The sequence below is a fragment of the Streptomyces iconiensis genome (assembly GCF_028657195.3).
Taxonomy (GTDB): Bacteria; Actinomycetota; Actinomycetes; order Streptomycetales; family Streptomycetaceae; genus Streptomyces; species Streptomyces iconiensis.
On the sequence record NZ_JANCPR020000064.1, the window covers coordinates 1 to 46304 of the forward strand.

At 69.9% G+C, this 46304-nt stretch carries 46 protein-coding genes; 21 read left to right on the forward strand and 25 right to left on the reverse strand.

The window, feature by feature from the left end; translation table 11 throughout:
* Positions 1-402: 402 nt before the first annotated feature.
* A complete protein-coding gene (locus tag NMN56_RS38315; RefSeq protein ID WP_274044556.1) occupies positions 403-1098 on the reverse strand; it encodes a DNA-3-methyladenine glycosylase in 696 nt (231 codons plus the stop codon).
* 52 nt (positions 1099-1150) lie between these two features.
* Here NMN56_RS38315 and NMN56_RS38320 point away from each other — a divergent pair, with 52 nt between their 5' ends.
* The gene (locus tag NMN56_RS38320; protein WP_274044557.1) at positions 1151-1933 is read left to right on the forward strand and encodes a sporulation protein; all 783 of its coding nucleotides are present in this window, start codon (positions 1151-1153) and stop codon (positions 1931-1933) included.
* Positions 1934-1939: 6 nt separating this feature from the next.
* On the opposite strand, the gene NMN56_RS38325 is transcribed toward NMN56_RS38320, so the two are convergent.
* Positions 1940-2371, reverse strand: a complete 432-nt coding sequence (locus tag NMN56_RS38325; protein ID WP_274044558.1) for a barstar family protein — start codon at positions 2369-2371, stop codon at positions 1940-1942.
* A gap of 169 nt (positions 2372-2540) precedes the next feature.
* On the opposite strand from NMN56_RS38325, the gene NMN56_RS38330 reads away from it, so the two are divergent.
* Together NMN56_RS38330 and NMN56_RS38335 are read left to right on the forward strand one after the other, a co-directional pair.
* On the forward strand, positions 2541-3080 hold the full coding sequence (locus NMN56_RS38330) for a YbhB/YbcL family Raf kinase inhibitor-like protein (RefSeq protein ID WP_274044559.1): 540 nt from the start codon (positions 2541-2543) through the stop codon (positions 3078-3080).
* 421 nt (positions 3081-3501) lie between these two features.
* On the forward strand, positions 3502-4011 hold the full coding sequence (locus tag NMN56_RS38335; protein WP_274044560.1) for an HNH endonuclease: 510 nt from the start codon (positions 3502-3504) through the stop codon (positions 4009-4011).
* A 36-nt stretch (positions 4012-4047) separates the two neighbouring features.
* On the opposite strand, the gene NMN56_RS38340 is transcribed toward NMN56_RS38335, so the two are convergent.
* The 4 genes from NMN56_RS38340 to NMN56_RS38355 form a co-directional block, all read right to left on the reverse strand.
* Positions 4048-4815: a sulfite exporter TauE/SafE family protein gene (locus NMN56_RS38340; RefSeq protein ID WP_274044561.1), complete on the reverse strand. Its 768-nt coding sequence runs from the start codon at positions 4813-4815 to the stop codon at positions 4048-4050.
* Between the two features lie 110 nt (positions 4816-4925).
* The gene (locus NMN56_RS38345; RefSeq protein WP_274044562.1) at positions 4926-5924 is read right to left on the reverse strand and encodes an SPFH domain-containing protein; all 999 of its coding nucleotides are present in this window, start codon (positions 5922-5924) and stop codon (positions 4926-4928) included.
* An 87-nt stretch (positions 5925-6011) separates the two neighbouring features.
* Positions 6012-6434, reverse strand: a complete 423-nt coding sequence (locus NMN56_RS38350) for an NfeD family protein (RefSeq protein ID WP_274044563.1) — start codon at positions 6432-6434, stop codon at positions 6012-6014.
* A gap of 21 nt (positions 6435-6455) precedes the next feature.
* Complete coding sequence (locus tag NMN56_RS38355; protein WP_274044565.1) at positions 6456-7247, reverse strand: ABC transporter ATP-binding protein; 792 nt, start codon at positions 7245-7247, stop codon at positions 6456-6458.
* A 105-nt stretch (positions 7248-7352) separates the two neighbouring features.
* Between NMN56_RS38355 and NMN56_RS38360 the strand changes: the two genes are divergently transcribed.
* Positions 7353-8192 carry a hypothetical protein gene (locus NMN56_RS38360; protein ID WP_274044566.1) on the forward strand — a complete coding sequence of 280 codons (840 nt, stop codon included), beginning with the start codon at positions 7353-7355 and terminating at the stop codon, positions 8190-8192.
* Positions 8193-8290: 98 nt separating this feature from the next.
* Here the strand turns inward: NMN56_RS38360 and NMN56_RS38365 are convergent, their stop codons facing one another.
* The 4 genes from NMN56_RS38365 to NMN56_RS38380 form a co-directional block, all read right to left on the reverse strand.
* Positions 8291-8536, reverse strand: coding sequence for a chaplin (locus NMN56_RS38365; RefSeq protein ID WP_274044567.1), 246 nt, complete (start codon positions 8534-8536; stop codon positions 8291-8293).
* A gap of 131 nt (positions 8537-8667) precedes the next feature.
* Positions 8668-8913, reverse strand: coding sequence for a chaplin (locus tag NMN56_RS38370; protein ID WP_274044568.1), 246 nt, complete (start codon positions 8911-8913; stop codon positions 8668-8670).
* A 157-nt stretch (positions 8914-9070) separates the two neighbouring features.
* Positions 9071-9712 (reverse strand): response regulator, encoded by a 642-nt coding sequence (locus tag NMN56_RS38375; protein WP_274044570.1) that lies wholly within the window; start codon positions 9710-9712, stop codon positions 9071-9073.
* Positions 9705-10877, reverse strand: a complete 1173-nt coding sequence (locus NMN56_RS38380) for a GAF domain-containing sensor histidine kinase (RefSeq protein WP_274044571.1) — start codon at positions 10875-10877, stop codon at positions 9705-9707. The genes NMN56_RS38375 and NMN56_RS38380 overlap by 8 nt, the downstream gene beginning before the upstream one ends.
* A 393-nt stretch (positions 10878-11270) precedes the next feature.
* Here NMN56_RS38380 and NMN56_RS38385 point away from each other — a divergent pair, with 393 nt between their 5' ends.
* Complete coding sequence (locus NMN56_RS38385; protein ID WP_274044572.1) at positions 11271-12026, forward strand: aggregation-promoting factor C-terminal-like domain-containing protein; 756 nt, start codon at positions 11271-11273, stop codon at positions 12024-12026.
* Positions 12027-12173: 147 nt separating this feature from the next.
* Here the strand turns inward: NMN56_RS38385 and NMN56_RS38390 are convergent, their stop codons facing one another.
* Entirely contained in the window at positions 12174-14912 is a 2739-nt protein-coding gene (locus NMN56_RS38390) for an ABC transporter ATP-binding protein/permease (protein WP_283742553.1), read from the reverse strand.
* 366 nt (positions 14913-15278) lie between these two features.
* Here NMN56_RS38390 and serB point away from each other — a divergent pair, with 366 nt between their 5' ends.
* Entirely contained in the window at positions 15279-16520 is a 1242-nt protein-coding gene (serB, locus tag NMN56_RS38395; RefSeq protein WP_274044574.1) for a phosphoserine phosphatase SerB, read from the forward strand.
* Between the two features lie 220 nt (positions 16521-16740).
* On the opposite strand, the gene NMN56_RS38400 is transcribed toward serB, so the two are convergent.
* The 4 genes from NMN56_RS38400 to NMN56_RS38415 all read right to left on the reverse strand — a co-directional run bounded on the left by NMN56_RS38400 (position 16741) and on the right by NMN56_RS38415 (position 19533).
* Positions 16741-17256 (reverse strand): SixA phosphatase family protein, encoded by a 516-nt coding sequence (locus NMN56_RS38400; RefSeq protein ID WP_274044575.1) that lies wholly within the window; start codon positions 17254-17256, stop codon positions 16741-16743.
* Between the two features lie 156 nt (positions 17257-17412).
* Positions 17413-17637, reverse strand: a complete 225-nt coding sequence (locus tag NMN56_RS38405) for a hypothetical protein (RefSeq protein WP_274044576.1) — start codon at positions 17635-17637, stop codon at positions 17413-17415.
* 340 nt (positions 17638-17977) lie between these two features.
* Positions 17978-18094 carry an SGM_5486 family transporter-associated protein gene (locus NMN56_RS38410; RefSeq protein WP_274044577.1) on the reverse strand — a complete coding sequence of 39 codons (117 nt, stop codon included), beginning with the start codon at positions 18092-18094 and terminating at the stop codon, positions 17978-17980.
* Positions 18095-18111: 17 nt separating this feature from the next.
* The gene (locus tag NMN56_RS38415; RefSeq protein ID WP_274044578.1) at positions 18112-19533 is read right to left on the reverse strand and encodes a CynX/NimT family MFS transporter; all 1422 of its coding nucleotides are present in this window, start codon (positions 19531-19533) and stop codon (positions 18112-18114) included.
* A 23-nt stretch (positions 19534-19556) separates the two neighbouring features.
* Here NMN56_RS38415 and NMN56_RS38420 point away from each other — a divergent pair, with 23 nt between their 5' ends.
* The 7 genes from NMN56_RS38420 (at position 19557) to NMN56_RS38450 (ending at position 29536) form a co-directional block, all read left to right on the forward strand.
* Positions 19557-20279 (forward strand): FadR/GntR family transcriptional regulator, encoded by a 723-nt coding sequence (locus NMN56_RS38420; protein WP_274044579.1) that lies wholly within the window; start codon positions 19557-19559, stop codon positions 20277-20279.
* A gap of 69 nt (positions 20280-20348) precedes the next feature.
* Positions 20349-21767: an amidohydrolase family protein gene (locus tag NMN56_RS38425; RefSeq protein ID WP_274044580.1), complete on the forward strand. Its 1419-nt coding sequence runs from the start codon at positions 20349-20351 to the stop codon at positions 21765-21767.
* 363 nt (positions 21768-22130) lie between these two features.
* Positions 22131-23669: a nucleobase:cation symporter-2 family protein gene (locus NMN56_RS38430; RefSeq protein WP_274044581.1), complete on the forward strand. Its 1539-nt coding sequence runs from the start codon at positions 22131-22133 to the stop codon at positions 23667-23669.
* Between the two features lie 162 nt (positions 23670-23831).
* Positions 23832-24554 carry a GntR family transcriptional regulator gene (locus NMN56_RS38435; protein ID WP_274044582.1) on the forward strand — a complete coding sequence of 241 codons (723 nt, stop codon included), beginning with the start codon at positions 23832-23834 and terminating at the stop codon, positions 24552-24554.
* Positions 24555-24829: 275 nt separating this feature from the next.
* A complete protein-coding gene (locus tag NMN56_RS38440; protein WP_274044583.1) occupies positions 24830-27085 on the forward strand; it encodes a molybdopterin cofactor-binding domain-containing protein in 2256 nt (751 codons plus the stop codon).
* Positions 27082-28020, forward strand: a complete 939-nt coding sequence (locus NMN56_RS38445; RefSeq protein ID WP_274044584.1) for an amidohydrolase family protein — start codon at positions 27082-27084, stop codon at positions 28018-28020. The genes NMN56_RS38440 and NMN56_RS38445 overlap by 4 nt, the downstream gene beginning before the upstream one ends.
* A gap of 130 nt (positions 28021-28150) precedes the next feature.
* Complete coding sequence (locus NMN56_RS38450) at positions 28151-29536, forward strand: UbiD family decarboxylase (protein ID WP_274044585.1); 1386 nt, start codon at positions 28151-28153, stop codon at positions 29534-29536.
* A gap of 174 nt (positions 29537-29710) precedes the next feature.
* Here the strand turns inward: NMN56_RS38450 and fabI are convergent, their stop codons facing one another.
* Together fabI and fabG are read right to left on the reverse strand one after the other, a co-directional pair.
* On the reverse strand, positions 29711-30481 hold the full coding sequence (gene fabI / locus NMN56_RS38455; RefSeq protein WP_274044586.1) for an enoyl-ACP reductase FabI: 771 nt from the start codon (positions 30479-30481) through the stop codon (positions 29711-29713).
* A 2-nt stretch (positions 30482-30483) separates the two neighbouring features.
* Positions 30484-31188 carry a 3-oxoacyl-[acyl-carrier-protein] reductase gene (gene fabG / locus NMN56_RS38460; RefSeq protein ID WP_274044587.1) on the reverse strand — a complete coding sequence of 235 codons (705 nt, stop codon included), beginning with the start codon at positions 31186-31188 and terminating at the stop codon, positions 30484-30486.
* 258 nt (positions 31189-31446) lie between these two features.
* On the opposite strand from fabG, the gene NMN56_RS38465 reads away from it, so the two are divergent.
* Positions 31447-32988: a TldD/PmbA family protein gene (locus NMN56_RS38465; protein ID WP_274044589.1), complete on the forward strand. Its 1542-nt coding sequence runs from the start codon at positions 31447-31449 to the stop codon at positions 32986-32988.
* Positions 32985-34439: a metallopeptidase TldD-related protein gene (locus NMN56_RS38470; protein WP_274044590.1), complete on the forward strand. Its 1455-nt coding sequence runs from the start codon at positions 32985-32987 to the stop codon at positions 34437-34439. The genes NMN56_RS38465 and NMN56_RS38470 overlap by 4 nt, the downstream gene beginning before the upstream one ends.
* Before the next feature lie 61 nt (positions 34440-34500).
* Here the strand turns inward: NMN56_RS38470 and NMN56_RS38475 are convergent, their stop codons facing one another.
* The 4 genes from NMN56_RS38475 to NMN56_RS38490 all read right to left on the reverse strand — a co-directional run bounded on the left by NMN56_RS38475 (position 34501) and on the right by NMN56_RS38490 (position 36024).
* Entirely contained in the window at positions 34501-34893 is a 393-nt protein-coding gene (locus tag NMN56_RS38475; protein WP_274044591.1) for a type II toxin-antitoxin system VapC family toxin, read from the reverse strand.
* A complete protein-coding gene (locus NMN56_RS38480; RefSeq protein WP_274044592.1) occupies positions 34890-35174 on the reverse strand; it encodes a type II toxin-antitoxin system Phd/YefM family antitoxin in 285 nt (94 codons plus the stop codon). Before NMN56_RS38480 ends, NMN56_RS38475 begins: the two co-directional genes overlap by 4 nt.
* Positions 35175-35226: 52 nt before the next feature.
* Positions 35227-35445: a hypothetical protein gene (locus NMN56_RS38485; RefSeq protein WP_274044593.1), complete on the reverse strand. Its 219-nt coding sequence runs from the start codon at positions 35443-35445 to the stop codon at positions 35227-35229.
* Positions 35446-35529: 84 nt separating this feature from the next.
* The gene (locus tag NMN56_RS38490; protein WP_274044594.1) at positions 35530-36024 is read right to left on the reverse strand and encodes an ATP-binding protein; all 495 of its coding nucleotides are present in this window, start codon (positions 36022-36024) and stop codon (positions 35530-35532) included.
* Between the two features lie 156 nt (positions 36025-36180).
* On the opposite strand from NMN56_RS38490, the gene NMN56_RS38495 reads away from it, so the two are divergent.
* The 5 genes from NMN56_RS38495 (at position 36181) to NMN56_RS38515 (ending at position 40041) form a co-directional block, all read left to right on the forward strand.
* Positions 36181-37047 carry a helix-turn-helix domain-containing protein gene (locus tag NMN56_RS38495; protein ID WP_274044595.1) on the forward strand — a complete coding sequence of 289 codons (867 nt, stop codon included), beginning with the start codon at positions 36181-36183 and terminating at the stop codon, positions 37045-37047.
* Complete coding sequence (locus NMN56_RS38500) at positions 37044-37265, forward strand: DUF397 domain-containing protein (RefSeq protein ID WP_274044596.1); 222 nt, start codon at positions 37044-37046, stop codon at positions 37263-37265. Before NMN56_RS38495 ends, NMN56_RS38500 begins: the two co-directional genes overlap by 4 nt.
* A gap of 280 nt (positions 37266-37545) precedes the next feature.
* Positions 37546-38961 (forward strand): tyrosine--tRNA ligase, encoded by a 1416-nt coding sequence (tyrS, locus tag NMN56_RS38505; RefSeq protein WP_274044597.1) that lies wholly within the window; start codon positions 37546-37548, stop codon positions 38959-38961.
* Positions 38962-39206: 245 nt separating this feature from the next.
* Positions 39207-39563: a DUF3099 domain-containing protein gene (locus NMN56_RS38510; RefSeq protein ID WP_274044789.1), complete on the forward strand. Its 357-nt coding sequence runs from the start codon at positions 39207-39209 to the stop codon at positions 39561-39563.
* Between the two features lie 208 nt (positions 39564-39771).
* Positions 39772-40041, forward strand: a complete 270-nt coding sequence (locus tag NMN56_RS38515; protein ID WP_274044598.1) for a hypothetical protein — start codon at positions 39772-39774, stop codon at positions 40039-40041.
* Here the strand turns inward: NMN56_RS38515 and moaA are convergent.
* The 3 genes from moaA to NMN56_RS38530 all read right to left on the reverse strand — a co-directional run bounded on the left by moaA (position 40024) and on the right by NMN56_RS38530 (position 43206).
* Positions 40024-41013 (reverse strand): GTP 3',8-cyclase MoaA, encoded by a 990-nt coding sequence (gene moaA, locus NMN56_RS38520; protein WP_274044790.1) that lies wholly within the window; start codon positions 41011-41013, stop codon positions 40024-40026. The two genes, NMN56_RS38515 and moaA, sit on opposite strands and share 18 nt — an antisense overlap.
* A gap of 154 nt (positions 41014-41167) precedes the next feature.
* Positions 41168-42814, reverse strand: coding sequence for a solute symporter family protein (locus NMN56_RS38525; RefSeq protein ID WP_274044599.1), 1647 nt, complete (start codon positions 42812-42814; stop codon positions 41168-41170).
* Complete coding sequence (locus tag NMN56_RS38530) at positions 42811-43206, reverse strand: DUF485 domain-containing protein (RefSeq protein ID WP_274044600.1); 396 nt, start codon at positions 43204-43206, stop codon at positions 42811-42813. The genes NMN56_RS38525 and NMN56_RS38530 overlap by 4 nt, the downstream gene beginning before the upstream one ends.
* A 244-nt stretch (positions 43207-43450) precedes the next feature.
* Here NMN56_RS38530 and NMN56_RS38535 point away from each other — a divergent pair, with 244 nt between their 5' ends.
* On the forward strand, positions 43451-44977 hold the full coding sequence (locus tag NMN56_RS38535) for a S8 family peptidase (RefSeq protein ID WP_274044601.1): 1527 nt from the start codon (positions 43451-43453) through the stop codon (positions 44975-44977).
* A gap of 27 nt (positions 44978-45004) precedes the next feature.
* Here NMN56_RS38535 and NMN56_RS38540 read toward each other — a convergent pair whose 3' ends face one another.
* A complete protein-coding gene (locus NMN56_RS38540; RefSeq protein WP_274044602.1) occupies positions 45005-46003 on the reverse strand; it encodes a sterol desaturase family protein in 999 nt (332 codons plus the stop codon).
* Between the last annotated feature and the right edge of the window lie 301 nt (positions 46004-46304).

A 46304-nucleotide genomic window follows, 5' to 3' on the forward strand; every position in this document is an offset into this window, starting at 1 on the left:
GGTCGGGGTATCAACATATCTGGCGTTGACTTTTGGCACGCTGTTGAGTTCTCAAAGAACGGACGCTTCCTTTGGATTCCCTTCCGGGTTTCCTCCGGGCCGTTTTGAAAGGACCGGGGCCCTTTCGGTGTGTCTCCGACTCTACCAGATCTTTTCCGGTCCGTTTCCGGGTCGTTTCCGATTCTGATTTCCCCTGTCGGCGGGGTGCCTTCCGGCGTGTTCACTACTTTAGAGGTTTTCCCCGCCAGGCTCCAAATCGAGCTTTCGCAAGGGAATTTCGGCGTGCCGAAAGCGACCCCGGTTAGGGGGAAGTCTTAGGTAGTGATTGTCCGCTTCGGGGGCGTTATCGCCGGACTCTCTGAGCCGTAGCAAGCCGTCCCGTTTCAAGCGGCTCGACCTACGTTAGGTGGCGGCCTTACCCGCGTCAAGTCCTGTCCTGCGCCGCCTCGGCTGGTGTGGCCGGTATGGACTCACGGTGGGGTCGTCGGTCAGCCAGAAGCGCCAGGGCTGGTGGGCGCCTTCGCCGCCGACGCCGGTGCGGGGGCCGCTCTGTATGACTCCGGGGTGACCGGGCTCACCTGCGAGAACGCTGAGGGGTGCGCTGCTGTCGTGGGTGCACAGGTCGGTGCCGTTGAGTTCCCGGTCGACTGCCAGGGCTGTGGCGAGGCGTGCCGGGCCCTTGGCCAGTTCTGCGTCCTTGCGGGCCTTGGGACGGCGTTCCCGCGCCAGTTCCACGCCCTCGGTGATCTCGCCGGCGCGGAGCAGCACTCCGCTCGCGTAACCCTCGGGACCGCAGACGAGGTTCAGGCTCCACCACATGCCGTAGATGAAGTAGACGTACGCGTGGCCGGGGGGACCGAACATCGACGCGTTGCGTGCGGTCTTGCCTCGGTAGGCATGTGAGCCAGGGTCTGCCTCTCCCGCGTACGCCTCCACCTCGGTGATGCGCAACTGGATGCGGGCTTCCGGCGTCGTGCGTACCAGGACGCGCCCGACGAGGTCGGGGGCTACGTCCAGAACTGGACGGTCGAAGAAGGAGCGTGGCAGCGGCTCAAGGCCGTCGGCATGGCTCCGCGAACGGTCTCGGCCTGCGATCATGCCGTCCGAGCGTAACAAGAACGCTGTGCGTTCCCAGATGGGGAGGAATCTGATGGGGTTCAAGAAGATGTTCGCGAGCGTCGGCGTCGGGGGTGCCTCGGTCGACACCGTGCTGCACGAGCCGCACGCGGTTCCTGGCGGTGTTGTCCAGGGTGAGGTGCGTATCGAGGGTGGCTCGGTGGCGCAGCAGATCCAGTCGGTGTCCGTCGGTCTGCAGGCGCGGGTCGAGGTGGAGACCAGCGACGGGGAGATGAAGCAGAACATCGAGTTCGGCAGGCAGCGGCTCGGTGGGGCCTTCGAGCTGGAGGCGGGGGCCACGCATGTGGTGCCGTTCGGGCTTGAGGTTCCGTGGGAGACGCCGATCACTTCTGTGCTGGGGCAGTCGCTGGCGGGGATGAGCATCGGCATGACGACGGAGCTGGCCATCGCCCGCGCGGTGGACTCGTCCGACCTGGACCCGGTGGACATCCATCCGCTGCCCGCACAGCAGGCGATCCTCGATGCCTTCGGCGCACTGGGCTTCCGCTTCAAGTCGGCCGACATGGAGAAGGGGCACATCAGGAACACCCGGCAGCAGCTCCCCTTCTACCAGGAGATCGAGTTCCACGCTCCGCAGCAGTACCGCGGGCTGAACCAGGTCGAGCTGTCGTTCGTGGCGGACTCGCGGGGGATGGACGTGGTGCTGGAGATGGACAAGAAGCCCGGGCTGTTCACGGAGGGGAGCGATTCGTTCCGCGCCTTCCCTGTGGAGTTCGACAGCTTCCAGCAGACGGACTGGACGGCGTACATCAATCAGTGGCTGTCCGAGGTGGGCGGGAAGCGCAACTGGTTCTGAGGACGCTCAGCCGAGGAGGACCGTGAGCGGGGTCTCTCGCACGGCCCAGAAGCCGACCGCGGCGGTGAAGACCTCAGCCGCCGCGGCGGCGTCCTTCGGATCGGTCTCCTCGAAGCTCGACCAGCTCGTGGCGAGGAAGAGGTAGCCGCGGGTCTCGCCCCACCAGGAGAGATCGGTGAGGAGGTCGGCGAGGGCGTCCCAGTTGCGGCCGAAGTAGTCGGGGAGTTCGAGCCCCGCCGCACAACGCTCCATGAACTCGGCCTTGTTGGTGGCCCCCGCCAGATCCACCACCGCGTCGACCCAGCCGGCGGCTTCCGCCTGCATCAGGGCGTCGGGCCCCACGGAGGGAAGGCGGTAGACGCCGGGGGGCACCGAGCCGTCGAAGAGTCCAGGAAGGTCTTCCTGGGGCAGTTCGGGCAGTTCCACGGGGCTGGTCATGGTCGCACCACCGCTTCGGAGTCTCGTCGTGGTCAGGGGCGAACGGGTCGCGGGCATGGGGCTGGGCTGTACTGCGTGTGCCGTCGCACCCGCCATGGTGACAAAGACAGGCAGTCGGGATCGTTAGGCTGGCCGTTTCAGGCGATTCGCGTGACGAGGAGGATCCGACGTGACGGACCAGCAACGGCGCCCGCTCCCCCATGACTTCCACCCCCCGGTGCCGTCGATTCGCGTGACGAGCGACGACCTGGCGGACGGCGGCCATCTGGGTTCCGCACAGGTGTACGCGGAAGGCAACACCTCACCGCATCTGCGCTGGGAGGGCTACCCCCCGGAGACGAAGAGCTTCGCGGTGACCTGCTTCGACCCCGACGCTCCTACGGGCAGCGGTTTCTGGCACTGGTCCGTCTTCGACATCCCGGTCTCGGTGACCGAGCTGCCCACGGGTGCGGGTACCGGGGACATGAAGGGTCTGCCCGCCGGGGCCGTACATGTACGGAACGACTTCGGGACGCGGGACTTCGGTGGCGCGGCGCCGCCGCCGGGAGACGGTCCGCACCGCTACGTGTTCACGGTGTACGCGGTGGGTGAGGAGAAGCTCGGGGCCGACGCGGACGCCTCGCCGGCCGTCGTGGGATTCAACCTGCGCTTCAAGACCGTCGGGCGTGGGGCGCTCATCGGCGAGTACGGGATCCCGGCCGAGGGCTGAGTCACAGTATTTCCGTTGCGCCGCGCCCTGTGCGCGGCGCACTGTGTTCCACGGGCAGTCGATACCGCGACGCGGCACATCACCGCGGCGGGGGCGCGCTGACACCTGGTGTCTGCCGCCCGCCGGAGTCCGGCCGGGGGCTGGATGACCGCGTCGGCTGCCCTTCTTCACCCTCAGCGCTCCTCTCTCGGCGCTCCACCTTCAGCGATTCCCTCTCGGTGCTCCCTTCTCAGCGCTCCTCTCTCAGCGCTTCCTGTCGATGCTTTGCCGCCACGTGTTCCACTTGATGAGTGGTTCTGTTCGGGGAGCCGTGTCCTCCTGTACAGCGTAGGGAAATTGCGTTGTCGGCCTGGGGGGACAGGGGCACAGTTGGTGCCACCCCGGGCGCGGGCGCGTGCGGGCGATCCGGGAGGTGGTGGGGATGCGGGACACCCTGGTCCTGAACGCGAGCTTCGAGCCGCTGTCGACGGTGTCGCTGCGGCGTGCGGTCGTCCTCGTGCTGCGGGAGAAGGCCGTCGTGGAACAGTCGCACCCGGGTCTGCGGGTGCGCGCGGCGAACGTGGAGCTTCCGGTGCCGCAGGTGATCAGGCTGTGCAGGTACGTCAGGGTGCCGTTCCGACAACGGGCGCCGTGGTCGCGACGCGGCGTCCTGATCAGGGACCGGCACCGGTGCGCGTACTGCGGGCGCCGGGCGACCACGGTTGACCACATCGTTCCCCGGTCGCGCGGCGGCGAGGACACCTGGCTGAACACGGTGGCTGCCTGCTCGGCCGACAATCACAGGAAGGCCGACCGTACGCCCGTACAGGCGGGCATGCGGCTGCTCTCCAAGCCGTTCGAGCCGACTCCCGGTGACGCGCTGGTGCTGGCGCTGGGGATGAGGGACGGCGAGTCGCTGCCCGAGTGGCTACCGATGCCGGCCTCGGCCTGACCGGCCGTCACCGGACCTGGACGGGAGCGGGCGGCGTCAGCGCAGGAGCAGCTGGACGATCGCGGCGGCTCCGACGACAACGATCACGGCTCGCAGTACTCCGGGGGCCAGCTTGCGTCCGACACGGGCGCCGAGCTGGCCCCCGAGCGCTGATCCGACGGCGATCAGCAGGACCGCCGTCCAGTCGAACTCGGCGACGAAGAGGAAGAAGACGGCCGCCGTGCCGTTGACGACGGCGCCGAGGACGTTCTTGACGGCGTTGATGCGCTGCAGGTCGTCGTGGATGAGGAGCCCCATGAGGGCCAGGTAGATGACGCCCTGTGCGGCGCCGAAGTAGCCGCCGTAGACGCTGGCGACCAGCATGCCGCCCTGGAGGGGCAGGCCCCCGTGGGGGTGGGCCGTGCTCCCGTTGCGCTCGCGGCGGCGCTGGACGGCGCGGGAGAGGTACGGCTGGAGGATGACGAGGACCAGCGCGAGGGCGATCAGCAGCGGGACGATCATGTCGAAGGCGCTGGACGGCAGGGTGATGAGCAGGATCGCTCCGGCGAGCGCGCCCAGGAAGGCCGCCGCGCCGAGGCGGAGGACACGGCGGCCCTGGCCCCTGAGTTCTCTGCGGTAGCCGATGGCGCCGCTGACCGAACCGGGCACGATGCCAAGGGAGTTGGAGACGTTGGCCGTGACGGGCGGGAGGCCGGTCGCCAGGAGCACGGGGAAGGTGATCAGGGTTCCCGAACCGACGACGGTGTTGATGCCGCCGGCGCCGATACCAGCGGCGAAAACGGCCAGTGCCTCCCATACGGTCACGCGAAACCCCTCGGGCGCTCGGTGTCAGTGGCACCGATCATGCCCGAGGGGCGGGGTTCGTGCGCGGGTGCGTCCGCTCTGTGGGACCTGTGTGCGAGCGGGCGCCGGTGTCAGGTGTCGAGCGGGGGCTGCTCGCGCGGGGGCTTGCTGATGCCGGGGACGCTGGGAGTCCCGGCGCCGCCGCCCCTGCTGCTACCGCCACCCCGGCCGCCGCCGCCACCGCTGCCGCCGCTGTCGGGGCGGAAGTTGTCGAGCGCGCCGCCGAGGCCCTTGAAGGCGTCGCCGATCTCGCTGGGGATGATCCAGAGCTTGTTGGCGTCGCCCTCGGCGATCTTCGGCAGCATCTGGAGGTACTGGTAGGACAGCAGCTTCTGGTCCGGGTCACCTGCGTGGATGGACTCGAAGACCGTACGGATCGCCTGGGCCTCACCTTCGGCGCGCAGCGCTGCGGAGCGCGACTCACCTTCGGCCCTGAGGATGGCGGACTGCTTCTCACCCTCGGCGGTGAGGATCTGCGACTGGCGTACACCTTCGGCCTGGAGGATCGCGGCGCGCTTGTCGCGGTCGGCGCGCATCTGCTTCTCCATCGAGTCCTGGATGGAGGTGGGCGGCTCGATGGCCTTCAGCTCGACGCGGTTGACGCGGATGCCCCACTTGCCGGTGGCCTCGTCGAGGACTCCGCGGAGCGCGGCGTTGATCTCCTCGCGGGAGGTCAGGGTCCGCTCCAGGTCCATGCCGCCGATGATGTTGCGGAGCGTGGTGACGGTGAGCTGTTCGATCGCCTGGATGTAACTGGCGACCTCATAGGTCGCCGCACGGGCGTCGGTCACCTGGTAGTAGATGACGGTGTCGATGTTCACGACCAGGTTGTCCTGGGTGATCACCGGCTGCGGGGGGAAGGGGACGACCTGTTCACGCAGGTCGACGCGGTTGCGCACCGTGTCGATGAACGGGACGACGATGTTCAGGCCGGCGTTGAGCGTGCGCGTATAGCGTCCGAATCGCTCGACGATCGCGGCACTCGCCTGCGGGATGACCTGGATCGTCTTGATGAGTGCGATGAAGACAAGCACCACCAGGATGATCAGGACGATGATGATGGCGTCCATCGCCATGCCCCCTGCACTGTTTTAACTGCGCTGTTTTCAGAAGTCGTTGCGTCAAGAACTGCTGCTCGTGCGGTTGCTCACAGCCCATCACATCACGACGGCAGTGGCTCCGTCGATCTCCACAACATCGACCTGGCTGCCCGGCTCATAGCTTTCGCCCGAATCCAGCGAGCGTGCGGACCACACCTCGCCCGCCAGCTTGATCCGGCCCCCCTGGCCGTCCACCTTCTCCAGCACGAGGGCCTGACGGCCCTTGAGTGCGTCAACTCCGCTGGCCATCTCGGGCCGTTCGGTACGCATACGGCGTGCCACGGGCCGGACGACCAGGATCAGTGCGGTGGAGACGATCGCGAAGACGACGACTTGCGTCACCGGTCCTCCACCGAGCCCGGCGGCGATGGCAGCCGCGACGCCGCCCACCGCCAGCATGCCGAACTCGGGCATGGCAGTGACGACAAGCGGGATTCCCAGCGCTGCGGCGGCTACCAGCCACCAGACCCATGCATCCACACGCCCATGGTAGGCGCGCGATCAGCTCAACGGCAGGCCCTGTGCCGTCCAGCGGCCGGCGTTCTCCTCCACGACCAGCGGAAGCCCGAAGCACAGGGACAGATTGCGGGAGGTCAGCTCGGTCTCGATCGGCCCGGCAGCGAGCACGCGTCCCTGCCGCAACATGAGCACGTGCGTGAAACCGGGTGCGATCTCCTCGACATGGTGGGTGACCATCAGCATCGAGGGAGCGTACGAGTCACGCGCGAGCCGTCCGAGGCGGCGTACGAGGTCCTCGCGCCCGCCGAGGTCCAGCCCCGCCGCCGGCTCGTCGAGCAGCAGCAGCTCGGGATCGGTCATCATCGCGCGGGCGATCATGGTGCGCTTGCGCTCGCCCTCGGAGAGCGTGCCGAACTTCCTGTCGAGGTAGTCGGACATGCCGAGGCGGTCGAGGAAGGCGAGCGCGCGCTGCTCGTCCACCTTCTCGTAGCTCTCCTGCCAGTGCGCCGTCATGCCGTAGGCGGCGGTGAGCACGGTCTCCAGTACGGTCTGCCGGCGGGGGAGCTTGTCCGCCATGGCGACGCTGGCCATGCCGACGCGGGGCCGCAGTTCGAAGACGTCGACGGCGCCGAGCCGTTCGCCGAGGATCGTCGCGGTGCCGGAGGTCGGGAAGAGGTAGCTGGAGGCCATGTTGAGCAGGGTGGTCTTGCCCGCACCGTTGGGGCCGAGGATGACCCAGCGCTCACCCTCCTTGACCGACCAGGAGACATCGTCCACCAGAGCACGTCCGTCGCGGACCACGGATACGTCCACCAGCTCCAGTACTTCGCTCATGAGCGCGTTGTCTCCTATTGCAGTCGCGTTGTCTGTGCCTGTGGGCACATTCCCCAGGGAAAACCTACGCCACCGGGTACGAAGCTCGTTCTCTAGGCTTGGTTCATGCTCATGGAACCTCGCTCAGGCCGGTTGGCCGCCTGGGGAAACGCGTTGCTCGCAGGGCTCGTCTCACCTGATGAGGCGGCCGAACGGATCACTGGGGAGGACTCCAGGCACCGGGTCGTGGCGCCCGGCTCCGGGGAGGACCCCGAGGGTCTGACCCTGGCCCTGGGGCGGCTGCGGACGCGGGGAGCCAGGAGCCTGCGGGTCGCGCTCCCGGTCGCCGGGCACCCGCTGGGGCTGAGCGGTCCCCCGGAGTTCAACGTGCGCGCCGTGGACGCGGGAGAGGCCGTGCTGGTGCACGGGGCCGCGCTCGGTCTGGTGCCGGTGGTACGGGAGTCGGGGCCGCCCGGCGGCGAGGCCGACCCCGAGGACGTGCACACGGAGGTGTTGTGGGAGTGCCTGCCGGTGCGGGAGGCACCGCCGGCCGATGTGCCCTCGCTGGGTGAGGCCGAGCGGGAGCTGGCCGAGGCGATGCGGGAGGCGACGGAGGTGCTGACGCGGCTGGACGTCGCGGGCTCGGGGCCTGTCGCCGACGCGGCGCTGGAGGCGTACAAGGCACGGATGGAGGCGGGGCGCAGACTGCTGGCGCCGGGCTATCCACCGCGTGCCGTGCGGGTGCTGGAGCTGGCGCAGCGGGTGGCGGCCCTGGTCTCGATCGCGCAGGACGACCGGGGCGACGGGCGTGCGCACGGGGGTGCCGTGAGCGCGTCGGAGATGCTGGCGCGTGCGGAGGCGCTGCGGCCTGTGGAGCGTACGGCGCGGCGGGCGCAGGTGGCGGCGTACAACGCGTACGCGGAGGAGTTGGAGCGGCGGCGGGAGGGCGGCGCTTCCCTGGGTTAGCGAGAGGGCCGGGCCTCCTGGGGCCCGGCCGCCGGGAAGCAGCGGGACCCGCGGACCGTGTGGTCCGCGGGTCCGTTGTCCGGCTGCCGGGCCTGAACTCAGTGGTTCACGGCCTTGTTCCCGAAGGCGGGGTTCAGGACGCCGACGACGTTGATGGTGTTGCCCGAGAAGTTCACGGGGACGTGCACCGGCACCTGGGCGGTGTTGCCTGAGACGACGCCGGGCGACTTGGTCGCCGCGCCGTGGGCGGCGACGCCACCGTCGGCGAAGGCGGAACCGGCGGAGGCACAGGCCGCGACACCGGCGGCTGCGGTGACCAGGGCGGCCTTCTGTGCAGTGTTCATGGGGTGTTCTCCCTGTGGGGTCTCGCGAACCCGAGCTGCGGGGTCGTGTGTTGAGCGACGTCTGGGCCGGATGACGGAGGAAACGGACCGGAATCCGTACCGGCTCGCGGTCCCTCGTCCGGCCGGGTCGCTCAGTGGTTGTGGCTGTGGTTCCCGAAGGCCGGGTTGAGGACGCCGACGACGTTGATGGTGTTGCCGGTGGCGTTGACCGGAACGTGGACGGGGGCCTGGACGAGGTTGCCCGAGAGCACACCCGGCGATTTCGTCGCCGTACCCTGCGCCCCCGCGCCGTCGTGCGCCGAGGCGACGCCTGCTCCGGCGACGAGCACGCCACCGGCCGCCATCGTCACGGCCGCGGCCTTCTTCAGGTTCTTCACTGTGTTGACCCTCCTTGCGAACACCGCGGCGAACGGCCGCGGTGCCATGGAGAACGGGTCATCGTCATTGAAGATGCGCCGTAAAGATGACGACCACACGACGGTATGAATCACCTCGCGGAAGGGAACGTTCCGCGACCGCGGAACCCGGTCCGGATCAGCCCGTTACGCCGTGTCTGACCGCCCACAGCGCGGCCTGGGTGCGGTCCGAGAGATCGAGCTTCATGAGGATGTTCGAGACATGGGTCTTGACGGTCTTCTCGGAGAGCACGAGGGCCCTGGCGATCTCGCGGTTGGAGCGGCCGTCCGCTATCAGGCCGAGCACCTCGCGCTCGCGCTCGGTCAGCGAGGGGCCGCGTCCCGAGCCGCCGCCCGACTGGTCGTCGGACAGGAGCGCCCCGGCGACCTCGGGCTGGAGCAGCACGTGGCCGGCGTGGACGGAGCGGATGGCGCCTGCGAGGGCGTCGGGGTCGACGTCCTTGTAGACGTATCCGGCCGCGCCCGCTCGCAGGGCCGGTACGACGGTGCGCTGTTCGGTGAAGCTGGTGACGACCAGGACGCGCGCGGGGTTGTCCCGTTCGCGGAGCGTGCGCAGTGCCTCGATGCCGTCGGTGCCCGGCATCTTGACGTCCATCAGCACGACGTCGGGCCGCAGTTCCTCGGCGCGTGCCACTCCCTCGGCGCCGTCGGACGCCTCCCCGACGACTTCGATGTCGTCCTGCACCTCAAGGAATGTGCGCAGTCCCCGGCGGACGACCTGGTGGTCGTCGACGAGCAGCACACGGATCGGGTCAGCCACCGGGCACCTCCATTTCGACAACGGTGCCCTTGCCGGGCTCCGACTGGACGGTCAGCTTGCCGCCGACGCCGTTGGCCCTGTCCCGCATGGAGACGAGGCCGAGGTGCCGCCCCGCGCTGCGTACGGCGCCCGGGTCGAAGCCCGTTCCGTCGTCGGTGACGGTGAGCACGGCGCCCTGCCCGTCGCGTGCGCTGCGGCGCAGGACGACGCGTACGTGGCCGGCCTCAGCGTGCCGCAGTGCGTTGTGCAGCGCTTCTTGTGCGACGCGGAGCAACGCTTCCTCCTGGGCCGCCGGCAGGGCGCGTACGCCTTCGCAGCTGAAGGTGACGGAGGCGGTGTGCGCGCGGTCGAGCACCTGGGCCTGGGTGCGGAGGGTGGCGACGAGGCCGTCCTCGTCCAGCGCGGCGGGGCGCATCTCGACGACGGCTGCGCGCAGTTCGTCGACGGCCTCGGCCGAGAGGCGGGCGACCTCCTGCAGCTCGGCCTTGGCACGGGTGGGGTCGCGGTCGACGAGCGCGGTCGCTGCCTGCGCCGTCAGGCGGAGGGAGAAGAGCTTCTGGGCCACGGCGTCGTGCAGCTCGTGGCCGATACGGGCGCGTTCGCCCGCGATGGTCAGCTCGCGGCTGCGCTCGTAGAGGCGCGCGTTGGTGAGGGCGATGGCGGCGTGCTGGGCGAGCAGGCGCAGGAGTTCCTCGTCGTCCTCGGTGAAGGCGCACTCCTTGCCTGCGGAAGCGGGTGCGGGGCGTTCGTCCTGGGTGCAGCGCTTGTTGGCCAGGAAGAGGGCGCCGAGCACCTCTTCGCCGTCGGCGATGGGCATGCCGAGGAAGTCGGACATGCGGGGATGTGCGGCGGGCCAGCCTCCGAAGCGGGGGTCCTTGCGTACGTCGGCGAGGCGCTGCGGGGTGGCGTCGTGCAGCATCGCGGCGAGGATGCCGTGCTGGCGGGGCAGGGGGCCGATGGCCTTCCAGCGCTCCTCGCTCACGCCGGCGACGACGAACTGGGCGAAGCCGCCGTGGTCGTCGGGGACGCCCAGGGCCGCGTACTCGGCGCCGAGGAGTTCGCGGGCCGAGGCGACGATCGTCTGGAGGACGTCGCGCACGTCGAGCTGTCTGTTCATGGCGAGCAGCGCTGCGCTCACGGCGGCGAGTCCTGAACGGGGGACCATGCGCTCACGGTACCCGCGGCCACGGAGCCGGAAATCGGACAAGCGCTGGTGGGACACGGGGCGGTGGTCCTAGTCCTGTGGACCGAGACCTCGCGGGCGGGCCGGGGGGAGGGCCGTGGAAGGGAGCCGTGCCAAGGGCCGTGGGAGAGGGCCGTGTGGGGTGCGGGGCTGTGAGGGCTGACACAGGGCTGCCGGGGTGTACGGGGCCGCTTAGTGGAGGCCGGGGGCCGCGCCGGAGGGCGGGAGGGGCGGAGAGCGGGGGTCGCCACGAGGCGCGGTAGTACGCGGCGGCGCTGCGGCCCTTTGCGGAGCAAATCGCCGCCCCCTAAGAATGTCGCTCGCCGTGGAGCGACGCAGCGCCACGGTTCGCGAACAGAAAGAGGTCGACACCGTATGTCCGCACCTGGTCAAGCGCCGCAGCACAAGGCGCCCCGCCGCTTCACCCGGCTTCAGAAGGTCTCCGCCGCGACGGGTGTCGCAGCTGTGGGGGTGGGTGCGCTGGCGTTCGGGCTGGGCGCCGGGCAGGACGGTGCGGACGGGAGCACGGCACGGGTGGCCGGAGGGGAAGCAGAGGTGAAGCCGGTCGCGTGGCAGGCAGCCGAGCACAGCGTGGGCGAGCAGCGGGAGAGCGTCTCGCAGCAGTCCTCGCACGCGGACGCGCGGGCGAAGGCCGAGGCCAGGGCCGAGGCGAAGAAGCGCGCCGCGGCGAAGGAGAAGCGCGAGCGCGCGCAGGCCGAGGAGGCTCGCCGGGCGAAGGCCGCCGAGGCGGAACGGGCAGCGAAGGCCGCGGCGAAGAAGCGGGCGGACCACAAGGAGGCGGCGAGCCGTTCAGCCGAACGCAAGCCGGCCTCTGCTCCGTCGGGCTCGCCGCAGGAGATCGCGCGGCAGATCGTGGGTGACGGGGCGCAGTTCCAGTGCTTCTCGCAGATCGTCGAGCGTGAGAGCGGGTGGAATGTGATCGCGCAGAACCCGAGCAGCGGCGCCTACGGGCTGGTGCAGGCGCTGCCGGGGTCGAAGATGGCCTCGGCCGGCTCCGACTGGCGCAGCAACCCGGCCACCCAGATCAAGTGGGGCCTGAGCTACATGAACGAGACCTACGGCAGCCCGTGCGGCGCGTGGTCCTTCTGGCAGTCGCACAACGCGTACTGATCCGGACGCGAAACGCGAGAGGGCGGCTCCCCTGCTGTGAGGGGAGCCGCCCTCTCGTCCGTTCCTTCCGGCCGTCGTCCGCCGGCCGTTCGCCCGTCGTCCGTTACGGCTGGGAGTGACGCGCGGACCGTGAGACCGCCGTGAGCGCTACTCGCGCATGATCTCCGGCTCATGGCGGCGCAGGAGACGGATGATCACGAAGCCGCACAGGATGCCCATGACCACCAGGATGCCGACGTTCATCACCCACTGGTCCAGCGAGTGGTCCCACAGGGGGTCGGTGTTGGTCGGGTTCGTCTTGTCCTGCGGCATCAGCCTGCCCAGTTCGATGGTGCTGCCGAGTCCGGCGATGGCCCACCTGGACGGCATCAGCCATGCGAACTGCTCGACGCCGGGGCTGTCGAACAGCTTGAACAGGACGCCGGTGAACACCACTTGGACGACGGCGAAGAGGACGAGCAGGATCATCGTCTTCTCGGAGGTCTTGACCAGCGAGGAGATGATGAGCCCGAACATCATCGAGGTGCCGCCGAGCGCGATCATGACGAGCGCCATCTCGATCGCCGGGTTGGAGGCGAGCAGGCCCTCCTCGGGAAGGTCGCGCGGGAAGAAGCCGACCAGGCACATCAGCGCGCCCTGGATGGCGGCGACGACGCCGAGGACGATCACCTTGGACATCAGGTAGGCGGAACGGGAAAGGCCGGTGGCCCGTTCCCGTTCGTAGATGACGCGCTCCTTGATCAACTCACGTACGGAGTTGGCCGCACCCGAGAAACAGGCGCCGATGGCGAGGATCAGCAGGATGGGTCCCGCGTCGCCGTTCGTCTTGCCCGGCGGCGCAGTCAGTCCGAAGTCGGACGGCATCAACAGGCTGATGGCGCCCAGGATCAGCGGGGTGAGGAACGAGAGCACCAGGAAGGAGCGGTCGGCGGATATCACCGAGACATAGCGTCTGATGAGGGTCCACAACTGGGACCCCCAGCTCTGGGGTTTCCGGAGCTTCCTGGGCTGCGGCGACTGCGCCGGCTGCTGCTGGAGCGCGTACGGGTCCTGCTGCGCGCTCTCCGCCTGGTCGATGGACGCCGCGTACATCTGGTAGTGCTGCGAGCCCTGCCAGCGGCCCATCCAGTCGTAGTCGCGGTAGTTCTCGAAGGCGGAGAAGACATCGGCCCAGGAGTCGTAACCGAAGAAGTTGAGGGCTTCCTCCGGCGGGCCGAAGTAGGCGACGCCGCCGCCGGGCGCCATCACCAACAGCTTGTCGCACAGGCCGAGTTCGGCGACCGAGTGCGTGACGACGAGGACCGTACGGCCGTCGTCGGCCATGCCGCGCAGCAGCTGCATCACATCGCGGTCCATGCCCGGGTCGAGGCCCGAGGTGGGCTCGTCCAGGAAGATCAGCGAGGGCTTGGTGAGCAGTTCGAGTGCGACGGAGACGCGCTTGCGCTGACCGCCGGAGAGGGAGGTGACGCGCTTGTCGGCGTGGATGTCGAGCTTCAGCTCGGCGAGGACCTCCTCGACGCGCGCGTTGCGCTCGGCCTCGGCGACGTCGCCGGGGAAGCGGAGCTTGGCGGCGTAGCGCAGCGCCTTACGTACCTTCAGCTCCTTGTGCAGGATGTCGTCCTGCGGCACGAGGCCGATGCGCTGGCGCAGCTCGGCGAACTGCTTGTAGAGGTCCCTGTTGTCGTAGAGGACCTCGCCGGTGTCGGCAGGGCGGTACCCGGTGAGGGCGCGCAGCAGCGTGGACTTGCCGGAGCCCGAGGGGCCGATCACGCCGATCAGTGACTTCTCGGGGACGCCGAAGGTGACGTTGTTCAGGATCACCTTTCCGCCGTCGACCTTCACCGTGAGGTGGCGGGCCGAGAAGGAGACCTCTCCGGTGTCGATGAACTCTTCGAGGCGGTCGCCCACCAGCTTGAAGGTGGAGTGGCCCACGCCGACGATGTCCTGCGCCGTGATGATGGCCGAGCCGGACTTGGGCAGCGGCTGGCCGTTGACGTAGGTGCCGTTGTGGCTGCCGAGGTCGCGGATCTCGCAGCGCCCGTCGGGCGAGGACTGGAATTCCGCGTGGTGACGTGAGACCTGGAGGTCGGAGACGACCAGTTCGTTCTCCAGGGCACGGCCGATGCGCATGATGCGGCCGAGCGAGAGCTGGTGGAACGTCGTCGGGCTGCGGTCGCCCGCCGCGCCGGGAGCGCCCTGCGGCGGTACGCCCATACCGGGGGCGCCCATACCGGGGCCGCCCTGTGCGGGCACGTGCTGCTGCGGAGGCGGCTGCTGCGCGTACTGCTGCGGGGGCACCTGCTGGGCGTACTGCTGCGGGGGTACCTGCTGCGCCTGCTGCGGCGGCGCCTGCTGCTGCATGTGCGGCGCCTGCTGCCATCCGGGCTGCTGCGCGTGCGGCTGCTGCGGCGGCTGGTTCCAGCCGGGTCCGCCCGGTGCCTGCTGCTGGTGCGGTGCCTGCTGCTGGTGCGGTGCCTGCTGCTGGTGCGGTGCCTGGGGCTGCGGGGCCTGGGGCTGCTGCGCCTGGCCCGCGTACTGGTCGGGGCCGGGCTGTGCGCCGTACATGTCGGCGGGCGCCCCCTGGCCGCCGCCTCCCGGGCCGGAGAAGCCGAGCCGGGGTCCGTCGGTGGCGTTGCCCAGGTGGACGTTCATCCCCGGGGCCAGCTCCAGCTGCTGAATCCGCCGTCCCTGCACATAGGTGCCGTTCGTGCTGCCGTGGTCCTCAATGATCCAATCGCGCCCTCCCCAGCGCACCGTGGCGTGCCTCCAGGACACCCTCGCGTCCTCGATCACCACGTCACCCTGCGGATCACGACCCAGGGTGTAGGCCCTGGACGGATCGAGCGTCCAGGTCTGTCCGTTCAATTCCAGTACGAGTTCCGGCACTCCATGCCCCACAAAGTTGTCCCCCGAGGTACCCCCTGCTGAGAGGGAGTCTAGGGATGGCGAACATCGTGAGGAACTATTTCAGGCTCGGCGGTCCGACAGGAAGTCGACCCGGAAGAAGGGGCCAGGCTGTGACCGTTGGCGGAGAGGAATGTGACCGTCGGCGCGGGCGAAAGGGACCGGACGGTGAAAGCGCCCTTGAGTCCGCACTGATCCGGATTGATACGGACAACCGCACCGTGCACCGCACCGGACAACCGCACCGTGCAGCGCCGCGGCCCGGCGGGGCGCCGGCGCCCCGGTCCATGCCGTACGCAGCAGCCCGCCGAGTGGGGGTGTGCCGCGCGGCGGTACTGTGAGAGGACCATGAGCGCAATCTTGGCCACGCCTCCTTCGTACGCCGACACCCCGACGCTTCTCGTCAAGATCTTCGGCAAGGACCGGCCCGGCATCACCGCCGGCCTCTTCGACACCCTGGCGGCCTTCGCAGTCGAGGTCGTCGACATCGAGCAACTCGTCACCCGCGGACGCATCACCCTGTGCGCGCTGGTCACCTCGCCCAGCACCGGTACGGGCACGGAGGGTGAGCTGCGCGCGACCATCCACAGCTGGGCGGAGTCGATGGGGCTCCAGGCCGAGATCATCTCGGGCACCGGCGACAACCGGCCGCGCGGCACGGGCCGTTCACACGTGACCGTGCTGGGCCATCCGCTGACCGCCGAGTCGACGGCCGCCATAGCGGCCAGCATCACCTCGACCGGCGGGAACATCGACCGTATCTTCCGGCTCGCCAAGTACCCGGTGCTCGCCGTCGAGTTCGACGTCTCGGGCACCGAGACCGCGCTGCTGCGTACGTCGCTGGCGCTGGAGGCGGCCAAGTACGGCGTGGACGTCGCCGTCGTCGCCTCCGGGCTCCAGCGCAGGGCGCAGCGCCTGGTCGTGATGGACGTCGACTCGACGCTCATCCAGGACGAGGTCATCGAGCTGTTCGCCGCACACGCGGGCTGCGAGGCCGAGGTGGCCGAGGTGACGGCCCGCGCGATGCGCGGTGAGCTGGACTTCGAGCAGTCGCTGCACGCACGGGTCGAGCTGCTCGCCGGGCTGGACGCCTCGGTCGTCGAGAAGGTGCGCGAGGAGGTACGGCTCACCCCGGGCGCGCGCACGCTGATCCGTACGCTCAAGCGGCTCGGTTTCCAGGTGGGCGTGGTCTCCGGCGGCTTTACGCAGGTGACGGACGCGCTCCAGGAGGAACTGGGGCTGGACTTCGCCTCGGCGAACACGCTGGAGATAGTGGATGGGAAGCTGACCGGCAAGGTCACGGGCGAGATCGTGGACCGTCCGGGCAAGGCGAGACTGCTGCGCAGGTTCGCCGCTGAAGCCGGGGTCCCGCTCGTACAGACCGTGGCGATCGGCGACGGGGCCAACGATCTGGACATGCTCAACGCGGCGGGACTCGGGGTGGCGTTCAACGCCAAGCCGCTGGTCCGCGAGGCCGCGCACACGGCCGTCAATGTGCCGTTCCTGGACACCGTGCTCTACCTGCTCGGCATCACCAGGGAAGAGGTAGAGGCCGCCGACTGCGAGGACGGAACCGACTTCGAGGAGTGAGCAGCTTCGAGCAGTGACCAGCTTCGAGCAGTGACCGGAGGGCGCCCGGCGGAGAGTGACCAGTGGGCCGGGGCGGCCGGGAAGTCGGGGTGAGGGGCCGGGCTGTCGCCGCGGCCCCTCACCGCTGTACGGGGCTCGTTCACCGCTGTGCGGCTCGTTCACCGTTGTGCGGCTCGTCACCACCGTGCGGGGCTCCTTCAGGCGGAGCCGCGCTGCGGTCTCATTCGTGCGGGGCCCAGAAGTGGGTGAGTTCGGCCGTGCCCGGTTCCACGGACTTCCACGGGCCGCTGAAGCGCAGCACCGCGAGGGCGGCCGTGGGGAAGCCGCGTGACATCCGGGCGCGCGCCTCGCTGTCGCCGGTGCCGGCGAGCACGTCGGCGAGGGACTGCATGCCGGGGTTGTGGCCGATGACCAGCAAGTCCCGTACGTCGTCCGGGGTTTCGTTGATCACTTCGATGATCTGGCCCGGTGCCGCTTCGTAGAGCCGGTCCTCGTACACCGTCTTGGGGCGGTGCGGGAGCTGATGGACTGCGAGCTTCCAGGTCTCACGTGTGCGGGTCGCGGTCGAGCAGAGGGTGAGTTGCGGACTGATGCCGTGCTCGGCGAGCCACTCGCCGGCCGCGGGGGCGTCCTGGCGGCCTCGCTCAGCGAGGGGCCGGTCGTGGTCCGCCACCTGGGGCCAGTCGGCTTTGGCGTGCCGGAGAAGGACGATACTGCGGGGCACATCGACGCTCATGTGTCCCAGCTTCGCATGAAACGCGCTGCCGGGCGCGGGGTGTTGGGCGGCCTCCCCGGCACGGGTGACGGACGGTGACACCGGGGGCATTCGGCTCAGCGGCGGCGCGTACCCGGCCGGCCGCCGGTGCGTACCCGGCCGAGCGACGGTGCGCACTCAGCCGAGCAGCGCGTCCCGCACGTGGAGGAGGAAGGCGAGGAGGGGGTTCTCGGATGCCTGCTGGGCCGCGTGCGCCTGTCCCCCGCCGAGCAGCAGGGCGAAGAAGAGGGCGAAGCCGAGCGCCGGGAGCACCACCACCCACCAGGGGAGCCGCGTCTGCGCGCTGCCCGCGGCCGTGCGCGTCCGGCTCTTGCCTGTCGTGCGATGTGCGGGAGCCTTCATGGCGCTCGCCTCCCGTTCCGTCGGTCTCCGTCGTCCTTGTGCTTCGACGGTACGGAAGGCGGGGGCGGCGCCCCATCCGGTGACCCACCCACTTACCCCTGAGCCTGACCCCCTAGGGGGTGGTGGTGCCAGCCCCACCCCTGCGGTGACGGAGCAGGTCGGCGGGGGCCCGGCGGGGAGCCCCGCGCGTGCCCTCATGGGAGAGGGCAGGGCCGACCGGGTGCACGGTCCTCGGGGGCCGCGCCGGGTCACGGGGTCGCGGGCTCACGGCCACGGGGTCACGGTCACGGAGTCACGGGGCCGCGACGGAGCCTGAGGGGCAGGTACAGGGGGGCGTCGGTCAGGGCGCCGCGATGCTGGCGATCACGCCGATGACAACGGTGACAGCGATCATCACGCCGAAGATCAGCAGCAGCTTCTTCTGAGGCTTGGGCGGGTTGGGTTCGAGCACTGGCATGTCAGCCAGTGTCGCACTCAGCGTCCGTCCTCGATGACCCGGTCCCTGCCCGCGAGGAGGCCGGTCGCCATCTGCGCGAGCATCAAGCCGGTCATCAGCAGCAGCGGGACCTTCCAGCCGCCGCTGGCGTCGTGCAGGGCGCCGACGAGCAGCGGTCCGGGTATGGAGATGAGGTAACCGGTGCTCTGCGCGAAGGCGGAGAGCTTGACGACTCCGGCGCTGGAGCGCGAGCGCATGCCGATCATGGTGAGGGCCAGCGGGAAGGCGCAGTTGGAGACGCCGAGCACCACCGCCCAGAGCCACGCCCCCGCGGCGGGCGCGAACCACAGGCCCGCGTACCCGATCAGCCCGCACATGCCGAGCGCGAGGACCAGCGGGCCCTGGTGCCGCATGCGCGCCGCCATCTTCGGCAGGACGAAGGAGAGCGGTACGCCCATGCCCATGATCACGGCGAGCATCACTCCGGCCGCTGAGGCGGAGACACCGGCGTCCCGGAAGATCTGGGGCATCCAGCCCATCGTGATGTAGGCAGCCGAAGCCTGAAGCCCGAAGAAGACGCCGAGCGCCCACGCGGTCGGTGACCTGCCGATGCGGAGTGCCGCTCCCCCGGAGGTACGCTGGGCGCCGGAGCGGGATTCGGTACGGGCCTCGCCCTCCTCCGTCTCCTCGGGCACGGCCTCCTGCGCGGCCTGCGGTTCGGGGGCGCGGGCCGACGGATCGCGGAAGACGACGGCCCACGGGACCATGGCGCAGACGCCGAGCACGGCCCAGACGCCGAGGCCGACGCGCCAACTGCCGCCCAGCGCCTCGGTCATCGGCACGGTGACGGCCGCCGCGCAGGCCGTACCGAGAGCGAGCGCCATCGAGTAGAGCCCCGTCATGGAGCCGACCCGGTCGGGGAACCAGTGCTTGACCACGACGGGCATCAGCACATTGCTCACGGCGATACCCGCGAGGGCCAGCGCCGTTGCGGCGAGGAAGGTGACGGTGCCACCGGCGAAGGGGCGCAGCGCCAGCCCCGCCGTGATGGCCACCATGCCGGCGAGCACCACGGTCGCCGGGCCCCAGCGCCTGGCGAGGCGGGGCGCGAGGCCGCCGAAGATCGCGAAGCAGAGCGGGGGGACGGAGGTGAGCAGCCCTGTGACGGTGCCGTTCATCCCGAGACCGTGGCGGACCTCCTCCAGCAGCGGGCCGAGTCCGGAGATCGCGGGGCGGAGGTTGAGCGCGGCGATGACGAGGCCGATGGCGACGAAGCGCAGCACCCAGCGCGGGGCCGCCGCCCCAGTGGGTTCCGTGCCGCCCGGGACGGGCGGCGGCGCCGTGGGGCCCTGAGCTGCCGTGGGGCCCTGAGTCGGGGTCTCGGGTGCGGTGCGGGTCCGTAGACCTGTGGAATCCGGGGAATCCGGGGAATCCGTGCGGTCGTTGTCTGCCATGGCCATGTTGGCCATCATAGAATGATGGGATGAATCGCGGCCAATCCGTTTCCCCACCCTCGGCGCCCGCACTTCCGGCGCTCCAGCGCGCACCCCTGGCCGATCAGGTCATCGCGGCGCTGCGGCATCAGATCGCCTCGGGCGAGTGGCCCGTCGGGAGCCGCATCCCGACCGAGAGCGCGCTGGTCGAGCAGCTCGGCGTGGCCCGTAACACCGTGCGCGAGGCCGTCAGGGCGCTCGCGCACAACGGGCTGCTGGACATCCGGCAGGGCTCGGGCACCTATGTGCTGGCGACGAGCGAGCTGGCGGGGGTGATGCACCGCAGGTTCGCCGGTGCCGATCTGCGCCATGTGGCGGAGCTGCGCTCCGCGCTGGAGACGGCGGGCGCACGGCTGGCCGCGCGGCGGCGTACGGACCAGGACCTGCGGCAGCTCGACGGGCTGTTCGCACGGCGCGAGGTGGCGTGGGAGTCGGGGGACGCCGAACGGTTCGTCGACGCCGACGGGAATCTGCATCTGGGTGTGGTGGCCGCCTCGCACAACGACGTGCTCGCCGCTGTCTACGCCGATCTGGCCGAGGTGCTGCGCGACTTCCTGCGCGAGGACGTGGGCGAGGAGCTGCGCCCCGAGGGCTACATGGATCACGCGCGGCTGCTGGACGCGATCCGTGCGGGCGACTCGGAGGCGGCCTCGCGGGAGGCCGCCTCGCACACGGCGGAGTGGTCGCACTGCACGGGAACGCCGTCCAGGTGACGGTTTTCCGCCACGACGCGAACCCTTGACAGGGCCGAGAGCCGCCCTACGTTACATGCAACATTCAATATGCCACCGAGTCCTCTGGGGGACTTCATGCGCTGCGAACTGTTGTTGTCGGGCGGCCACTTGCTCACCATGGACGACCGCAGGACCGTCCATGAACCGGGCTCGCTCGCCCTCAAGGACGGCCTGATAGCGGCCGTCGGACCCGCCTCCGAGATCGACGGCGCCTGGGAGGCCGACCGCGTCGTCGACTGCCGGGACAGAGCCGTGCTGCCGGGCTTCACCGACGGGCACACCCATCTCTTCCAGGGGCTCGCGCGCGGCCTGGGCGAGGGCCTGTCCATCTGGCCCTGGCTCAGCGAATTCATGTGGCCCTACGCCATCGCCGTCGACACGGAGGACGCGCGGGTCGCCGCCACGCTGGGCGCCGTCGAGGCACTGCGCTCGGGCATCACCACCGTCGTCGACAACCACTACGCGCCGACGGACGCGGGATCCGTCCTCGCCGTCGCGCAGGCGCTGGAGTCCGCCGGGCTGCGCGGCGCCGTGGCGCGCGGAATGGCGGGCAGCAGAACGGAGATCGCCAAGCTGCGCGGGCTGCCCGAGGAACTGCACCGCTACTCCGACGCGGAGGAGCTGGAGATCACCCGTGATTGCATGCAACAGCGCCCGCCCGGCTCGGCGGTGGAGATCTGGCCCGCACCGCTGAACCTGAGTTACGGCAGTCAGGACCTGGTGCGCGGCGCCGTCGAGCTGGCCGAGTCCTTCGGTACCCGCTGGCACACGCACTGCTCGGAAGGCGCCAAGGACCCCGAGAGCTATCTGGCGGCTCATGGCGTACGGCCCGTGGAGTGGCTGGCCAGGGAAGGGCTGCTGGACGAGCGCGCTACGCTCGCGCACGCCATCTGGCTGGACGACTTCGAGGTCGGCGAGATCGGCGGCAGCGGCGCTGCCGTGGCGCACAACCCGACGTCCAACGCCTACCTGGCCTCCGGGACCGCACGCCTGCGCGACCTGCGTAGGGAGGGGGCGACCGTGGCACTGGGCACGGACGGGCCCAGCTGCGGGCATCGGCAGGACATGTTCGAGGTGATGAAGCAGACGCTGTTCGCACAGCGGCTGCGCACGCTCGATCCGGCCTCCGTGCGCTGCGAGGAGGCGCTGGAGCTGGCCACCCGAGAGGGCGGCGCCTACGCGGGGCTCGGCGCCGGCACGCTCGTGGCCGGAGCACCAGCCGATGTGGCCGTCGTCGCGCTCGACAGGCCCCATCTGCGCCCGCTGCACCGCGTGGTGGCGGCGCTCGTCTACTCAGCGCGGGGATCCGACGTGGAGCTGACGGTGGTCGGCGGCCGGGTCGTGTTCGAGGACGGGCGGTGCGTGCTCGTCGACGAGAAGGCGCTGCTGGCCGAGGCGCAGGAGCGCGCCGAACGGCTGGTCGCGCGCGCGGGGCTGGCGGGACTGTGCGTCCCGTGGGCCGACTGAGGGGCCGTCACGTCCGTCACGTCCGTCAACAGGGCCCGCACGGCCGGGGGTTCGGTTCGCGCGTACGTCTCGTGCGGCCCGTAGTCCCGTACCGCTCGTAGTCGCGTACGGCTCGAACGGCCCGTATTCCCGGTACCGCTCGTACGGCTGGCTCGTACCGCTCGTACGGCTGGCTCGTACCGCTCGTACGGCTGGCTCGTACCGCTCGTACGGCTGGCTCGTACGGCTCGTAGTCCCGTACGCGCGTGCATGCCGAGGCTCGTACGCGCGTGCAGCCAGCAGTCCCGTACGCGCGTGCACGCCGAAGCCACGTACGCGCGAGGAAGCCCCCGCCGGTCGCCGGCGGGAGGAGGGAGACCGCACATGGCTCGCACATCTTCCGGAAGCCATCCGTCATCAGGAACGCCGCCGGGCGCCGCCGTCAGGGAGCGTGACCCCGTGGAGGAGGTCCCGTCGGTGTGGCGGCTGGGCGTCTACGGCCTGCAGCACGTGCTCGCCTTCTACGCCGGCGCCGTCGTCATGCCGCTGCTGGTGGCCAAGGGCATCGGCATGCCCGCGCAGGACATCGGCTACCTCATCAACGCCTCGCTGCTGACCTGCGGAATCGCCACGCTGTTGCAGTCGGTGGGGCTGCCGGGCATCGGCATCAGACTGCCGGTCGTCCAGGGCACGTCCACCGCGGCCGTGCCCACACTCGTCTCCGTCGGCATCGCGGCGGGCGGCGCCAGGGCGGGACTGCCGACGGTGTTCGGCGCGGTGATCGCGGCGGGGCTCGCGCTCTTCCTCATCGCGCCGGTCTTCAGCAAACTGGTGCGCTTCTTCCCGCCGTTGGTGACCGGCACCATCGTGACGATCATCGGGATCACGCTGCTGGCCGTCGCCGCGCAACAGGTGGGCGGAGGTGATCCGGAGGCGCGGGGCTTCGGCAGCCCCGAGCACCTGGGCCTCGCCGGCGTCACGCTCGTGGTGATCCTGCTGCTGCACAAGGTCTCGCGCGGGTTCCTCGCCACGGTCGCCGTCCTGCTGGGACTGCTGGTCGGGACGCTGGTGGCGACGGCGGCGGGCAAGGCGGACTTCTCGGGGATCGGCGAGGCTTCCTGGTTCGGGCTGCTCTCGCCGATGCACTACGGGGCTCCGCGCTGGGACACGGTCGCGGTGATGAGCGTGATGCTCGTGATGGTGATCATCGCGGTGGAGAGCGTGGGGCAGTTCTTCGCGGTCGGTGAGGTCGTGGAACGGAAAGTGGAGAAGAAGCACCTCACGCGTGCGCTGCGGGCCGACGGGCTCGCCACGGCCATCGCCGGGTGGCTCAACTCCTTTCCCAGTACGGTCTATTCGCAGAACATCGGGCTGCTGCGGCTGACGCGGATCAAGAGCCGCTGGATCGTGGCATCCGCCGGGGCGATCATGATGCTGCTGGGCCTGATGCCGAAGGTCGGCGCGCTCATCGCCGCCATGCCGGCGTCCGTGCTGGGCGGCGCCACGATCGTGCTGTTCTCCACCATCGCGGTCGTGGGCGTCCAGATCCTCGTCCAGGCCGACCTGCACGACCAGCGCAACACGATCGTGGTCGCCGCGAGCGTCGGCATCGGCTTCCTGCCCACCGCCTTCCCGCAGTTCGCCGAGCAGATGCCGGGGCAGCAGCTGCATGCGCTGTTCGAGAGCGGGATCGTCCTCGGCACCCTCAGCGCCGTCTTCCTCAATGTCTTCTTCCACCACATGAAGCTGCCGGGGCGGCTTCGTGCGCGCTCAGCTCTGCACGCTCCGGGGGCAGCTTCTCGTGATCCAGAGCCAACTGGCCATGATCCAGGGGCAGTTGAGGCGTCGCGGGGCGTTGACGCACCCGGGGATTACATGCAACATGAAATCCATGCGAAGGACGCACCGCATCAGGGTGCTTGAGTCACCAACTCGCTTGAGTCACCAGTCGGCCGAGTCACCAGCCCGGCCGAGTCACCAGCCCGACTGAGTCACCGACCCGCCCGAGTCCCCGACCCGCTTCAGTTCCCGGCCCCCGCTTGAGGCAGCGCTTGAGACGGCGCTCGACACAGCAAGGAGTGTGAGATGTCACCGTTGGAGCGCGCCGTCAACAGGGTCGCCGGCGGGGCCCTGTTGGCCGAGCAGGCGTACGAGGAGCTGAAGGGCTCCATCCTCGCCAACCGCCTCCGGCCCGGCGACGCGCTCTCCGTCCCGGAGCTGGCCCGCCAGATGGGGATCAGCCGCAGCCCCGTACGCGAGGCCGTGCAGCGCCTCATCCACGACGGTCTCGCCACCCACGTCGTCCACAGGGGAGCCGAGGTGAGCACCGTCGACGTGGAGGACATCCGCCAGCTCTACACCGTCCGCGAGGTCATGGAGGGCCTCGCGGCACGCCTCGCGACCGAGCGGCTCGACGCCACCCGCATCGGCGAACTGCGCGCCCTGCTCGCCGAGCACGAGCGCGTGCTCGCCGCCGACGACAGCGAACAGGCGCATGTCGAGATGGACATGGCATACCACCGGCTCATCCGCGAGGTCGCGGGCAACCCGCATCTGACGGCCGCGCTCGACACCATCCAGGGCAAGGCGCATCTCGCGCTCCACGCGCTGTGGCGCAGTCCCGAGGCGCCGCGGCTGGCGCTGGAGGAGCATCGGCGGATCTTCGCCGCGATGACCTCGGGCGACCCCGAGGCGGCGGACCGCGCGGCGCGCGAGCACATCGCGCGGCTGCGGGTCCGGCTGTCGCAGACCGTCGCCTCGGGGCCGGACCCCTCGGGGCCCGGTGCCGGGGTTCGGCCTGTGGGTTAGTGCGGGCGGGGCGGGGCGGGGCGGGGCCGGCCAGCGTGTCGGGTGGGGGGTGCCCCTGACGGTGCGTCGCGGGCCTCGGGCTCGTCGTGGCCGGGCGCGCAGTTCCTCGCACCCCTGGTGGCCAGGCCCCGCCAGCGTGTCGGGTCCGGGGTGCCCCTGACGGTGCGTCGCGGGCCTCGGGCTCGTCGCGGCCGGGCGCGCAGTTCCCCGCGCCCCTGGTGGCCGGGGCCCGGCGCGAACCGGAATACCGATCCTCCCCGAGAAGGGAAGTGAACATGAGCACCACGACCACAGCGGCCCCGCACGCCACAGGTGTGGGGACCAGCGCTCAACGCCCGGACGGGCGGCTGAAGGTGCGTGGCGAGTTCGCCTATGCCTCGGATCTGGAGGACGAGGGGATGGTGTGGGGCGCCACGCTCCGCAGCCCGCATCCCTCGGCCCGCATCGTGGCGGTGGACATCGCACCTGCGCTGGCCCTGCCCGGCGTGGTCACGGTGCTCACGCACGAGGACGTGCCCGGGCAGCCGCTGTACGGCATGAAGGTCGCGGACCAGCCGGTGCTGGCCCGGGACGAGGTGCGGTATCAGGGCGAGCCGGTCGCGCTCGTGGCGGCCGACCATCCGGAGACAGCGCGCCGGGCACTGAAGCTGATCCGCGTCGTGTACGAGGAGACCCCGCCGGTCACGGAAGCGGAGGCGGCGCTCGCCGCCGGGCAGGTGGTGCGGCACATCCGTATCCGGCACGGCGACCCGGACAGCGCATCGGCCCGGGCACAGGACGGGGCACGTGAGGGGGCGCCGGCTCTGGTCGTGGTGTCGGGCGAGTACGAGGTCGGCATGCAGGACCAGGCGTTCCTCGGGCCCGAGGCGGGGCTGGCGCGGCCCGCGGAGGACGGCGGCGTGGAGGCGTACGTCTCCACGCAGTGGCTGCACGACGACCAGCGGCAGATGGCGGCCTGCCTCGGACTGCCGCTGGAGAAGGTGCGGTTGACGCTGTCGGGGGTGGGCGGCGCCTTCGGCGGGCGCGAGGACGTGTCGGTGCAGATCCACGCGGCGATACTGGCGCTGCGTACGGGCCGTCCGGTGAAGATGTCCTACGGGCGGGAGGAGTCCTTCTACGGGCATGTGCACCGGCACCCCGCGCGGATCCGGCTGGAGCACGGCGCTACGGCCGACGGGCGGCTCGTGTTCGTGCGGGCGCGGCTGCTGTTCGACGGCGGTGCCTACACCTCCACCTCGCAGGTGGTCATCGCCAACGGCAGTTACTTCGCGGCCGGCGCCTACGAGGTGCCGCACGTCGCCATCGACGGGTACGCGGTGCACACCAACAACCCGCCGTGCGGCGCGATGCGGGGCTTCGGCGCCGTGCAGTCCTGCTACGCCGTCGAGTCCAACCTCGACAAGCTCGCGCGTGCGCTGCGCGTGGACCCCGCCGAGCTGCGGATACGGAACGCGATGACGACGGGCACCGTCCTGCCGACGGGGCAGGCCGTCGACGGGCCCGCGCCCGCTGCCGAGCTGATACGGCGCCTGCGCGAGCGCCCGCTGCCCGCGCAGGCCGAGGCGGGCGACGCCTTCGCGATACCGGGCGGCCTCGGCAACACCTCGCACGGCGAGGGCATACGGCGCGGCGTGGGCTACGCGATCGGCGTCAAGGCCATCGGCTTCTCCGGTGGTGTCGACGACCGTTCGACGGCCCGGGTGCGGCTCTCCCTGGCAGCGGGCGAGCCGGTCGCCGAGATCCGGACGGCAGCAGCCGAGTGCGGCCAGGGCATCGTCACCGTGCAGGAGCAGATCGCGCGGACGGAACTGGGTGTCGAGCATGTCGTCGTCCTGCCCGCCACCACCTCCGTGGGCGACACCGGCTCCTCCTCGGCCTCCCGCATCACCTGGATGAGCGGCGGCGCCGTCAAGGGCGCCTGCGAGGCCGTACGCGAGAGACTGCGCGCCGAACGCGGCGAGGGCCCCCTGGGCAAGCTGCTCGAAGCCGGCCCGGTGGAGGCCGGGTTCGAGTACGCGCACCGGCGCACCTTTCCCGTCGACCCCGAGCGCGGCCAGGGGGACGCGCACATCGCCTTCGCCTTCGCCGCGCACCGCGCTGTGGTGGACGTCGACGTCGAACTGGGCCTGGTCAAGGTGGTCGAGCTGGCCACGGCGCAGGATGTCGGCAAAGCGATGAATCCCCTGGCCGTCGAAGGCCAGATCGAGGGCGGCAGCGCACAGGGCCTCGGCCTCGCACTGATGGAGGAACTGCGGCTGGAGAAGGGGCGGTTGCGCAACCCGTCCTTCACCGACTACCTCATCCCCACGATCGCCGACATGCCCTCGGTCCCCATCGACCTCCTCGAACTCCCCCACCCCGACTCGCCTTACGGCCTGAACGGAGTGGGCGAGCCACCGACCCTGTCCTCCACGCCGGCCATCGCCAACGCCCTGCGCGACGCGACAGGGCTGGAGTTGGCCAGGGTCCCGGTACGTCCCGACGACCTCGTCACCGGCACAGCAACCGGCACAGAAAGGACAGCACCGTGATCATCGACACCCATATGCACCCCACCAACAAGGTGGACCAGGCGTGGCGGCACAGCGGCAGCCCGTTCACCGGCGAGCGGACGCTCGACATGATGGACGGCCCCTACATGATCAACGGGAAGCCGCGCCGCATCGACTACGGCTGCATCATGCCGCCGCCCGGGAACAGCGTGTGGCAGGAGGGCATGCGCACAGGGCGCGAGGGGATCCGCGACTACATGGCGTACATCACCGAACTGGTGCAGCGCTATCCGGACCGGTTCATCGGCAACTTCATGTACAACCCGCGCTTCGGGCCCGAGAACGGCGCGAAGGAGCTGGAGTTCCACGTCAAGGAATACGGCTACAAGATGGTCAAGCTGCATGCCAACATGCACGCCTACCGTCCCGACCGTGCCCTGGACTGGCTGCGCCCCGTGCTGCGGGTCTGCGACGAACTGGGCCTCGTGGTCCTCATCCACACCGGCGACGGCCCGTACTCGATCCCGACGCAGTTCTATCCGATCATCCGGGAGTTCAAGGACGTCAACTTCATCCTGGCGCACTTCGGCGTACAGACGGGCGGGGTCTACTGCTTCGAGGCGCTCTACATGATCCTCGACTCCCCCAACGTCTACGGCGAGTCCGGCTGGCTGCTCCAGTCCCGGATCGTGGAGTTCGCACAGCAGATGGAGAAGCACCAGCTCGTCTTCGGCACCGACTCCCCGCCCAACGAGCCCGGCATGTGGGCACGCGAGCTGGAGGTGCTGTGCGGACCGCCGCCGCAGGGCATGCACCTGTCCGAGGAGCACCTGGAGGGGTACCTGGGCAACAACATGGCCAAGCTGCTCGGCCTCAAGCCCACTCCCCCGCCGCGTGACGAGGAGGAGTCCCAGCTGCGGCTGACGGACACCTACGCGACGCTCGACCCGGCGAAGGCCGCGGCGCGCACGTGACCCACCGAGGGGGCGGGCACTCCCCCGCCCCCTCGTCCCCGGTCACGGCTCGTCCCCCTTCACCGCTCATCCCTCTTCGCCGCTCTCCCCCCTCACCCCTCGCCCCTACGCGCGGAAGTGGACGCCCCGTATGCAGCGCGACGGCACCGTCTCCCAGGATCTGCGGGACTTTCTCAGCGACTATCCGGAACGCCACCCCGACGACGTACTCACCGTCAAGGAGCGCATCGAGGGCCAGGACGTCGCGGCCCTCGCCCTCGAACTGGAGGCGCGTGGACGCTCCGAGATGCTGGTGTGCCCCGACATCGCGGGCCTGGACACCACCCTGGTCACCAACGTGTTCGCCTCGCGCCCGCGCGTCGCCCGCCTCCTGGGCGCGCCGGCGTCCGCACTGCACGACGCCTACCAGGCGGCAGCCGCACGCGCGGTCGAGCCCGAAGTGGTGCCGGCAGGGCCCGTGTTCGACCGCATCGCCGAGGGCGACGAGGTGGATCTGACGCGGCTCCCGCTGATCCGCCACTTCGCCTCCGACCGGGCGCCGTACATCACCAGCGGCATCATCACCGCCGAGGCACCGGCCTACGCGCCCGCTGGACGCGCCGGGAACCTCAGCTACCACCGCGCCATGGTGCACACCCCCACCGAACTGGCCACGAGCCTGCACTCGCGCGGGCACCTGTGGCAGCTGCTGCGTATGGCCGAGGAGCGCGGCGAGGCGCTCCCCGTCGCCATGGTCATCGGCGCGCACCCGCTCTTCCTGCTGGCCGCCTCGGCCAGGGTGGGCCCCGGAACGGACGAACGGACCCTCGCCGGCGGCCTGTTCGGCGCTCCGCTGCGCGTGGTGCGTACGCCGCGGCACGGGATACGGGTGCCGGCGAGCGCCGAGATCGTGCTGGAGGGCGAGATCGTGCCGGGGCGCAGGGCGGAGGAGGGGCCCTTCGGGGAGTTCTCCGGCTACTCCTCCGACCGTTCGACCAACAACGTACTGACCGTGCGCACCGTGCTGCGCCGGTGCGACGCGCTGCTGCTGGACGTGGTGGGCGGCAACACGGCCGAGCACCTCAACCTGGCCCGTATCCCCCGCGAGTCCGAGATGGCGGCGAAGCTGAAGGAGCGCTTCCCCGAGGTGGTCGCCTTGCACTATCCGACGTCGGGCACGCACTTCCACGCGTATGTCGCGCTGCGCCACAGCCGTCCTGGCCAGGCGCGGCAGATCATGCTGGGGCTGCTGGGCTGGGACCCGTACCTCAAGACGGTCGTCGCGGTGGACGAGGACGTGGACCTCGCCCGCGACGAGGAGGTGCTGTGGGCGGTGGCGGCCCACCTCCAGCCGCACCGGGACGTGTTCGTCGTCGACGGGCTTCCCGGCAGCCCGCTCGACCCGTCCTCCTCGGCCGACGGAACCACCTCCCGGATGGCCCTCGACGCCACCAGGAGCCCCGACTTCGACGGCACCCGTATCCGGATCGACCCGTCGAGCACGCGGACGGCCCGCCGCCTGCTCGACGGGAGGTGAGGACCTCGGGCCGAGCGGCCGACGGGCCGTCGTAGGACTGGGCGAAGCGCTCGACGAAGTCCGGTGCGCCCGAAGGGGCGCGGGGAACTGCGCGACCGGCCACGGAGGACCGGCAGCCGCACGGATTCCGCGAGGGGCACAACCGTGCAGCGCTGCGCGCCCAACAGCGGAGCGCTATGCGCCCATCATGTGCACGCCGCCGTCGACGTGGACGATCTCGCCCGTGGTGCGCGGGAAGAAGTCCGACAGCAGCGCGACGACGCCGCGGCCGACGGGGTCCGGGTCGTCCAGCTGCCAGCCGATGGGAGCGCGGTGGTTCCACACGTCGGCCAGCTCCTCGAAGCCCGGAATGGACTTGGCCGCCATGGACTTGATGGGCCCGGCCGCGATGAGGTTGCTGCGGATGCCCTTCTTACCCAGGTCACGGGCGAGGTAGCGGCTGGTGGACTCCAGCGCGGCCTTGGCGACGCCCATCCAGTCGTACTTCGGCCAGGCGGTCTGCGCGTCGAAGGTGAGGCCGACGACGGAGCTGCCGGCCGGCATCATCGGCAGGCAGGCCATGGTCAGCGACTTCAGCGAGTAGGCGGAGACATGCAGGGCCGTGGAGACGTCCTCCCAGTCGGCCTCAAGGAAGTTGAAGACGCCCTGCGGGCCGAAGGCGATCGAGTGCACGACGCCGTCGATCTGTGCGTCGGCGCCCCAGTGCGCGCGTACGTTGTCGGCCAGCGTGTCCAGGTGCTCCTGGTTGCTGACGTCCAGCTCGATCACGGGCGCGGGCTCGGGCAGCCGCTTGGCGATGCGCTCGACCAGGGAGAGCCGGCCGAAGCCGGTGAGGATGACCTCGGCGCCCTGCTCCTGGGCGACCTTCGCGGCGTGGAAGGCCATCGACCCGTCGGTGATGACACCGGTGACGAGGATGCGCTTGCCGGCGAGGATTCCGCTCATTTTCAGTGACCCATGCCCAATCCGCCGTCGACAGGAATGACGGCTCCAGTGATGTACGCGGCCTCGTCGGACGCCAGGAATCGCACCGAGGAGGCGACCTCCTCGGGCCGCGCGTAGCGGCCCAGCGGAACCTGCTTGACGATGTCGGCGCGCTGCTCGTCGGTGAGCACGCGGGTCATGTCGGTGTCGACGAAGCCGGGTGCGACGACGTTGCAGGTGATGTTGCGGGAGCCCAGCTCGCGCGAGAGCGAGCGGGCGAAGCCCACCAGGCCCGCCTTGGAAGCGGCGTAGTTGGCCTGTCCGGCCTGGCCCATCAGCCCGACGACCGAGGAGATCAGCACGATGCGTCCCTTGCGGGCGCGGAGCATGGCGCGCGAGGCGCGCTTGACCACCCGGTAGGTGCCGGTGAGGTTGGTGTCCACGACCGAGGTGAAGTCCTCCTCGGACATGCGCAGCAGAAGCTGGTCGCGGGTGATCCCGGCGTTGGCGACGAGCACCTCGACGGCGCCCTGCTTCTCCTCGACCTCCTTGTAGGCCCGCTCCACCTGCTCCGGGTCGGTGATGTCGCACTTGACGCCGAAGAGGCCCTCCGGCGGCTCGCCGGAGCGGTAGGTGACGGCGACGTTGTCGCCCCCCTCGGCGAAGGCGCGGGCGATGGCGAGGCCGATGCCGCGGTTACCTCCGGTGACGAGCACTGAGCGGCTCAAGGTGTGACCACCCTTTCTGCTTCTGATGTTGCCGTGCTTGCTGTGCTTGTGTGCGCTGCGTCTTGTGCGCTGTGCGTCTTGTGTGCTGTGCGTGTTGTGTGCTGTGCGTGTTGTGCTTGTGTGCTGTGCGTGCTCGGGTCGCTGTCCGTCGCAAAGAGAACCTATCCGGCGACCGTCACGTGAGGGGAATCGGGCACGGACAGGGGCCCGCGCGGGGACCTGTGGGATCCCTACAGAATTCGGGGGTACGACTTCCCTGTGGCCACCGCACTGGACGAGACGTTCACCGCCCTGCCGCTGCGCCCGCTCGCCGACGCGGCCCTCTCCCGCGCCCTGGCGCTGGGTGCCTCGCACGCGGACTTCCGGCTGGAGAAGGTGCGCAGGTCGGCGCTGGAACTCCGGGACGCGCGCACCTCGGGCGCCGCTGACACCACGGACTCCGGCTTCGCCGTGCGGGTGGTGCTGGACGGCGCGTGGGGGTTCGCCTCCGGCGTCGACCTGCTGCCGCGGGAGGCGGCCCGGGTCGCGGAACGGGCGGTGGAGATGGCACTGCTGACGGCCTCGGTACGGGTACGGGGCGCGGGCGTGCACGGCGGCGCCCGCGTGGAGCTGGCAGCTGAGCCCGTGCACGGGGAGCGGGAGTGGGTGTCGGCGTATGTGACCGATCCGTTCGAGGTGCCGGACGACGAGAAGGCCGCGCTGCTGGCCCGCTGGAGCAGACGGCTGCTGACGGCTCCCGGCGTCGCACACGTGGACGCGGGAGTACGGGCCGTACGGGAGTGCAAGTTCTACGCCGACACGGCGGGAACCGTCACCACGCAGCAGCGGGTGCGCATCCAGCCGCTGCTTACCGCCGTCGCGCTGGGCGGCCCCGGCGGCTTCGACACCATGCGCACCCTGGCGCCGCCCACCGCGCGCGGCTGGGAGTACCTGTCGGGCGCCTCCGCCGCCACGGGCTGGGACTGGGAGGCGGAGCTGGAGCGGATGCCGGGGCTGCTGGAGGAGAAGCTGCGGGCGCCGTCCGTCCAGCCGGGAACGTACGACCTGGTGGTGGATCCCTCCAATCTCTGGCTCACCATCCATGAGTCGGTCGGCCACGCGACGGAGCTGGACAGGGCCCTGGGCCACGAGGCGGCGTACGCGGGCACCTCGTTCGCGACGCCCGACCTGCTGGGCACACTGCGCTACGGCTCGGAGGCGATGCGGGTGACGGGCGACCGCACGTCGCCGCACGGTCTGGCGACGACGGGTTACGACGACGAGGGCGTCGAGGCGCAGTCCTGGGACCTGGTACGGGACGGTGTGCTGGTCGGCTACCAACTCGACCGGCGCACCGCGCGGCTCGCGGGCGACGGCAGGTCGAACGGCTGCGCCTTCGCCGACTCCCCCGGGCACGCGCCGATGCAGCGGATGGCGAACGTCTCGCTGGCACCCGCGCCCGCGGGGCCCTCTACCAGGGAGCTGATCGCCGGGGTGGAGCGCGGCATCTATGTGGTCGGGGACAGGTCATGGTCGATCGACCAGCAAAGGTTCAACTTCCAGTTCACGGCCCAGCGCTTCTTCCGGATCGAAAACGGCAGGCTCGCCGGGCAGTTGCGCGACGTGGCGTACCAGGCGACGACCACGGACTTCTGGAACTCGCTGGAGGCGGTGGGCGGCCCCGGTACGTACGTGGTGGGCGGTTCGTTCGTCTGCGGCAAGGGACAGCCGGGACAGCTCGCCGCCGTCTCGCACGGCTGTCCCTCCGCGCTCTTCCGCGGCGTGAACGTGCTCAACACCACACGGGAGGCGGGCCGATGAGCGGACGCGTAAGTGCCGGGAGACCGCACGAGACCGTGGAGCGGGCACTCGCGCTCTCCAGGACCGACGGCTGCGTGGTGATCGCCGACGAGCGCTCCTGCGTCCATCTGCGCTGGGCAGGCAACGAGCTGACGACCAACGGGTTCACGCACGGGCGCACCCTCACCGTCGTCGCCGTCGCGGGCTCGGCACAGGGGGCCGCCTCGGGCGTCGTCTCCCGGGACGGGGTGACGGAGGAGGAACTGGAGCCGCTGGTACGGGCCGCCGAGGCGGCGGCACGTGCGGCGGGCCCGGCTGAGGACGCGATGCCACTGGTCGAGGGGGCGCCCTTGGCCCCGGACTTCACGCAGCCGCCCGCCAGGACCTCGCCCGCGGTCTTCGCGGGCCTCGCCCCCGCGCTGGGCGAGGCGTTCGCGCGGGCCCGTGCGGGCGGGCGGACGCTGTACGGCTTCGCGCGGCACCGTACGGTCTCCAGCTATCTGGGCACCTCGGCCGGGCTGCGGCTGCGGCACGACCAGCCGGAAGGCACCCTCACGCTCAACGCCAAGTCGCCCGCGCTGGGCGCCTCGTCCTGGGCGGCCCGGGCCACACGGGACTTCACAGACCTGGGCCCCGCCGAGCTGAGCGAGCTGGAGGCCGAGCTGGCGGTACGGCTGAGCTGGGCGCGGCGCCGCGTCGAACTGCCCGCCGGGCGCTACGAGACACTGCTGCCCCCGACGTCCGTCGCCGATCTGCTCGTCTACCAGATGTGGTCGGCCTCGGCGCGGGAGGCCGCCGAGGGACGTACGGCGTTCAGTGCGGCGGCCGGTGGCACCCGCGTCGGCGAGCGGCTGTCGGAGCTGCCACTGTCGCTGCGCAGCGACCCGTACGCGCCTGGCCTGGAGACGGCGCCGTTCCTGCTCGCGTACTCCTCCGGCGGGCAGGCGCCGAGCGCGGGCGGACCCGGCAGTGCGCCCGCCTCCGTGTTCGACAACGGGCTGCCCCTCTCCCCCACGGACTGGATCAGGGACGGCGTCCTGTCCCGGCTGCGCGCCTCCCGGCACGACGCGGCCCTGACGGGGCTGCCGCCGGCGCCGGCCGCGGGGAACCTGCTGCTGGAGTGCGCTGCGGGAGGCCGCCCCGCGCGGTCGCTGGAGGAGATGATGGCGGGCACGGAGCGCGGCCTGCTGCTGACGTCGCTGTGGTACCTCCGCGAGGTCGACCCGGCGACGCTGCTGCTGACCGGGCTCACCAGGGACGGTGTCCATGTGGTCGAGGGCGGCGAGGTGACGGGCACGGTCAACAACTTCCGCTTCAACGAGTCCCCGCTCGGCCTGCTCTCGCGCGCCACGGAGGCGGGCCGCACGGAACGCACGCTCGCGCGCGAGTGGGCGGAGTGGTTCCCCCACACCGCGATGCCCGCGCTGCGGGTGCCCGACTTCCACATGAGTTCGGTCAGCCGGGGCGTCTAGTACTCCAGCAGGGGTTCACGGGCCATCCGCTCCGCCCGGCAAAGGGCTCGCCAATGCCGAATCAGGGGAACCCGGGCGCCTCGGCGGGAAGTCCGACGGACCGGGCCACCTCCAGCATCCGCTTGTCGTACGTGACAAGCGCGTCCAGAGCCTCTCCAACGAGCTGAGCGCTGGCCACATGAACAGCGTCCAGTGTCCGCACCCCGCAGGGCAGTAGCGCGGCAGCGTCCCGCACCTCGTCCGTGAGCAGGATCTCCGTGAAGTCCGCGACCAGATCCTGCATCAGCGTGGGGTAACTGCCGAACCGGTCGAGGGTCCGCACCGTCTCCACGAATCCCAGCGTGCTGGTGGCCATGGGGACGGCGGGTTGAGCTGCGAGGTACTCCCTCAGTTCGGGCACATACTGACGACCGGAGATCAGGGTGACGATTGCCGACGAGTCCAGGTAGATCACCGGGGGTCTTCCTCCCGCTCAGCGAGCAGCGCCCCGAGGGGGTCCGCGTCCTCGGGCAGTTCCAGCCAGGGCAACCGGGCAAGGTCGGAGACGGTCGCGGCCTTGAGACGGATCTGTCCCCGGGCCACCAGCGGCGCATACCGCTCGGAAGCACCAGAACCGGGCAGCAGTATGGCGATGACATTGCCGTGCCGTGTCACCTGGACCGCTTCGCCTTTTTCGACCCGCGCGAAGACGGCACTGGGGTTGTAGGAGAACTCTCGGACCGAGATCGTGCTCACCGGGTTCGCCACCTTCCACCGCTACATTGTTCCTATACTAAGGGCATTGTACCTACATCGCAGAGCGGCTCGTCTCACGCGTCCGCAGCATCACATCCGCCAGTTCCCCGATCCGGTCGCGCAGATCAGGGACGGGCAGCGCCGGGTCGAGAAGGTGCCGGTGCAGCCGCACCCGTTTCCCCTCCACGGGGATCTCCACCGGGAGCGTGCCGCCCGCGGCGTAGATCAGGTGTCCGTCCGGGACACCGAGTCGGAGGCAGTAGGCAAGCATCTGGTACAGGGCGCCCCCGGGAGAGACGCGCTGATCCCCTCAAGGCGCGCGGCGAGCCCGAGCAGCTCAGCAGTGATCGACGGTTCAGCGGTTCAGCGACCCGACAGGCGCGAGGAGTTGGGCCCCACACAATTCGCCGACCAGACAACGGACCTGCTTCCCCACGGGTGTACGGGTGACGGCCCACCCCGGCGCGAGGAGGTCCATCAGCGGGAGCCCCCGGCCGGATTCAGCCTCGGGATCGTCGAGCCGGACGCCCGTCCGGTGCGGGAACTGGTCTCCCCGAGGGTCGTGCAGCCGGAGGTGGACGCCCTGTGCTGCCACCTCCACCTCGGCGACCAGCGGCACGTAATCGCCCCCGGCGCGGAGCGCGTTGGTGTACAGCTCGGAGAGGACGAGCTGCGCGTTGGCCTGGATTTCGGTCCCCACGCTCGCTTCCCGCAACGTGGCGGTCGTCTGCGCCCGGACGGCACGGAGATTGCGGGGCGACGCGCTCATGTGCAGCACGAAGCCGGCGGGAGTGTGAGCGAAGTACCAGCCGAGGGCGGCGGTTGGGGTGTTGGCGGGGGCGAGGGTCATGTGGACTCCACGATTGGCGGCGACCAACTCCTGTGTTCCTGACTGCCTTGAGCCTGGCGGACCGCATCGAGGAATAGCAAGTTTTCTACCCAACTCGGAGAACATTCACCCTCACGGGTTACTTGCTACCGGGAACCGAAGTGCCAGACTGCGCGCATGCCAAATTCCCCTCTGGCTCCCACGATTCGACGCCGCCGTTTGGGCTCGACGCTCCGCAAGCTCCGCAATGACGTCGGCCTCACCCTGGACGACGCAGCCGAGGCCATGGGCTGGAAGGGCCCGAAGCTCTCGAAGATCGAAACTGCCACACAGGCCATCCGCCCGAACGATCTCGCCGAACTCCTCACGGTCTACAAGGTGTCCGACCCCGGCATCCGAGCCGCCCTGGAGGGTCTGCGGAAGGACGCGAACAAGAAAGGCTGGTGGCAGACCTACTCGGGAATCGTGCTGCCAAGCTACGCGGACTACATCTCCCTGGAGTCCGACGCGACGCAAGTCTGCGTATGGACACCGCTCCTCGTGCCGGGCCTCCTGCAAACGGCTGCCTACGCGCGGGAAACCATCGCCGGGATCACAACGACTCGGAGCCCGGAGGAAGTTGCCGCACTGGCGGAGGTCCGGATCGCACGGCAGTCCGTTCTCACCCGCCCCGGTAACCCGCTGGAACTCTGGGCCATCATCCACGAGGCAGCCTTGCACCAGCGTTTCCCGGCTCGTCCGCACACGATGCGGGAGCAGCTACGGCGCCTGTTGGACGCTTCGGAGATGCCCAACGTGACGATTCAGATCATGCCGCTGGGCTCAACCGCGCACCCCGGCCTGGAGGGTGGCTTCGGCCTGGCCAGGTTCTCGCAGCCGATGCCGGACCTCGTGCACCTGGAGAACGCGAGCGGAGCAACCTACGTTGAGGGGGAAGACGCAGCTCCGTTCGTGAGAGCGTACGAGCGAATCCGAGCGGCGGCCCTGTCCGTAGAGGATTCGGTCGTACGCATCACCGAGTTGGAAGAGGGCCTCAGAAAGTGAATCATCCCAAGGCGGACCTGTACGCCCACGACCTGTCCGGCGCTCGTTGGCGCAAGTCGTCAGCCAGTGGTGCGGAGCATGACTGCGTAGAGGTCGCCGAGCTCCCCGAGGGCGGACGGGCGGTCCGCGACTCGAAGAACCCCGAGCGCGCACCCCTCCGCTTCACCGCGAGCGAGTGGGCGGCATTCCGTGCCGGTGTGATCGAGGGCGAGCTCTGACCCGCCCATGAACGACCGGCGGCCGTCCGCTCCCGCAACGAGGCGAGAGCGGACGGCCACCGTGCCGGTAGTCGCCTCCATCTGATCGAGTACGGGTTGACCCGCTCCTCAGCGCCGTCGTCGGCGACCGTCCGGACAGGTTCGGGCCGCTCTCACACCGTCCAGCCGATGACCTCACTGCGCCCACCAGCGGGTCTCGGGGGAAGCCGGGGCCCCGGCCACCGTGGTCGGGCATAGAATCCAGGGACCATTTCCCGACCACTCCACCCAGGACAGTGACGTGACACGCCTCGGCGACTCCGTACAGCGCGCCAGCGACCTGCTGGCACAGGACCTCTCCTCCGACAAGACCGTCGAGCGGCTGCTCGCGGAGACGGGGTCGCGGCGCTATCTGGACCTGAGCGATCTCCCGGCCAAGGAGCAGGCCGCGCTGATCGGGGCGCGTACGGTCGACCTGCTGCCCTCGGAGGAGAAGCTCGCCGAGCGCATCGAGGAGCGCGCTGCCGAAGGCAAGGGCCTGCACATCAAGCTGGGCATCGACCCGACGGCCGCCGATGTGCACCTGGGCCACGCGGTCCCTGTGATCATCCTGAGCCGCTTCCAGCGCATGGGCCACGACGTCACGCTGATCATCGGTGACTTCACGGCCGGGATCGGCGACCCCTCGGGCCGTACGGCGGAGCGCCCGCCGCTCACCGAGGAGGACATCGCCAGGAACCTGTCCGGCTACCAGGAACAGGTCCGGCCCTTCTTCGACTTCGAGAAGGTCCGCTTCGTCAACAACAGCCAGTGGCTCGCGCCGTTCACGCTGCCGCAGCTGCTGAGCCTGCTCACGCAGGTGCCGGTCTCCTCGCTGCTCCAGCGCGACGACTTCCGTAACCGCCTGTCGGAGGGCTCGGGGCTGACGATGTCCGAGCTGCTCTACCCGATCGCCCAGGCCCTGGACTCCGCCGAGCTGGCCTGCGACGTGGAGATCGGGGGCATGGACCAGCTGCTCAACCTCCAGATGGGGCGCAGGGTGATGGAGGCGTACGGGCAGCAGCCGCAGCTCGTCGTCACCATGCCGCTGGTCGAGGGCACCGACGGCTCGGGCGCCAAGATGTCCAAGTCCAAGGGGAATTACGTCGGTCTGTCCAGCAGCTCCGAGGAAGTCTTCGGCAAGATCATGTCGATCCCCGACCGGCTGATGGTGCCCTACCTGCGCGCGTGGACCGAGTGGACGGACGCCGAGATCGAGGCCGCCACGGCCCGCGTCGAGGCCGGTTCGCTGCACCCGATGGACCTGAAGAAGATCCTCGCGGGCGAGGTCGTCGCCGCACTGCACGGCACCGAGGCCGCGATGGCGGCGCGCGCCGGATTCGTGGCGCAGTTCTCCAAGAAGTCCTTCTCGGACGTGGAGACGCTGCCTTCCGTCGACGCCGCCGAGCACGGCGAGGAGGGCATCGCAGCCGTGCTGACCAAGGTGCTGGAGTTCACTCCGAGCGCTTCGGCCGCCCGCAGGATCGCCAAGCAGAACGGGCTGCGCCTCATCATCGAACGCGAGGGCGGGGAACAGGTCACCGTGCTGCTCCCGGAGGCCGAGGCGCTGCGCCCGCTCGCCGAGGTCGTCCGCGAGAAGGTGGCGGCCGAGGCGGGGGACGCCGGCACCGTGTACCTGAAGGCGGGCCGCAAGGTCGCGGAGATCCGCGGCATCTGAGGCCCCGCCCCACGCCTCACCGAGTGCCGCCTCGCGGCTTTTCCGCCCGGCCCGCACCCGGCGATTTCGCGTGGCCTACGCCCGGCGGCGGACTCCCAGGAGCCGTGCCGGGCGTAGGCCGTGTGGTCCCCTCCGGGTGGCGCCCCGGTCTCGAAGGCGGCGCAGTCGGGGCGTACGGTGGTGAAGGCCGGGTCCTCGTGTACGGGTCCACGCGGAACGGCACACGGAGCAGGTGGTGGAACGTGATGCGGAAGCAGGGGCAGTCGGAGGTTTTCCGGATCACCGGAGCCCGGCAGGGTCTCCAGGAGGATGTGCGGGGCAGACAGCGCCGCTATGTCATCTCCATGCTGATCCGCACGCTCGCGTTCCTGCTGACCGTGGTGTTGTGGAATGTGGAGCGCCCGCTGGCCATTGTGACGCTGGTGCTCGGTGCGCTCCTTCCGTACGTCGCCGTGGTGATCGCCAACGCGGGCCGCGAGAACGCGCCTTCGCTGCCGTCGACGGTGCTCCCCGGCCCCCCGCGTCCCGCGCTGGACACGGCGGAAGCAGCCGGGGAAGCGACCCGGAACGTCCCTAACGAGCCTTCCAGCGACCGCAGTTGATCTGGGTCTTCGCACAAAGCTCAAGAAAAGCTCAGATCAATCATGCGGTTCCGGTGCACTGCGCAGGGTCGCGCATGCCATACTTCAGATGCGCTCCGCATCCCCCGTCGGAGCGATGGACCGACGCCGGGCGGCTCCCCCCGTGGCTGCCCGGCGTCGTTTAATGTCCGCGTCATGTGGCGCCCGGGGGCTGTTGGATGATGGAGGAATGATCTCCTCAGCCTCGCCCTCCGACGAGGGCCCCCGCTCCCCCACCGATCCGCCCGCCGAAGCACCGATCTGCTCGGCCAAGGGCTGCCGTGCCCCCGCCGTGTGGGTGCTGGCCTGGAACAACCCGAAGCTGCACACCCCGGACCGCCGCAAGACCTGGCTCGCCTGCGAGGAGCACCGCGAGTACCTGTCCAACTTCCTGAACATGCGCGGCTTCCTCAAGGACACCGTGCCGCTCGCCGAGTGGGAGTCAGCCTCCGATGGCTGACATCGGCCGCTGAGGCTGCACGAAGGACGGGTCGTCGATCCCGGCGCCGGCCTTCTTGCCCCACATCGCCTTGCGCCAGCTGTCGGCGATCTCGGCGTCCTCGGCCCCCGCACGCATCGCACCGCGCAGGTCCGACTCCTCCGTCGCGAACAGGCAGGTGCGCACCTGCCCGTCGGCCGTCAGCCTCGTACGGTCGCACGCGCGGCAGAAGGGGCGGGTGACCGAGGCGATGACGCCCACGCGCTGCGGGCCGCCGTCGACCAGCCAGCGCTCGGCCGGCGCCGAACCGCGCTCGTCCTCGCCCTCGGCCGTGAGCGTGAAGCGGGTGCGCAGCGACTGGAGGATGTCCCCCGCCGTGATCATGCCGTCGCGCTGCCAGCCGTGCTGCGCGTCGAGCGGCATCTGCTCGATGAAGCGCAGTTCGTAGTCCTCTTCGAGGGCCCAGGCGAGCAGATCGGGCGCCTCCTGGTCGTTGAACCCCGGCATCAGGACCGCGTTGACCTTCACGGGCGTCAGGCCCGCCTCGCGCGCGGCGGCGAGGCCGCGCAGCACGTCGGCGTGGCGCTTGCGGCGCGTCATCCGCTGGAACGTCTCGGCGCTGAGCGTGTCCAGCGAGACGTTGACCCTGTCGAGTCCCGCGTCCCGCAGCGCCGCTGCCGTGCGCTCCAGGCCGATGCCGTTCGTGGTGAGCGACATCCTCGGGCGCGGCTCCAGCTCGGCGCAGCGGGCGACGATACCGGTCAGGCCCGGCCGCAGCAGGGGCTCACCTCCGGTGAAGCGGACCTCGGTGACGCCCAGCTCGGTCACCGCGATCCGCACCAGCCTGACAATCTCGTCGTCGGTGAGCAGCTCCGGTTTGGCCAGCCACTGGAGGCCCTCCTCCGGCATGCAGTACGTGCAGCGCAGGTTGCAGCGGTCGGTCAGCGAAACGCGCAGGTCTGTGGCGACCCGGCCATAGGTGTCGAGCAGCATGCTGACGGCCCCTCCCAGTTGCGTGATCTGCTTCGAAGCGTAGGCCACGCCACTGACATCCGACAGTTCGGCAAGGTCACACCGTGGCCGCCCCTGCGGAGCCGATGGCTCCGCAGGGGCGGCGGGTGTGTTGCGGGAGGGTCGTCGGGGTGCGTCAGTGCGCTCCCGTTCCGGTCATGGACCGGACCTCCAGCTCGGCGTACTTCTTGCCGCCCGCGCCCTCGTCCTTGGAGACGAGCGAGCCGATCCAGCCCAGCAGGAAGCCCAGCGGGATGGAGATGAGGCCCGGGTTCTCCAGCGGGAACCACGCGAAGTCGACGTCGGGGAACATCGAGGTCTCCTTGCCGGTGACGACCGGCGAGAAGAAGACCAGCAGCACGGAGGAGATGAGCCCTCCGTAGATGGACCACAGGGCGCCGCCGGTGGTGAACCGCTTCCAGAACAGGCTGTACAGGAGCGTGGGCAGGTTCGCCGACGCGGCCACGGCGAAGGCCAGCGCCACGAGTCCCGCGACGTTCAGCTTGCCCGCGAAGATGCCCAGGCCGATGGCCACGCCGCCGATGATGATGGCCGATACGCGCGCGGCCTTGACCTCCTCCTTCTCCGTCGCCTTGCCCCTGCGGATGACGTTGGCGTACAGGTCGTGCGCGAAGGACGACGAGGCGGCGAGGGTGAGCCCCGCGACGACGGCGAGGATGGTGGCGAAGGCGACAGCGGAGATCATCGCCAGCAGGAAGGCGCCTCCGGCCGAGTCGGGGCCGCCGCCGATCGCCTGGGCGAGCAGCGGGGCCGCTGTGTTGCCCGCCGCGTTGGAGTCGGTGATGGTCTTCGAGCTGAGCAGGGCAGCGGCGCCGAAGCCGAGCGCGATCGTCATCAGGTAGAAGACACCGATGATGCCGATGGCCCAGTTGACCGACTTCCGGGCCGCCTTGGCGGTCGGCACGGTGTAGAAGCGGATCAGGATGTGCGGCAGTCCGGCAGTGCCGAGCACGAGCGCGATGCCCAGCGAGATGAAGTCGATCTTCGAGGTGGTGGACACGCCGTACTTGAGCCCGGGCTCCAGGAACGACTTGCCCTTCCCGCTGTTCTCGGCCGCGGCGCCGAGTAGCGAGGAGAGGTTGTAGTTGAACTTGTGGAACACCAGGACGGTGATGACCAGGGTGCCGCCGATGAGCAGACACGCCTTGATCATCTGGACCCAGGTGGTGCCCTTCATCCCGCCGATGGTCACGTAGAGGATCATCACGATGCCGACGAAGACCACGATCAGGTTCTTGCCCGCCTCGCCCGTGATACCGAGCAGCAGCGCGACGAGCGCACCGGCTCCGACCATCTGGGCCAGCAGGTAGAAGATCGAGACGACGATGGTGGAGACACCGGCGGCCGTACGCACGGGGCGCTGCCGCATGCGGTACGCGAGCACGTCGCCCATGGTGTAGCGGCCGGAGTTGCGCAGCGGCTCGGCGACCAGGAGCAGGGCGACCAGCCAGGCGACCAGGAAGCCGATGGAGTAGAGGAATCCGTCGTATCCGGCGAGCGCGATGGCACCCGCGATGCCCAGGAAGGACGCGGCCGACATGTAGTCACCGGAGATGGCGAGCCCGTTCTGGAACCCGGTGAAGGACCGCCCGCCGGCGTAGTAGTCGGTGGCGTCCTTGGTTCTGCGTCCCGCCCAGATGGTGATCGCGAGCGTCGCGACGACGAAGACGGCGAACAGCGAGATGATCAACGGCCGGTGCTGGGTGGCGCCTTCGGCCGCCAACTGGGTCGCCGGCGCAGCGAGCTGATGGGTGAGGCTCATGCGTCGCGCTCCTCGCTGCCGGTGCTGTCCGTGCCCTGCCTGCGGCTGTTCTCGCCCTCAAGGCGGGTCTTGAGCGCCTCGGCCTTCGGGTCGAGCTTCAGGGCAGCGAAGCGCGAGTACCACCACGCGATGAGGAAGGTGCTCAGGAACTGCGCGAGCCCGAAGACGAGGGCGACGTTGATGTGCCCGACGACCTGCATCTCCATGAACCCGCCCGCGTAGTTCGAGAGCAGCACATAGAGCAGGTACCAGACGATGAACGCGACGGTGAGCGGGAAGACGAACGAGCGGTAGCTGCGCCGCAGTTCACCGAACTCGGCGCTCTGCTGCACGTCCGTGTAGTCCCGGGGACCCGGCGGGCCGGAACTCGCGTGCTCTGGGGCGGTGTCCACAGTGTCTCCAGACGGAACGGGATGGTGAGGGGAGCGCAGATGTGACGGAGGTCTCCCCGGCCCTACGGTGCGCGCATCGTAGATCGTCGCCAGGCGCGACAACAGGGGTCGGCAGTTGAATCCCGGAATACTTGTCCTCCCGGTGCACACCCTTCGGACTTTCTCCATCAATCCATTGCAGTTTCCTGCCTCACAGAGATAACTTCCGTCGTCTGTGGACAAGTTCAGACGACATGGAGACCCCATGGATTCAAGACCTTCCAGACGGCGGCGCGCTTTGGCAGTGCCGCTGGGGCTGGTTCTGACCGCGTCACTCGGCCTTGCCGGTGCCGCGGCGGCGAACGCTCAGGACTCGCCGGCACCCAAGACGAAGGCCGGTGAGAAGCTCAGCTACGTCGTCAACACCGAAACCGACCCCGGTACCGTCAAACGGGTCAAGAACGAGATACGCAAGGCTGACGGCAAAGTCGTCAGCGCGTACAAGAAAATAGGCGTGATCGTCGCACACTCCGCGAACCCGGAGTTCGGCGAGACGCTCCGCGCGGTCAGGGGAGTGGATTCGGCGGGTGCCACCCGCACCGCACCGCTCAAGGCCGCGACCACCACAGAGGTGGGCAAGCCCGTCTTCGTCAACGAGCCCAAGGCCGCGAAGATCGCCAAGGCACAGGCCAAGGGCGAGGAGCCGCTGGAGTCCCTCCAGTGGGACAAGCGGGCCATCAAGGCCGACAAGGCCGCGAAGATCGATGAGGGCAGCAAGAACGTCACCGTCGGCGTCATCGACACCGGCGTGGACGACACGCACCCGGACCTGAAGCCCAACTTCTCGGCGAAGCAGTCGGCGAACTGCGTCGGCGGCAAGGCCGACACCTCGAGGGGCGCCTGGCGCCCGTACAACGCCGACGAGGACTACCACGGCACGCACGTGGCGGGCATCATCGCCGCACCGCGCAACGGCGTGGGTGTCGCGGGTGCCGCACCGGGCGTGAAGGTCTCCTCCATCAAGGTGAGCGAGCCCGACACCTCGCTCTTCTACAGCGAGGCCGTCGTCTGCGCGATGGTCTACGCGGCCGACCACGGCGTCGACGTCACCAACAACAGCTATTACACCGACCCGTGGCTCTACAACTGCGACGACCAGGTCGACCAGAAGGCCATAGCTGACGCGGTCGGCCGTGCGGTGAAGTACGCCGAGCGCAAGGGCGTCACCACGGTCGCCTCCGCGGGCAACTCCTCGCAGGACCACGCGTCGTCCTCGATCGTCGACCAGACGAGCCCGAACGACACGACGCCGGTCAAGCGCACCATCAACCCCGCGGCCTGCCCGGACGTGCCGACGATGCTCCCGGGTGCGACCTCCGTCGCCTCCACGGGCCCTGAGAACCTGAAGTCCTACTTCTCCAACTACGGTCTGAACCAGATCGACGTCACGGCCCCCGGCGGTGACCGCAGGTACCAGACCCCGGACGAGCCCGCCAAGGACGGTGGCGTCCTGTCCACCATGCCGGGCGGCGACTACGCCTACCTCCAGGGCACCTCGATGGCCGGCCCGCAGGTCGCCGGCGTCGCAGCGCTCATCAAGAGCAACCACCCCAAGGCCACGGCACAGGAGATCGCCTGGCGCCTGAAGGCGCAGGCGCAGACCACGCCGTGCCCCGACAACTACGACCCTGACGGCAAGGGCACCTACGCCGCCAAGTGCACGGGCGTGAAGGGCAACAACAGCTTCAACGGCCACGGCATCGTGGACGCGCTCGCCGCCGTCACCAAGTGACGTCGCTCCGTGACACGGACACCCGTGTCACGGAGTTGAGCTGAGGGAGGGGCCGGACCGCGCAGGCGGCTCGGCCCCTTCCGCGTGTTCCGGGCGGGCCGCGTGTTCCGGGCGGGCGGCCCGCGGGACTTCCGCCCGCTCCCCCTGCGCCGCTTCCCCGCGTACGGCTTCCCCGCGTACGGCTCCCGCCAGGCGCTCCGGCTTCCAGCCCGGGCCCCTGAAGACGCGGCCCGCGCGCTCGCGCCAGTCCTCGGCGGCGCGGAGGTCCCGCGCGATCGACGCGTACTCGTGCGTGGCAACGCGCAGCGGGTTGAACGTGCCGATGTTCTTGGTGAGTCCGAAGACGCACGGCTCCGTCTCCGGAACGAACGAGCCGAACATCCGGTCCCAGACGATCAGAATCCCGCCAAAGTTACGGTCGAGATAGTCGCCCTGCGATGCGTGGTGAACCCTGTGGTGCGAGGGCGTGTTGAAGACGAACTCGATGGGCCGCGGCAGTTTTCCGATCCGTTCGGTGTGGATCCAGAACTGATAGACCAGGTTCGCCGAGGAACAGAAAGCGAGCGCCGCCGGGTGCACGCCGAGCGCGATCATCGGCACGTAGAACGGCCACACGGTCCAGGTCGTCCACGGCTGGCGCAGCGCGGTCGTGAAGTTGAACTTCTTGCTCGAATGGTGCACCACGTGGCACGCCCACAGGACGCGGATGACGTGGTGCCCTCTGTGCGACCAGTAGTAGAAGAAATCCTGCGCGAGCAGCATCAGTGGAAGGGTCCACCACAGGATCGGTACGCGCAGTGGTGTCAGTTCGTAGACGGCCGCGTACAGCGCGACGATCGGTATCTTCCACAGCGCGTCGAACACGAGGCTCCCGAGACCCATCGCGATGCTGGTCGCGGCGTCCTTGGTCTCGTACCCCGCGGAATCGTCGTCGGGGCGCAGCCTGTAGCTCACCATCTCGACGAGGGTGAGCAGTATGAAGGCGGGGATCGACCAGAGCACTACGTCTGGCAGGCTAGACGGCATGTCAGCAACGTAGTTGCCCTTCGCGGGCCTGCGCTAGATGTGGTTACCGCCGGGTATCCAGGGCCTCGCCCCGCTGTCCCCCTTCCCTCTTCGGGGCTGCGCCCCGTGCCCCCTGTTGTTGTTCCTGTGATTTGAAGCCAGTTTCCGTTCACTATGGGGGCTTCGCCCCCTGTCCCCCGTTGGCCTCGCCGGCCGGGCGTCGGGGGGCTCCTCCCCCAGACTCCGTCCGGGGGGACCCCCACCCGGCAATCCCCCCGCCAAAAGGGGCTCCGCCCCCTCTGGACTCCCCCGCCCGTATCCG

What these genes read in the sequence shown, in the direction of transcription:
- NMN56_RS38315 (WP_274044556.1), bottom strand. Translation starts at nt 1,098, where the DNA reads ATGATCGCAGGCCGAGACCGTTCGCGGAGCCATGCCGACGGCCTTGAG.
- NMN56_RS38320 (WP_274044557.1), top strand. Translation starts at nt 1,151, where the DNA reads ATGGGGTTCAAGAAGATGTTCGCGAGCGTCGGCGTCGGGGGTGCCTCG.
- NMN56_RS38325 (WP_274044558.1), bottom strand. Translation starts at nt 2,371, where the DNA reads ATGACCAGCCCCGTGGAACTGCCCGAACTGCCCCAGGAAGACCTTCCT.
- NMN56_RS38335 (WP_274044560.1), top strand. Translation starts at nt 3,502, where the DNA reads ATGCGGGACACCCTGGTCCTGAACGCGAGCTTCGAGCCGCTGTCGACG.
- NMN56_RS38345 (WP_274044562.1), bottom strand. Translation starts at nt 5,924, where the DNA reads ATGGACGCCATCATCATCGTCCTGATCATCCTGGTGGTGCTTGTCTTC.
- NMN56_RS38355 (WP_274044565.1), bottom strand. Translation starts at nt 7,247, where the DNA reads ATGAGCGAAGTACTGGAGCTGGTGGACGTATCCGTGGTCCGCGACGGA.
- NMN56_RS38360 (WP_274044566.1), top strand. Translation starts at nt 7,353, where the DNA reads ATGCTCATGGAACCTCGCTCAGGCCGGTTGGCCGCCTGGGGAAACGCG.
- NMN56_RS38365 (WP_274044567.1), bottom strand. Translation starts at nt 8,536, where the DNA reads ATGAACACTGCACAGAAGGCCGCCCTGGTCACCGCAGCCGCCGGTGTC.
- NMN56_RS38380 (WP_274044571.1), bottom strand. Translation starts at nt 10,877, where the DNA reads ATGGTCCCCCGTTCAGGACTCGCCGCCGTGAGCGCAGCGCTGCTCGCC.
- NMN56_RS38385 (WP_274044572.1), top strand. Translation starts at nt 11,271, where the DNA reads ATGTCCGCACCTGGTCAAGCGCCGCAGCACAAGGCGCCCCGCCGCTTC.
- serB (WP_274044574.1), top strand. Translation starts at nt 15,279, where the DNA reads ATGAGCGCAATCTTGGCCACGCCTCCTTCGTACGCCGACACCCCGACG.
- NMN56_RS38400 (WP_274044575.1), bottom strand. Translation starts at nt 17,256, where the DNA reads ATGAGCGTCGATGTGCCCCGCAGTATCGTCCTTCTCCGGCACGCCAAA.
- NMN56_RS38405 (WP_274044576.1), bottom strand. Translation starts at nt 17,637, where the DNA reads ATGAAGGCTCCCGCACATCGCACGACAGGCAAGAGCCGGACGCGCACG.
- NMN56_RS38410 (WP_274044577.1), bottom strand. Translation starts at nt 18,094, where the DNA reads ATGCCAGTGCTCGAACCCAACCCGCCCAAGCCTCAGAAGAAGCTGCTG.
- NMN56_RS38415 (WP_274044578.1), bottom strand. Translation starts at nt 19,533, where the DNA reads ATGGCCATGGCAGACAACGACCGCACGGATTCCCCGGATTCCCCGGAT.
- NMN56_RS38420 (WP_274044579.1), top strand. Translation starts at nt 19,557, where the DNA reads ATGAATCGCGGCCAATCCGTTTCCCCACCCTCGGCGCCCGCACTTCCG.
- NMN56_RS38425 (WP_274044580.1), top strand. Translation starts at nt 20,349, where the DNA reads ATGCCACCGAGTCCTCTGGGGGACTTCATGCGCTGCGAACTGTTGTTG.
- NMN56_RS38430 (WP_274044581.1), top strand. Translation starts at nt 22,131, where the DNA reads ATGGCTCGCACATCTTCCGGAAGCCATCCGTCATCAGGAACGCCGCCG.
- NMN56_RS38435 (WP_274044582.1), top strand. Translation starts at nt 23,832, where the DNA reads ATGTCACCGTTGGAGCGCGCCGTCAACAGGGTCGCCGGCGGGGCCCTG.
- NMN56_RS38440 (WP_274044583.1), top strand. Translation starts at nt 24,830, where the DNA reads ATGAGCACCACGACCACAGCGGCCCCGCACGCCACAGGTGTGGGGACC.
- NMN56_RS38450 (WP_274044585.1), top strand. Translation starts at nt 28,151, where the DNA reads ATGCAGCGCGACGGCACCGTCTCCCAGGATCTGCGGGACTTTCTCAGC.
- fabI (WP_274044586.1), bottom strand. Translation starts at nt 30,481, where the DNA reads ATGAGCGGAATCCTCGCCGGCAAGCGCATCCTCGTCACCGGTGTCATC.
- NMN56_RS38470 (WP_274044590.1), top strand. Translation starts at nt 32,985, where the DNA reads ATGAGCGGACGCGTAAGTGCCGGGAGACCGCACGAGACCGTGGAGCGG.
- NMN56_RS38485 (WP_274044593.1), bottom strand. Translation starts at nt 35,445, where the DNA reads ATGCTTGCCTACTGCCTCCGACTCGGTGTCCCGGACGGACACCTGATC.
- NMN56_RS38490 (WP_274044594.1), bottom strand. Translation starts at nt 36,024, where the DNA reads ATGACCCTCGCCCCCGCCAACACCCCAACCGCCGCCCTCGGCTGGTAC.
- NMN56_RS38495 (WP_274044595.1), top strand. Translation starts at nt 36,181, where the DNA reads ATGCCAAATTCCCCTCTGGCTCCCACGATTCGACGCCGCCGTTTGGGC.
- NMN56_RS38510 (WP_274044789.1), top strand. Translation starts at nt 39,207, where the DNA reads ATGCGGAAGCAGGGGCAGTCGGAGGTTTTCCGGATCACCGGAGCCCGG.
- NMN56_RS38515 (WP_274044598.1), top strand. Translation starts at nt 39,772, where the DNA reads ATGATCTCCTCAGCCTCGCCCTCCGACGAGGGCCCCCGCTCCCCCACC.
- moaA (WP_274044790.1), bottom strand. Translation starts at nt 41,013, where the DNA reads ATGCTGCTCGACACCTATGGCCGGGTCGCCACAGACCTGCGCGTTTCG.
- NMN56_RS38525 (WP_274044599.1), bottom strand. Translation starts at nt 42,814, where the DNA reads ATGAGCCTCACCCATCAGCTCGCTGCGCCGGCGACCCAGTTGGCGGCC.
- NMN56_RS38535 (WP_274044601.1), top strand. Translation starts at nt 43,451, where the DNA reads ATGGATTCAAGACCTTCCAGACGGCGGCGCGCTTTGGCAGTGCCGCTG.
- NMN56_RS38540 (WP_274044602.1), bottom strand. Translation starts at nt 46,003, where the DNA reads ATGCCGTCTAGCCTGCCAGACGTAGTGCTCTGGTCGATCCCCGCCTTC.